This window comes from Streptomyces sp. NPDC049970, from assembly GCF_040660235.1.
Classification (GTDB): domain Bacteria; phylum Actinomycetota; class Actinomycetes; order Streptomycetales; family Streptomycetaceae; genus Streptomyces.
Genome location: NZ_JBFALP010000011.1, coordinates 57,519 through 112,965, shown reverse-complemented (window position 1 = coordinate 112,965; position 55,447 = coordinate 57,519). Strand labels below are relative to the sequence as shown.

Here is a 55,447-nt window from a genome sequence, read left to right as displayed (position 1 = left end):
CCGAGGCGGCGGATGTCCGCGCGCAGCTCGGTGTTGGCGGCAGGGGTCTGGTCGGCACTGCTCACAGTGTGCGGCTCCTTGCAGTGGTTGAGCACGTCTGTCAGGGGGGCCGGGGCGCTCGCGGTGCTGACGGCTCGCCCCGGGTATGCAGAGTGCGGACCGCGCTGTCCGGCCCACCCAGGATAGGTGTCCGGGCGTCCGGCGTGCTCGCTGCCCTGCGGGGTGGTCCCGATTGGGGGTACACGAGGGGTGGGAGCCCGGCCGCACAGGGGTTGCCTCTGCGGCGCTCTCGTGTCGCGGGCCTCCTCACTGCCATACTTACGTTGCCGTAGGTTACGGAGGCGTAGCCCGCTCATTCCGTCATATTTCCTCACCTCACGGGGGACTCCCCAATGCCCACCAGCCCCGATGTGATCGACGACGGCCTGCCGACAGCGGCAGGCGACACCGCAGCTCCCTCCGCCACGCTCGGCGGCGACAAGAAGCGTTCGGTCGAGCAGATCGCGCTGCTCCTGTTCATCGTGGTGCCGTTCGCCGCCCTGGTGGCGGCGGTGCCGCTGGCCTGGGGGCGTGGCGTCAGCTGGCTCGACCTGGGCCTGCTGGTCGCCATGTACTACTGGGGCTGCCACGGTGTGACGATCGGTTTCCACCGCTACTTCACGCACGGGTCGTTCAAGGCGAAGCGTCCGCTCCGTATCGCGCTGGCCGTCGCGGGTTCGATGGCGGTGGAGGGTCCGCTGGTGCGCTGGGTGGCCGACCACCGCAAGCACCACCGGTTCTCCGACGCCGAGGGCGACCCGCATTCGCCGTGGAGGTTCGGCGAGAGCCTCCCGGCGCTGATGAAGGGGCTGTGGTGGGCCCACATCGGCTGGATGTTCAACGAGGAGCAGACGCCGCAGCAGAAGTACGCCCCCGACCTGGTGCGGGATCCGGCGCTGCGTGGGATCTCGCGCCACTTCCTGAGCTTCACGATCCTCTCGCTGGCGATCCCGCCGCTGGTCGGCGGCCTGGTCACGATGTCGTGGTGGGGTGCGTTCACCGCTTTCTTCTGGGGTTCGCTGGTCCGTGTCGCGCTGCTGCACCACGTGACGTGGTCGATCAACTCGATCTGTCACGCGGTCGGCAGGCGTCCGTTCAAGTCGCGCGACAGGTCGGGGAACGTGTGGTGGCTGGCGGTGCTCTCGTGCGGTGAGTCCTGGCACAACCTGCACCACGCGGAGCCCACGAGCGCGCGTCACGGCGTGCTGCGCGGCCAGATCGACTCCAGTGCCCGGCTGATCCGCTGGTTCGAGCAGTTGGGCTGGGCGCACGATGTCCGCTGGCCGGATGCCTCGCGTATCGCCTCCCGGCGCAAGGCCGCAGCCGCCGACCCGGCATGATTGACGACGTGGCGACCGACTCAAGCACCAGCGGCGAGAAGAGCATGCCCACCCCTACCCGGCGGACCCGCAGGGTCCGGATGACGGGCAAGGAGCGTCGCGAGCAGCTCCTGGACATCGGCCGCACCCTGTTCGCCGACAAGGGGTTCGAGGGCACCTCGGTGGAGGAGATCGCGGCGCGCGCCGGGGTCTCCAAGCCGGTGGTGTACGAGCACTTCGGCGGCAAGGAGGGTCTGTACGCCGTCGTGGTGGACCGTGAGATGCGCCAGTTGCTGGACCTGGTGACGGGTGCGCTCACGGCGGGGCATCCGCGTGAGCTGCTGGAGCAGGCGGCGTTCGCGCTGCTCGACTACATCGAGACGTACACGGACGGTTTCCGGATCCTGGTCCGGGACTCCCCGGTCGCGCAGTCCACGGGCACGTTCGCGTCGCTGATCAGTGACATCGCGACGCAGGTCGAGGACATCCTGGGCCTGGAGTTCAAGGCCCGCGGCTTCGACGCGAAGCTCGCCCCGCTGTACGCGCAGGCCCTGGTCGGGATGGTGGCGCTGACCGGCCAGTGGTGGCTTGACGTGCGGAAGCCGAAGAAGGCCGAGGTCGCGGCCCACCTGGTGAATCTGGCGTGGCACGGGCTGGAGAACCTGGAGTCGAAGCCGCGGCTGATAGGGCACCGGAAGAACTGAGCCGCGCCGGTGTGCACGTGATCACCCGTTGTGATGACGAAGTCGGGAAGCCGACCCTACTGTGGTGGTGCAGGACCAGAATCCCGCCCATGGGAGGAATCATGACCGCCGAGCCGATCGCCGGGCGCAGCAGCCGCTGGCCGGTGCCGCCCCAGGACGGATACACGGTGGACGATCTGTTCACCTTGCCCGATCTCCCGCCGCACACGGAATTGCTCGACGGGAGCCTGGTTTTTGTGAGTCCGCAGCGCATTTTTCACAGCCGGATGATCGACCTGCTGACCTGGGGGTTGCGCAGCGGTGCCCCGCGTGAACTGAAGGTCGTGCGGGAGATGACCGTGGCTCTGGACCGGCGCAACGCTCCGGAGCCGGACGTGTCCGTCGTCCGCGCTGCGGCCGTCACCGGGCGGGAGCTGACTCGCTTCGACGCGGCGGACGTACTCCTGGCCGTCGAGGTGGTCTCACCGGACTCCGAGGCCCGCGACCGTGACACCAAGCCCGGGAAGTACGCGGCGGCCGGCATCCCCAACTTCTGGCTGGTCGAGATGGCGGGGAGCGACCGGCACCCGGTCGTGCGGGTCTACGAGCTGGACCCCGTGAACAAGGCGTACGCGCTGACGGGCATCCACCACGACCGGCTCAAGACCGGGGTGCCGTTCCACGTCGACCTCGACATCTCGGCGGAGGCCCTGGACGCGCTGTGACGCTCACCCGGTGACCGGCTCCAGAAATTCCAGTCGGTTGCCCACGGGGTCCTGGGAGTGGAAGCGGCGATGGCCGGGAAGATCGTCGTCCCACTCGACGGGGGCGCCGTGTCCGGTAAGCCGGGCCGCGAATACGTCGATGTCCGTGACGCGCAGGCCCGGGTGGGCCTTCCTGGCCGGGCGGAAGTCCTCTTCGATTCCGAGGTGCAGCTGGACCGGACCGGCCCCGAACCAGCAGCCGCCGCGGGCGGCCAGGACCGGGGGCTTGGGGAGCTCCGTGAGGCCGAGGACGTGTACGTAGAAGGCCCGCAGGGCGTCCTCCGATCCGGGCGGGGCGGCTAGTTGGACATGGTCGACGGCGGTGATCAAGGCTGCTCCCCGGGAGTGCGGACCACCGCGAAGATCCGGCGGAACGGGAAGACCGTGCCGTGCGGGCCGGCCGGGTAGGCGGCGCGCAGCCGGTCGCGGTACTCGGTGACGAATTCGTCCCGGGCCACGGGGTCGTCGGCGAGTGCGTCGAGGAGGGGGCGCAGGCCGGTGCCCTTGACCCAGTCGAGGACGGGGTCCTCACCCTGGAGAAGGTGCAGGTAGGTGGTCTCCCAGACGTCGACGGTGCGGCCGGGCGCGGTGAGGTGCTCCAGGTAGTGGGCGGGGGTGTGTACGGCGTCGCCGTGGCGCAGGAGGCCGCCGAGGCGGTCGCGCCGGCGGGGGGATTCGGCGAGTTCGCGCATGACGGTGTGGCTGGGGGCGTCGAAGTTGCCGGGGACCTGGAAGGCGAGGGTGCCGCCGGGGGCGAGTGCGCCGATCCAGTGCGGGAGGCGGGCGGTGTGGCCGGGTACCCACTGGAGCAGGGCGTTGGAGACGATGAGGTCGTACGTCTCGGTGGGTGTCCAGGTGCCGGCGTCGGCCTCGGCGAAGTCGAGGAGGGGCCCGGTGTGGGTGCGGGCGCGTTCGAGCATCCGGGGTGAGCTGTCGTAGCCCGTGACGTGGGCGTCCGGCCAGCGCCGGGCGAGGAGTGCGGTGACGTTGCCCGCGCCGCATCCGAGGTCGGCGATCCTGGGTGCGGGTTCGTGCGGCAGGGGGCCGATCCGGGCCAGGAGGTCGTGGAAGGGCCGGGTGCGGTGGTCGGCGTACCGGAGGTACTGCCCTGGGTCCCAGGTGGGCGATGTCATGGGGTCAGGATCACCGGACAGATATCTTGATGTCAAGACACTTGAATTCAAGAGACTTCATGTCGAGGGACCCTCTACACTGATCGACATGGAGGACGAGGTCGACCGGCTGGTCGCTGCATGGCGTCGCGAGCGCCCGGACCTCGACGTGGAACCGCTCGAGGTGCTGAGCCGCGTCTCACGCCTGGCACGGCACCTGGACCGGGCCCGCAGGATCGCGTTCGCGGAGCACCAGCTGGAGCCGTGGGAGTTCGACGTGCTGACGTCGCTGCGCCGCGCGGGCGCCCCGTACCAGCTCTCCCCCGGACAGCTCCTCACCCAGACCCTGGTCACCTCGGGCACGATGACCAACCGCATCGACCGTCTGACCAAGAAGAACCTCGTGGAGCGGCTGCCGGACCCCAGCGACCGGCGCGGTGTGCTCGTGCGGCTGACCGACCTCGGCCGCGACAAGGCCGACCAGTCGCTTGCCGGGCTGCTCGCCCAGGAGCGGGCCATCCTGGGCGAGCTCTCCCGCCAGCAGCGTTCCGAACTGGCCGGACTGCTACGCCGGTTGACCGCCCCGTTCGACAACATCCCCGGTTGAGGGCCGTGCCGTGACCCCGGGCGGGCGCACGGCGAGAGCCACGGCCGCTCGCCGCGCTGCCGGAACACCCGGACGCGTCCGGTGCGAGCGCCCCTCCGCCTGGCGACGCTCCTCGTCCGCCCCCGCGCGCTGATCCACCAGGGACTACGGGACGGCCCTGAGGGCGACCGGGCCGACCCCGGCCCTTCTCGCCAGCGCCACGGCGGCGAGGGTCGAGTGCACGCCCAGCTTCCCCAGCACGTTCTGCATGTGGGTGCGCACCGTGTGCGGGGACAGGAAGAGCCGCTCCGCCACGGCCTTGCGGCCCAGGCCCGCCACCATGCAGCGCAACACCTCGCGCTCGCGCGGTGTCAGCGACTCCACGAGCTGCTCGGACTCGGTGCGGTGCTTGCGTGCCGCGGTCAGCTCCCTCAGAACCCCCGTCAGCAGCGCGGCGGGCAGGTGCGTCTCGTCGCGCAGCACACCGCGTATGACCGCCAGCAGGCGTTGCAGCGAGCAGTCCTTGGCGACCCAGCCCGAGGCCCCGGCCTGCAGTGCCGTCGCGGCGCGGCGCGGGTCGTCCTTCTCGGCGAGCACCACGGTGCGGATGTGCGGATGGCTCGAACGCACCCCGGCCGCCAGCGAGATGCCGTCCGCCGGACCGCTGCCGGACCCGGTGTCCGGGTCCGTGCGCGGCGCGGGCACGGTGCGGGCGCCGTCCGCGGCGAGGACGCCCAGCTCGGCGTCGACCAGCATCACGTCGTAGCGACGGCCCTCCGCTGCCGCGCGCTCCAGACAGCGCAGCGCGGCGGGAGCGCTGCCCGCCGCCGACACGTCGACGTCGGGCTCGGCCGCGAGTGCCGCGGCGAGGGACTCGGCAAAGATGCGGTGGTCGTCGACCACCAGAACCCGGATACGCACCACAGACACCCCCATGCTGTGTGAACTCCTGGGGCGCCCCGTACCCGGCCGGCCCCGACGAGGACGGACCACTTCGGACACGACGCCCGGAGCACTCCGGTGACCTCCGGCGCACGGCCGCCGCCGTGTACCGACCGCCACCCGGCCCGGGCGTCGTATCCGACCGTCTCGTCCCCTGAAACGACACCGGCCCCCACCGGTGCTGTGCACCAGCGTACGGGGGGCCTCGGGTACCGGAAGGCGATTCGCGGAACTGATCGAGCAAGGTGTTTAGGGTGTGATTCATGTTCCGTCTTGAGACAGAAGTAGACAAGGAACGTCGTATTCTGCTGGGCCATCGGCTGCACGACGACAACTGGGCCGGTTCGCCGGAGCTGCGCGCGCTGCACTCCACCTCCGCCGAACACGAAGTCCCGCTGGACGTCTGGCTCCTGGACGAACAGGGGGCCCTGGCCGGCGGGCTGAGCGGACGGACCTGGGCCCACTGGCTCCATGTGGACCTGCTCTGGGTGGACGCCCGCCACCGGGGCCTCGGCCTCGGCTCGCGGCTGCTGGCCGAGGCGGAGCGGCTCGCCCGCGACGAACGGGCCTGTACCCGCTCCCGGCTGGAGACCTGGGACTTCCAGGCCCCCGCCTTCTACCGGAAGCAGGGGTACGAGGTGGTCGGGGAGGTCCCCGACTACCCGCCCGGCGTCGCGGAGTTCATCCTCGTCAAGCAGCTGGAGCGATCCGACGGCCCCCCGCGGAGGCGACGGCGGGGAAGATTCCCGGGGTGGCGTGGCCGGCGGCGGTGAAGGCCTCCGAGACCGCCTTGGCGACGGTGTCCGCCATCGCCTCCTCCACCAGCACGATCGCCGAGCCGCCGAAGCCGCCGCCGGTCATCCTGGCGCCGAGCGCCCCGGCCTCGCTCGCAGCCGAGAAGACGAGGTCCAGCTCCGGGCAGGAGACCCGCAGGTCGTCGCGGAGGGAGACGTGCCCCTCGTTGAGGACCGGGCCCGCCGCGCGTACGTCGCCCGCGTCGAGCAGCGCGATGATCCGCTCCACACGGTGGTTGTCGCTCACCACGTGCCGCACGTAGCGCACGACCGACTCGCCCTCGCTCGCCGCCAGGGTGGCGAGGGCGGTGTCCAGCCCCTCGAAGGGCAGGTCGCGCAGGGTGTCGATACCGAGTGCCCGAGCGCCCGCCTCGCATCCGGCCCGGCGTTCCGCGTACGCCCCGTCGCCCAGGGCGTGCTTGACCCGGGTGTCGACGACCAGCAGCCGCAGCCCGTGCGCGGCCAGGTCGAAGGGGACCTGGCGCAGGGTGAGGTCGCGGGTGTCCAGGTGGAGCGCGTGCCCCTCGGTGCAGCAGGCGGAGGCCATCTGGTCCATGACGCCGCAGGGCACGCCGACGAACGCGTTCTCGGCGCGCTGGCCGAGCAGCGCCACCTCCTGGGTGCTCAGGCCCAGCTCGAACAGGTCGTTGAGGGCGAGTGCGGTGACGACCTCCAGGGCGGCGGAGGAGGACAGCCCGGCACCGACGGGGACCGTGGAGGTGAGCTGTATGTCCGCGCCGGTGACGGAATGCCCGGCCTCGCGCAGCGCCCAGACGACACCCGCGGGGTAGGCGGCCCAGCCGTGGCCCGAGTGCGGGGCGAGTTCGTCGACGCGCAGCGAGACGACCCCGCCCGGCACGTCGGTGGAGTGCAGGCGCAGCCGCCCGTCGGTGCGGCGGGCGACGGCGGCGCGGGCGGTGTGCGGGAGGGCGAGCGGCATGACGAAGCCGCCGTTGAAGTCGGTGTACTCACCGATGAGGTTCACGCGTCCGGGCGCTGCCCAGATGCCTTCGGGGCCGGTCCCGTAGAGCTCGGTGAAGGAGGCGGTCAGCTCGGCGTCGTCGGTCATGGTGCGGTGGGCTCCTCTCGGCGGGCGAACGTCCATGCGTCGGCGACGATGGCTGTGAGGTCGGCGCGCGACGGCTGCCAGCCGAGCCGCTCCCTGGCGGTGGCGGCGGAGGCGACGAGGACGGCCGGGTCGCCGCCGCGCCGGGCGGCGGCGGTCTCGGGGACCGGGTGGCCGGTGACCGTGCGGACGGTCTGGATGACCTCGCGGACGGAGAAGCCGTTGCCGTTGCCGAGGTTGCAGATGAGGTGGTCGCCGGCGGTGGCCGCTTCGAGGGCCAGCAGGTGGGCCTCGGCGAGGTCGGCGACGTGGATGTAGTCGCGTACGCAGGTGCCGTCCGGGGTGGGGTAGTCGTCGCCGTACACGGAGATCGACTCGCGCTGTCCGAGCGCGACCTGGAGGACCAGCGGGATGAGGTGCGACTCGGGGCTGTGGCGTTCGCCGCAGCTGCCGTAGGCGCCCGCGACGTTGAAGTACCGCAGGGAGACGGCGGCCAGTCCGTGGGCGGTCGCCTCGCCGGTGATCATGTGGTCGACGGCGAGTTTGGAGGCGCCGTAGGGGCTCGTGGGTGCGGTCGGGTCTGCCTCGGTGATGGGGCTGGAGACCGGTTCGCCGTAGGTCGCCGCGGTGGAGGAGAAGACGAGGGTGCGCACGCCCGCGTCACGCATGGCGGCGAGCAGGGCGGTGGTCCCGCCGACGTTGTTGACCCAGTACTTCTCCGGGTCGACGACGGATTCGCCGACCTGGGAGTAGGCGGCGAAGTGCAGCACGCCGTCGTAGGAGGCGTCGAGCCACTCGGCCGCGTCCTGGATGCGGCCCTCGATGAACTCCGCTCCCGCGGGGACGCCCTCACGGAAGCCGGTCGACAGGTCGTCGAGGACGGTGACGGTGTGCCCCGCCTCCAGCAGATGGGCGGCGACGACGCTGCCGACGTATCCCGCGCCGCCCGTCACCAGGTACTTCTTGCCGGTGTTGCTCACTCGCTCGCTACCTCTCGCAGTCGCTGGGCCGCGGCCTCCGGCGGCACGTCGTTGATGAACACGCCCATGCCGGACTCGGAGCCCGCGAGGAACTTCAGCTTGTCGGGGGTCCGCCGGATGGTGAAGAGCTCGAGGTGCAGCGCGAACTCCTCACGGCCGGGGATCCTGAAGGGAGCCTGGTGCCAGGCCGAGATGTACGGGGTGGGCGGCTCCCCCGGGCCGAAGATCCGGTCGAATCGCCTCAAGAGTTCCAGATAGATCTGTGGGAACTCTGTGCGCGCCGCGCCGTCGAGTTCCCTGAGGTCCGGAACGCGCCGGCGCGGGTGGAGATGGACCTCGTAGGGCCAGTGCGCCGCGTACGGCACGAAGGCGACCCAGTGCTCACCCTCGAGTACGACGCGCGAGCCGTCGGCCAGCTCCCGGGCGACGACGTCGTCGAAGAGGTTGCGGCCGGTCCCGGCGCGGTGCGCCTCCATCGAGCGCAGCATCTGCTCGGTGCGCGGGGTGACGAAGGGATAGCCGTAGATCTGTCCGTGCGGGTGGCCGAGGGTGACGCCGATCTCGGCGCCGCGGTTCTCGAAGGCGAACACCTGGGCGACCTGGGGGAGCTCGGCGAGGTCGGCGGTGCGGTCGGTCCATGCCTCCAGGACCAGGGCGGCCTGGTCGTCGGTGAGACCGGCGAAGGACACGTCGTGGTCGGACGTGAAGCAGACGACCTCGCAGCGGCCGGAGTCCCCGGCGAGCGAGGGGAAGCGGTTCTCGAAGACGGCCACGTCGTATCCGGTGTCCGGGATCTCGCTGTGCCGTCCGTCGCGCGAGGGGCAGAGCGGGCACTCGTCGGCCGGCGGGTGGTAGGTGCGCCCCTGCCGGTGCGAGGCGATGGCCACCGAGTCGCCGAGCAGCGGGTCGTGGCGGATCTCCGAGTCCTCCCCGGACGGGGGGACGGCGTCGAGCGGCCGCGGGTCGACCGCGTCGCGGACGACGTCGTCCGCGGAGTCGTAGTAGATCAGCTCACGGCCGTCGGCGAGGGTCGTAACCGTCTTCTTCACCAGGCTCCTCCATGTAACGCCCTCTAAACATAATCGCACATAACAAATCACAAGTAAACACTATGCGTCAATGGCGCGACCGACGTCACAAGCCTGCGAATGGACTGTGCCCACGTGGGAACAGAACGGGACATTCTCTCCCTTCCGATCACGATCAAACAAAGAACGCCAATCAAACTGTTCATTTTCTGAACACAAAGGCGTAGGTTCCGTCGGGTTCAGTTCGCGCAACGAAGCGAGTACCCCCCATGCAATATCTGGCCGAAGGGCTCCGACTCCCCACGAACGGGCTCGACTACACAATCCTGGCGATCTACTTCGTCGTGGTGCTCGGCATCGGCTTCGCCGCCCGGGCCAGCGTGAAGACCAGCCTCGACTTCTTCCTGTCCGGCCGTTCGCTGCCCGCCTGGGTGACCGGCCTGGCCTTCGTGGCGGCGAATCTCGGTGCCACCGAGATCCTCGGCATGGCGGCGACCGGCGCGCAGTACGGCGTCGCGGTCGTCCACTGGTACTGGATCGGTGCCATCCCCGCCATGGTCTTCCTCGGCCTGGTGATGATGCCCTTCTACTACCGGTCGAAGGTCCGCTCCGTACCCGAGTTCCTGCTCCAGCGGTTCGACAGGTCGGCACACCTGCTGAGCTCCGTGCTCTTCGCCTTCGCGGCGATCCTGATCGCGGGCGTGAACCTCTACGCCCTGTCGATCGTCGTGGAGGCGCTCCTCGGCTGGCCGCAGTGGGTCGCGATCGTCGTCGCGGGTCTCTTCGTCCTCGTCTACATCACCATCGGCGGCCTCTCCTCGGCGATCTACAACGAGGTGCTGCAGTTCTTCGTCATCCTCGCCGCGCTGATCCCGCTCACCCTGCTGGGCCTCAAGCGCGTCGGCGGCTGGGACGGGCTGAGCGGCTCGCTGGAGAAGCAGCACGGCGCCGACTTCATGACCGCGTGGGGCGGTACCGGCATCGGTGACGCCAACCCGCTCGGCGCCAACTGGCTGACGATCATCCTCGGCCTCGGCTTCGTGCTGTCCTTCGGCTACTGGACCACCAACTTCGCCGAGGTGCAGCGCGCCCTGTCCGCGAAGAACCTCTCGGCCGCCCAGCGCACCCCGCTGATCGCCGCCTTCCCGAAGATCTTCATCGTCTTCGCGGTGATGATCCCGGGCCTGGTCGCCGCCGTGATCGTGCCCAGGATAGGTACCCCCGGCTCGGACCTGACCTACAACGACGCCATCCCGCTGCTGATGCAGGAGCTCCTGCCCAACGGTGTGCTCGGCATAGCGGTGACCGGTCTGCTGGCCGCGTTCATGGCCGGCATGGCCGCCAACGTGTCCTCCTTCAACACGGTGTTCACCACGGACATCTGGCAGCGGTACGTGAGGAAGGACCAGCCGGACGCGTACTACCTGCGCTTCGGCCGGCTGATCACCGCGGTCGGTGTGCTGGCCTCGATCGGCACGGCGTTCATCGCCGCCAGCTTCTCCAACATCATGACGTACCTGCAGACGCTGTTCTCGTTCTTCAACGTCCCGATGTTCGTCGTGTTCATCATCGGCATGTTCTGGAAGCGGGCCTCGATGAAGTCCGGTGTCTGGGGCCTCGTCGCGGGCACCACCGCCGCGATGGTGAACTACTTCGTCATCTACAAGCAGGGCGTCATCGACATCCCGTCCGACCAGGGCGCCAACTTCGTCTCCGCCATCGTCGGATTCGTCGCCGGCGCGGTCGTCATGGTCGCCGTCACCCTGTTCACCGCCCCCAAGCCCGAGGCCGAACTGGCGGGCCTGGTCTACGGGACGGAGTCCCCGGACGCCGACGAGGCGCCGGAGGAGGGCGACGACGCCTGGTACCGCAAGCCCGTGCTGCTCGGCTGGGGCGCCATCGTCCTCGCCGCCCTCTGCTACCTGCCCTACTCGCTCTGATCGGAGGCACTCACCATGTCCGACCTGCACAAGGAAGTCTCCGAACTGGAGCGCACGTCCGCGACCGCGGCCCGGCTCTTCGACATCCGGCGGATCATCGGCGGTCTCTTCGTGGTCTACGGAGTGATCGTCACCATCGCCGGCATCAGCCCGTCCGACGCCGACCTCGAGAAGGCCGAGGGCGTCCACATAAACCTGTGGACCGGACTGGCCATGCTGGCGCTCGGCCTGTTCTTCCTGATCTGGATGAAGCTGCGCCCGGCCCAGGTGCCGGTGCCGGACGAGACACCCGGTACGCCGGAGAGCTGACCAGCGCCCCGGCAGGCATGTCCGCAGGGGCCGGACCACCACGCGATCACGCGAGGCGGTCCGGCCCCTGCGGCGTTCCCGCCGCCCGGTCCAGCAGCCCCGTACGTGCCGCGAGGGCCGCGGCCTCCAGGCGGGAGCCGACACCCAGCTTCATCAGCACCCGCTGCACATGGGTGCGCGCGGTGCTCGGCGCGATCCCCATCCCGGCCGCGATCAGCCTGGTGTCCTCGCCCTCGGCGACCCGCACCAGCACCTCGACCTCGCGCGGGGTGAGCATCCGCAGCAGTCGCTGCCCCTCGTCGTCCGGCTGGGCCGCGGGGTGCAGCAGCTCGGCGAACGCGCCGCGCAGCAGCTGCGGCGACACGGCGGCCTCGCCCGCGCGGGCCTTGAGCATCGCGCGTTCGACGCCCTCGATGCGTTCGTCGTGGCGGACGTAGCCGGCCGCCCCGGCGGCGAAGGCCGCCGCGATGCCGCGCGGACTCGGCACCGGGCCGAGCACCACGACGGCCACCTGCGGACGCTCCCGACCGATGCGCACGATCGGGTCGAACACACCTGGTTCGGCGGGCGACGCCGTACCGAACAGGCAGACCTCGGGTGCCCGGCTGACGACCAGTTCCGCGGCCCCGGCCGTCGGTGCGGCCGCCGCGAGCACCCGGTGCCCGCGCAGTTTCAAGGCGGAGGCGAGTGCCTCTGCCAGCAGACGGTGGTCATCGACCACCATGAGCCGCACGCCCATCGAGTTCTGCCCCCATGTACAGCGCCTACCGCTGTGTAGCCCCTCGCAGGCCCCCCGGCCTTCTGACCCGGCAAGTTACACGCTTGTTCGACGCCGCGTGCCCTCTACCGGGCAGAAGCCCCCAAGGCTGCCGAATTCTGCTCCCTTCGGGGCTACTTGCCGGTCGGAACCGGCCGGAAAGCGATCGGCCCCGCCGGTCGAATGATCAACCGGCGGGGCCGAAACCGCTCACTGCTCACCGCTCACCCGGGACGGGTCAGACGGTGCTGAAGGACACGACCAGGTAGTTCCGGTCGTTGGCGGCCGCGCTCTTGCTGGGCTCGCTGATCATCTTCTCGGAGATGAACAGCCGGCCCTTCTCGTAGATGAACTCGGCGTAGTCGACGGAGAAGCTGGTCTCCGCCTCACGCACCTTCTCGGTGTCCGGGTTGACCATCAGCACGGTCTCCTCGAACGTCGAGCCGTTGATGGAGACGATCTGGCCGCCCTTGTCGTACGGGGGCCTCTTGTACGCGATGACGTTGGAGCCGTCCATGCGCAGCGGGGTGATGGTGTAGTCGTTGCCCGCGTCCGCCCTGCCGCCGACGAGCTTGCCGGTGGTGAGGTCGAAGGCGACGATCTCGTTGGTGTCGCCGTACTCCCCGGTGCCCTCGTGCTCCTCGGTCGGCACGTACAGCTTGTTGTTGCCGACGGCCAGGGACTGGCACGTCTCGACCTCGGTGGAACCGCACTTCGCGGCGTACTTGTCCGCGTCGGCGGAGATCCGGACGATGAGCTTGCCGGTGGCCGCGTCGATGGAGAAGAAGTCCGAGATGCCGCTGCCGTCACCGGCGGTGTCGCCGACGTCGGCCGCGACGACGAGCGGCTTCGTGGAGACGATGCTCGCGTAGTCCACACCGGCCGGCATGTTGTACGAGGAGATCGGGGCTCCGGTGGACGGGTTCAGGGCCTGGATGGTCAGCTGCGAGTTGTCGTAGTCGCCGCACCTGCGGACAACGGCGAGGGCCTCACCGCCGGCGTACCCGCGGTCGGAGCAGTTGTTCGCGTCGGTCTTCGGCCTCCACAGCTCGGCGCCGTCGGCGAGGCTGAACGCCGCGCCTCCGCTGGTGCCCCCGGCGGCCACCGTGGAGCCGCTGAGGGTGACCTCGTTGAAGCGGACCGGCTCGTCACCGCTGGAGTCGGAGGTGACGGACTTGTTCCACATCAGCTTGCCGGTGGCGAGGTCGAGCCCGCCGATCTGGTTGCAGGAGGGGTACTTGTCCGCCGCGGTGGGCTTGCCCTCCTGGAACGCGATCGCCGTCCTGAAGTCCTTGCTCATGTGCCGCGAGGCGGCGCAGACCTGACCGGGCAGCGGGATCGACCAGAGCTTGGTGCCCTTGGCGAGGTCGTAGCCGACGACCTCGTACACCCCGGTCTTCACGTACACCTTGTCGGTGACCCAGGAGCCGTCGACGACCGTGGTGTCGGTGACCTTGGGGTGCCGGAGCTGGAGGCCGAGCTCGGACTTGGTGTCGGCCGGGGCCTTCTCCGTGCCACCGGCCAGTCCGTCGCCCTCGCCGCCCTTGCCCTCGCCGCCGTCGGGGCCGGCCGAGGAGGCGTCGGTCCGCTTGTCACCGCCGTCACCGCCGCTGGAGGCGTAGATGACCCCGCCGCCGACGATCAGGACCACGGCGACCACGGCGGCGACGATGATCTGCATCCGGGTGTTGAACTTCTTGCCGCCGCCCGGCTGCTGGGCGGCGTACTGCGGGTGCATCGGCGCGGTCGGGTATCCGTACCCCTGCTGCGGGAAGCCGTAGCCGGGCTGCGTCGGAGGCTGCCCGGGCGGCGGCGCCTGCGGGTAGCCGTACGCGGGATTCTGCGGCGGCTGTCCGGGCGGGGGGCCCTGCGGAGCGCCGTACCCACCGGCCGGCGGAGGCGGCGGCGGGCTGCCGTAGCCACCGGCGGGCGGGGTGGGCGGCGCGGCCGGAGGCTGCTTGGTGAGACCGTCCGACGGCGGCGGGGTGGGCGCGCCGAATCCGCCGGGAGGCGGGTCCTGCGGGGCGCCGAACCCGCCCTGGGGCGGTTCGTTGGGGGGCTGGGGCGGCTGGGTCATGGCGTACGTACCTCTGGGGATTCCGGGAAGAGGAGGGGGCTGCGGTTGCCGGTGTCGGCCGTCACTTGCCGAAGGCCATCATGGTCGTCTGCTCCTTCTCCTCCTCGTCGGTGCCCGCACTGACGCGTGCGCTGACGACGAAGGAGCGGCCACCCTCATAGGCGATCTTGGACGAGAAGAAGTTCTCGATCCGGGTCGTCGAGTCCGGGTGCTGGAGCAGCACCTTGGGCGCGCCGCCGGTGGGCGCGATCGTCGCGATCGCCCCGCCCTTGTCGTACGACGGCTCCAGGTAGACCAGCACGTTGCCGCCCTCCATGCGCAGCGGCTTCATGGTGCGCTCGGCGGGGGCGGCGGCCTTCCACTTCGGCTTGCCGGTGTTGAGGTCGAAGGCGATGACCTTGTTGGTGCGGCCGGTGCCGCTGGTGTCGTCCTCGGTCATCATGTAGAAGCTGTTGGCGTCGGCGGCGAGGCCGGTGCAGCCTTCGAGCTGCTCACCGAAGATCGAGAAGTCGTGGCCGCAGTCGACGGAGAACTTGTCCTCCTTGTCACCGACCAGCTGCGAGCGGAGCGTTCCGTTCTCCTTGAGCGCGAGGATGGACCACTTCTTCTCCTCGCGCTGGGTCAGCGAGACCACGAGCGGGCTCACCGAGTAGACCTTGTCGACCTCCCAGCCGCGCTTGGGCTGGTAGGTCCACTTCGGCTTCCCGGTGGTCTGGTCGATCTCCTGGACCTGGTGCTGCGGGTTGTCCACGTCCGAGGTGCGGCAGCTGGACGCGGCGATCAGCTTGGGCCCTCCGGCGAAGGCGAACGGCTGGCAGTTGCCCGAAGGCTTGCCGAAAAGCTCGGAACCGTCGCTGACCCGGTAGGCGTTGGAGTTGCCGGTACGGCCGACGGTGACGGTGTCGCCGCTGATCGCCAGACCGATGTCGGACATCATGTCCCAGGTACCGGTCTTCTTGACGGCCTTCTTCCAGCCCGCCTTGCCCGTGTTGAGGTCGATCATCCGGAGCTCGGAGCAGTCGGCCTTGTCCGTGGTGCCGTTCTTCACCCCGATGACGATCTTGCCGTCGGCGGTGGCCGTCCCAGGGGCTGCGCACATGTCGGCGGGAAGCGGAAGGGTCCACTTCTCCTTGCCGTCGGCGACGGAGTAGCCGACGACCGAGCGGTACATGCCCTTGACGAGTGTGTCCCCGACGATCCACGGGCCGTAGACGTCCGCGCCGTTGCGCGGCAGGTCGAGGCCGTTCTTCGTGAGCCAGAGGACCTTCGCCTCGCCGTCCTTGCGCCCGGCGTTCAGGTCGTCGTTCGCCTCGCGGCCGTCACCCTTGCCGTCGCCCTGGTCGACACTCGCCGAGGCGCTCGGGTCCACGGGGGCGCCGCTGGGCTTGGCCACGGGCTTCTTCTCGCCGTCGTCGCTCCCGCTCGTCGCGAGGAAGATCCCGCCACCGACGACGAGGAGCAGGGCGACCGCCGCACCGATGACGACCGCGGGCTTGCCCTTGAGGGGGCCGCCGCCGGAACCACCGGGCGCGGGTGCGCCGGGGTACTGCTGCTGCGGGTAGCCGTAACCGCCGGGCGGCTGCTGACCGTACGGGCCGGGCTGCTGGCCATAGGGTCCGGGCTGCTGGGCGTACGGTCCGGCCGGTGCGCCGTAGGGGCCGGGCTGCTGGGCGTACGGTCCGGGTGCACCCTGCCCCGGGGCCTGCGGGTAGCCGTAGCCGGGCTGCGTGGCCGGGGCCTGCGGGTAGCCGTAACCGGGCTGCCCGGCGGGCGGTGTCTGCGGCGGGGCGGGCGGCATGTGCGGCGGAGGAGCCGTCGGGGGTGACTGCGGCTGGGGCGGCTGAGGGGTGTCCTGCGACTCCTCGGGAGCCCCGAAGCCTCCCTGCGGCGGTTGCTGGCTGGGTGGCTGCGTCATCAGCACGTCCCCCTTCGTGCGGTCCGGTGCCCGGTTCGTTCTCCCCCGCGATTCCGCTGGGCTGAATTCCCCTCGGAAAGGAGCGAATCGGGCATGGATTCCGCGGCGTCACGACAGTCGAGCGGGGCTTCTTTGTACCACCCGCTTCGCACAGGACAGCGATTCGGTCCAGCCCCGTTCCCAAGGGAGAACCGGCCTGTGATGCCGCTGTTACGCATGCGCCCGCGACCCTGCGACCCACGCACCGCTGACGTCACGTCAACTACACATCGGACGCGCCTACTTCACGGATCTCCTGATGGGTAGCGTCCCTTTTCGTCGCGATAGGTCCCGTTATCAACCCGCCCGAGACGGGTATCCACCTGCCGAGGACCAGCGGCGACGTGCACGCCCCTCCGGACGTCATGGGCGTTCCCCGGAGCCGGCGACGACATCGCCGCGCTCCCGGTCGTGCCTCGCCGGCGCAGGAGCCCCTCGTACGAGCATGGCTCCGCAGGTCACGCCGGGCCGGGCGGTCCCCCGTTCCCACCGCCCGCCCGGGCCGGACCGTCCCCGACGGTCAGGCCTCCTCGGCCAGTTCCAGCCAGCGCATCTCCAGCACGTCCCGCTCCGCGACCAGTTCACGCAGCTCGGCGTCGAGCGTGGCGACCTTCCCGAAGTCGGTGGCGTTGTCGGCGATCTGCGCGTGCAGCGCCGTCTCCCTGGTCGACATCTTGTCGAGCTGACGCTCCACCTTCTGGAGCTCCTTCTTCGCGGCCCGAGCAGCCTGCGGCGAGACGGCCTCGGCCGGCGCCGCCTTCGGCGCCGAGGACCCCGCGGCGGAGGCGGGCGTCGCCACCTCCTCCATGCGCTGCCTGCGCTCGATGTACTCGTCGATACCGCGCGGCAGCATCCGCAGCGCCCGGTCGCCGAGGAGGGCCATCACCCGGTCCGTGGTCCGCTCGACGAAGAACCGGTCGTGGGAGATCACGATCATCGACCCGGGCCAGCCGTCGAGGAGGTCCTCCAGCTGGGTCAGGGTCTCGATGTCCAGGTCGTTGGTCGGTTCGTCGAGGAAGAGGACGTTGGGCTCGTCCATCAGCAGGCGCAGGATCTGAAGCCGCCGCCGCTCGCCACCGGAGAGGTCGCCCACCGGCGTCCACTGCTTCTCCTTGGCGAAGCCGAACTGCTCGCAGAGCTGGCCCGCCGTCATCTCACGGCCCTTGCCGAGGTCGACGCGGTCGCGCACCTGCTGGACGGCCTCGAGCACCCGCAGGTTCGGGTTGAGCTCGGTGACCTCCTGCGAGAGGTAGGCGAGCCGGACCGTCTTGCCGACCACGACCTTCCCGGCCGCGGGCTGTACGTCGCCCTGGCTGCGGCACGCCTCCTCGAGCGCCCTGAGCAGGGAGGTCTTGCCCGCGCCGTTGACGCCGACGAGGCCGATACGGTCGCCGGGGCCGAGCTGCCAGGTGAGATGGGTGAGCAGGGTCTTGGGCCCGGCCTGGACGGTCACGTCCTCCAGGTCGAAGACGGTCTTGCCGAGCCGCGCGTTGGCGAACTTCATCAGCTCGCTGGTGTCGCGCGGGGGCGGCACATCGGCGATCAGCTCGTTGGCCGCCTCGATGCGGTAGCGCGGCTTGGAGGTGCGCGCGGGTGCGCCCCGGCGCAGCCAGGCCAGCTCCTTGCGCATCAGGTTCTGCCGCTTGGACTCCTCGGTCGCGGCGATCCGCTCCCGCTCGGCCCGGGCGAACACGTAGTCGCTGTAGCCGCCCTCGTACTCGTGGACCGAGCCGCGCTGCACGTCCCACATGCGGGTGCAGACCTGGTCGAGGAACCACCGGTCGTGGGTCACGCAGACGAGCGCGGAGCGCCGGGTCCGCAGGTGCCCGGCCAGCCAGGAGATGCCCTCGACGTCGAGGTGGTTGGTGGGCTCGTCGAGGACGATCAGGTCCTGCTCGGCGATGAGCAGCTTGGCCAGCGCGATCCGGCGCCGCTCGCCGCCGGAGAGCGGGGCGATGACGGTGTCGAGGCCGTGCTCGAAGCCGGGGAGGGCGAGGCCGCCGAACAGGCCGGTCAGCACGTCCCGGATCTTGGCGCTGCCCGCCCACTCGTGGTCGGCGAGATCGCCGATGACCTCGTGCCGGATGGTGGCGTCCGGGTCCAGCGAGTCGTGCTGGGTCAGGACGCCGAGTCGCAGCCCGCCGTTGTGGGTGACCCGGCCGGTGTCGGCGTCCTCCAGCTTGGCGAGCATCCGGATGAGCGTCGTCTTGCCGTCGCCGTTGCGGCCGACGACGCCGATCCGGTCGCCCTCGGACACCCCGAGGGATACACCGTCGAGCAGGGCACGGGTGCCGTACACCTTGCTGACCTGCTCGACATTGACCAGATTGACGGCCATTTCACTCCTGCCTCGGGGATCCCTGCGTCGGGGACCGCTCGACGTCCCAGAGTAGTCGCCGCGCGGGGTGCGATAGCGTGCGGCGATCGATCATGGGGAGTAACCCCAGGTCGGAGCGGTGCGGAACATCTCCGGGGTGGGGACTTGATGATGCGCGACACGATGCGAACCTGCATACCGGCGGTCCTGGCGGCAGCGGTACTGGCGGGCTGTTCGGCGCCGTCCGGGAGCCGCACGGTGACGGACACGGACACGGGGAAGAACGGGGACAGCGCCCCCGCGAGAGCCGCTGACAGCGCCCCGGCGACGAAGGGCGGCACGCTCGGCGGCCCGGGCTCGGCCTGTGAGCTGCCGGTGACCTTCGACCTGGCGGCGGGCTGGAAGCCGCAGGCCGTCGAGGTGGACCCCGGCTCCGAGCTCGCGGAACCGGGCCGGCAGGGCTCGGCCACGATGGTCTGCGAGATCGACGCCAAGCCCGCCGGGAACATCGGCTACCTCCGGGTCTGGCAGGGCAGGGTGTCCGAGGCGGACCCGCGCGCGGCGCTGGAGGACTTCGTGGCGGGCGACGAGAACGCCACCGGGGCCGCCTACGAGGAGACCGAGGCGGGGGCGGAGGTCACCTACACGGTGGACGTCGAGCTGCTGGACGAGCGGAAGCAGGAGCGCGCCTTCGCGGTCGCCACCCCGAAGGGCCCGGTGGTGGTGCACCTGGGCGGGCTGGACTCCACGGAGCACCGGGAGATGCTCCCGGCGTACGAGTTGGCGAAGAAGTCCCTGAGGCTGGGCTGAGAGCCGGCGCCCAGCCCCGCGGACTCCTGTGCCTACAGGATGTCGTACAGATCGAGGAGGACACCGTGCGGACCATGACCCAGGAGACGGCCTGCCTGCTGCGGACCCTGAGAACGCGCGCCGGCTGCTCGCTTCGACGGACCTTCTGGAAGCAGGCGTAGGCACCCTGCGGGAACTGGCGGGATGAGGTTCGGGGCGGGCGGTCACCGTCCCGCCCGCTCCACGAGCAGCCAGCCGCCGAGCGCCATGACGACGGCTGCCGGGGCACTGACGTGCACGGCGATCAGCAGTGCGGTGCGCCCTTCGAGCAGGCCCGCGTAGCCGACCATGGACAGCCCCAGCACACCCAGCAGGGCGAGCGTCACGCCGACCGCCGAGACGGGTCCCGAGCCCTTGCCCCGGGCCGGGAGTACGGCGGAGACGGGCCGTTCGAAGGTGCGGAAGACGGCGACCAGGACCGCGGTGATCCCGACGGCGGCCGCGATCCGCACCGGAACCTGTGCCCACCAGGCCCCGGTGGCCGGCTCGGGCAGCGGGACGTCGAGGGCGAGCATCGCCCCGTACACGCCGAGCATGGCGGTGAGGTGCCACAGGAACGCGGTCATCGCGACGCCGTTGGCAGCCACCACCGCGCGCCAGACGCGGGGCCCGGCCACCAGCCGGGCCCCGGGAGCGCGCAGCAGTTCCACCGCGCCGACGAGCCAGAGGCCGTGGCAGAGCAACGCGAGGGTGGGCGGCGCCATGTTGCTGATCCGCTCGCCGGGCATCCCGACCATGGACAGCGGATACGGGCCGAGGGCCACCAGCGCGACGGCGGAGGCCAGTCCGGCCCCGGCGAGGACCGCGGGCCGGCGGATGCGGTCGTCGGCGCGCAGGAAGCCGAGCTGGTGCACGGCGAGCCAGACGAACGCGAAGTTGAGGAACTCCAGGTACGGCACACCGGCGGCGAACCGCAGTACGTCGACCGCGGCCGCGGCGCCCGCGAGTGCGGCGAACACGCCCCAGCCGTAGCGGTCGTGCAGCTTCAGCAGCGGCGGGGTGAACGCGACCATCGCCAGGTAGATCCCGATGAACCAGAGCGGCTGGGTCACCAGCCGGAGCGTGACACCGGTCAGCCCGCCTCCCCCGCCGAGCAGTTGGACGACGAGGGCGGCAGCGCCCCACACCAGGACGAAGACCAGGGTGGGTCGCAGCAGCCGCTGCAGCCTGGCCCGGAGGAACGCCGAGTAGACGGAGTCGGTGGATCCCTCGGGGCGCCTGCGGAGCAGCGAACGGCAGGACAGCGCGTGGGAGAAGCCGCCGACGAAGAAGAACACCGGCATGATCTGGAGTACCCAGGTGAGCAGTTGGAGCCCGGGGACGACGGCGAGGAGGTTGCCGATCCCGTCGGAGGTGACGGCGGCCATCAGCCAGTGGCCCAGCACGACCGTGCCGAGCGAGGCGACGCGCAGCAGGTCGATGTAGCGGTCCCGGGTGGCGGGCGTCGCCCCGGCCAGTTCACGAACACTTGATCCCATACGGATACGGTCGCGCCACGCGCCCGGAGGCGGCAGCGCGACCGTACTCAATCGCCGTCTGAGTACCGGCGGTCAGACGACCGTGGCACCCGGCGCCGGGGACACCGCGACCCGGGCCGTGCGGCAGGTACCCGAGGTCAGCAGCGCGTCGGCCACCTTCCGCGCCGACTCCGAGTCGGCCACCAGGAACGCCGTGGTCGGCCCGGATCCCGAGACCAGCGCGGCGAGCGCGCCCGCGGCGGTGCCCGCCGCGAGGGTGCCGGCCAGGGAGGGCCGCAGGGAGAGTGCCGCGGGCTGGAGGTCGTTGCTCAGGGCTTCCGCGAGTGCGGTGGCGTCACCCTTGCGCAGCGCGCCGAGCAGCGCGGGCGACGCGGCCGGTCCGGGGACGTCCGTACCGGCGGTGAGGCGGTCGAACTCGCCGTACACGGCCGGGGTGGAGAGCCCGCCGTCGGCGACCGCGAACACCCAGTGGAAGGTGCCTCCGACGTCGACCGCGGTCAGCCGCTCACCGCGTCCGACGCCGAGGGCCGCCCCGCCGACCAGGCTGAACGGCACGTCGCTGCCCAGCTCGGCGCAGATCGCGAGCAGTTCCTCGCGGGTGGCGCCGGTGGACCACAGGGCGTCGCAGGCCAGCAGCGCGGCGGCGCCGTCGGCGCTGCCGCCCGCCATGCCGCCCGCGACGGGGATGTCCTTGGCGATGTGGATGTGCACGTCGGGTGCGATGCCGTGTCGGGCCGCCAGGGCGATCGCCGCGCGGGCCGCGAGGTTCGTGGCGTCGAGCGGGACCTGGGCGGCGTCCGGCCCCGAGCAGGTGACGCGCAGCGCGTCGGCGGGCGTGACGGTGACCTCGTCGTACAGGCCGACGGCGAGGAAGACGTTCGCCAGGTCGTGGAAGCCGTCGGGGCGTGGGGCGCCGACGGCGAGCTGGGCGTTGACCTTGGCGGGCACGCGGACGGTGACGCCGCGGCTCATGCGGAGGGCTCCGGCTTGTTCTCGGCGATGGCGGCGAACTCCTCGACGGTGAGCGCCTCGCCCCTGGCCTGCGGCGAGATCCCCGCCGCGACCAGGGCCTGCTCGGCGGCGGGCGCGGAGCCCGCCCAGCCGGCCAGGGCCGCGCGCAGCGTCTTGCGGCGCTGGGCGAAGGCGGCGTCCACGACGGCGAAGACCTCGGCCCTGCTCGCGGTGGTGCGGACCGGCTCCGCGCGCCGTACCAGGGAGACCAGCCCGGAGTCGACGTTCGGCGCGGGCCAGAACACGGTGCGGCCGATGGAGCCGGCGCGCTTGACGTCGGCGTACCAGTTGGCCTTGACCGAGGGCACTCCGTAGACCTTGTTGCCGGGCCTGGCGGCCAGCCGGTCGGCGACCTCGGCCTGCACCATGACGAGTGTGCGCTCGATGGTCGGGAAGCGCTCCAGCATGGTCAGCAGCACCGGTACGGCGACGTTGTAGGGAAGGTTGGCGACCAGCGCGGTCGGCGCGGGGCCGGGCAGCTCCTTCACCAGCATCGCGTCGGAGTGGACGAGGTCGAACCGGCCTGCCCGCGCCGGCAGGCGGGCGGCGACCGTGGCAGGCAGGGCGCCCGCGAGCACGTCGTCGATCTCCACCGCGACGACCCGGTCGGCCGCCTCCAGCAGGGCCAGGGTCAGCGAGCCCAGACCGGGGCCGACCTCGACCACCACGTCGTCGGGCCGCACCTCGGCGGTCCTCACGATCCTGCGGACCGTGTTGGCGTCGATGACGAAGTTCTGGCCGCGCTGCTTCGTCGGGCGTACGCCCAGCGCTGCGGCCAGCTCGCGGATGTCTGCGGGGCCCAGGAGGGCGTCGGGCTCTGTGGTGCTCACCCGTCAAGCCTAAGGCCGCCGTGGGAGGAGGAGCCCGCCACCACCCGGCACGGGCGCGGGCCCACGCGCCTCCCGGCGGACGACGACCTCGTCGCCGTCGTCGAGTCCGGTGCCGGGTGCGGGGGCGACGACGTCACGGGCGCCGACGGTGACGCCCTCGGAGTCGAGGAGTTCCCCGACGTCGTCCGCGAAGGTGTGCAGGGTGCGTGACGTCCCGTCGACGCTGACGTGCACGGCCTTGTCCTGGGCGAGGAACGCCGCGGTGCCGCCCGCGAGGACGGCGACCACCAGGGCACGCGGTACGAGCCGCCGCAGGCTCGCGGGGGCGCCGCGGTCCCGCCGGGCGGCCCGGTGCGCACCCGGCCTGCGCGCGGCGGGCGCGACCCGTGCGGGCGCCGGGCGCGGCACGAGCGGGGTGTCCAGCAGCGTCGGATCGTGCACCGGGGTGCGGCCCGGCCACAGCGCGGCGACGATCGTCCGCTCCTCGTGGAGGGAGCGCGGCGGCGCCGGTGGCGGGGCCTGGGCCGTACGCCGACTACCGCGCGGTGCGCGGTGACTGCCCTGTGATTGGCCCACGACGCTCCAGAAGCTCCGGCCCTGCCGACCCCGTTGCGCGGGCACGATATCCGAGGTTCCGCCACGTCGCGAAGTCGCACGATTACCGAACGTGGTGGATGGGTGGCAGCCGGAGCCGGCCGCGGTCAGAAGTCGAAAGCGCGCGCCGTGTTGTCGTAGACGGCCGCCGCCAGGGTGTCCTCGTCGACGCCCCGCACCTCGGCCATGGCGCGGAGCGTGACCGGGATGAGATAGGGCGCGTTGGGCCGCCCGCGGTAGGGGGCGGGGGTGAGGAAGGGCGCGTCCGTCTCGACGAGCACCAGCTCCGCCGGGGCGACGGCCAGCGCGTCGCGCAGCGGCTGGGCGTTCTTGAAGGTGACGTTGCCGGCGAACGACATGAAGTAGCCGGCCGCCGCGCAGATCCGGGCCATCTCGGCGTCCCCGGAGTAGCAGTGGAAGACGGTCCGCTCCGGTGCGCCCGCGTCGGCGAGGACGCGCAGCACGTCCGCGTGGGCCTCCCGGTCGTGGATGACCAGGGCCTTGCCGTGCCGCTTGGCGATCTCGATGTGCGCCCGGAAGGACTCCTCCTGCGCGGCGATGCCCTCGGGCCCCGTACGGAAGTGGTCGAGGCCGGTCTCGCCGACCGCGCGTACGTGGCCGAGGGCGGCCAGCGCGTCGATCTCGGCGAGCGCCTCGTCGAGTGCCGCCCTGCCGCCCGGATCGCGGGCCCCCTGCCTTGCCGAGCCCTCCGGGTCGCCGTGCACGATGCGCGGGGCCTCGTTGGGGTGCAGGGCGACGGAGGCGTGGACGGACGGGTGGGCGGCGGCGGTCTCGGCGGCCCAGTGCGAGCCCTTCACGTCGCATCCCACCTGGACGACGGTGGTGACGTTGACCGCCGAGGCCCGGGCCAGGGCCTCCTCGACGGTTCCGTCCTGCATGTCCAGGTGGGTGTGCGAATCGGCGACCGGAACCCGGAGGGGTTCGGGGAGCGGCGGGGCTTCGGTACGGCTCATGCCCACGACTCTACGAGGACACGGCCGCCCGCCGGCTCCGGTGGTGGCCTCCGGAGGTCACCGCCGGTGGAAGGGGCGCAGCAGGTCCGAGAGGTGCCAGTGGTGCGGTTCCGGCCCTGGTGCCCGGACGGCGGCGACGGCCATCTCCTCGGAGGCCTTCTCCTGACCGGTCTTCTTGGGCCGCGCGGTCTGCTGGGGCCGGAGCAGCTGCTGGACGGTGGAGACCCGGCCGGCCCGCATGATCCGGACCACGTGGCCGCCGCACTTGGTGCAGGTGGGGGTGGAGAGGGGCGAGGGCACGCGTAGTCCGTCCGCCTTGTAGACCACGAAGGCGTTGCCCGAGCCGTCGACGTGGTGCTCTATCTCGTAGGCCTGTTCCCAGCCGTGTCCGCACCGCATGCAGGCGAAGGCGTACGCCTCGTGCACGGTGCCCGCTGTGATCTCACTCATGCCTGCTCCCTTGTCCGTGGACAAGCACTCCGGCCAAGCTCTCCGGACGGTGCGTCCCACCCCCAAGTGGACGCCTTCACGGGCCGCGGCGCACCAGGTCTGCCGAGTGTTGGAACGGTCTTGGCCGATCCGTGGACAAAAGGCGCGGAAAGCGGCCCGGGCTTTACATTTCAGGCTAGTCCCTTGCCCTCCGCCTGGCCGGTCCGAGCCGCGTTCTTTGCCGCGACCACCGCATCGAACACCTCGCGCTTGGGCAGCCCGGTCGCCGCGGCGACCGCGGCGATGGCCTCCTTGCGCCGCTCCCCCGCCTCCTCGCGCACCTGCACCCTGCGCACCAGCTCGGCGGCGTCGAGCCCCTCGTTCCCCGAGTCCGTCGCGCCCTCGACCACGACGGTGATCTCGCCGCGCACCCCCTCGGCCGCCCAGAGGGCCAGATCGCCCAGGGGACCGCGCTTCACCTCTTCGTACGTCTTGGTCAGCTCTCGGCACACGGCCGCCCTGCGGTCCGCGCCGAAGACCTCGGCCATCGCGGCCAGGGTGTCGTCCAGCCGGTGCGGCGCCTCGAAGAAGACCATCGTGCGGCGCTCGTCCGCGACCTCGCGGAGCTTCCCGAGCCGCTCCCCCGCCTTGCGCGGCAGGAAGCCCTCGAAGCAGAACCGGTCCACGGGCAGCCCGGACAGGGCGAGCGCGGTGAGCACGGCCGAGGGGCCCGGTACGGCGGTCACCCTGATGTCCTGCTCCACGGCGGCGGCCACCAGCCGGTAGCCGGGGTCGGAGACGGAGGGCATCCCGGCGTCCGTGACGAGCAGGACCCGCGCGCCGCCGGCCAGCGCCTCGACGAGTTCGGGCGTACGCGCCGACTCGTTGCCCTCGAAGTAGGAGACGACACGCCCCGTCGTGCGGATGCCCAGCGCCTGGGTGAGCCGGCGCAGCCGCCGGGTGTCCTCGGCGGCGACGACGTCGGCCGTCTCCAGCTCGGCGGCGAGCCGTGGCGGGGCGTCCGCCACGTCGCCGATGGGGGTCCCTGCGAGTACGAGCGTTCCAGTCGATCCAGTCACATCGGCCATCCTCCCAGCACGGGCGGCACCACTCGCACAGATGCGTTCCCTACGATGGCGCGGTGACGAGTACTGCGCCCGAAGCCCAGCAGGGCAACGACGCCGGGGATCACACCGGCGACCAGCCGCCTTCCTGGCAGCAGCGGCTGCGCCGCTTCGGCCATGCCCCACGGCCGGAGACGGGGCTGCGCGAGCGCCTGGTCCCGCCGTACACCCGCCCGGGCGGACAGTTCTGGAACGTGCTCGCGGTGCCTCCGGCGGTGGCCGGCCGCCTGGTGCGGTGGTCCGCCTGGGGCGGTCCGCTGCTGGTGGCGCTGGTCGCCGGGGCGCTGCGGTTCTGGAACCTGGGCAGCCCGAAGGCGGTGATATTCGACGAGACGTACTACGCCAAGGACGCCTGGGCGCTCATCAACCAGGGGTACGAGGGCGCTTGGCCCAAGGACATCGACAAGCGGATCCTCGCGGACCCGTCCTCGGTCGACATCCCGGTGGACCCGGGCTACGTCGTCCATCCCCCGGTCGGCAAGTGGATCATCGGGATCGGCGAGCAGCTCTTCGGCTTCACCCCGTTCGGCTGGCGCTTCATGGTGGCGCTGCTCGGCACCCTCTCGGTCCTGATGCTGTGCCGCATCGGCCGCCGGCTCTTCCGCTCGACGTTCCTGGGCTGCCTGGCGGGGACCCTGCTGGCCGTGGACGGGCTGCACTTCGTGATGAGCCGCACCGCGCTGCTCGACCTGGTGCTGATGTTCTTCGTGCTGGCCGCCTTCGGCTGCCTCCTGGTCGACCGCGACCGGTCGCGCCGCAGGCTGGCCGGCGCGCTCCCGGTCGACGAGGAGGGCCTGCTGCGTCCGGACGCCCACATCGCCGAGACGCTGCGCCTCGGTTGGCGGCCGTGGCGGATCGCGGCCGGCCTGATGCTCGGCCTGGCCTTCGCCACGAAGTGGAACGGGCTGTACATCCTGGCCGCGTTCGGCGTGATGGCGGTGCTCTGGGACGTCGGCGCCCGGCGCACGGCGGGCGCCGTACAGCCGTACCGGGCCGTGGTCCTGCGGGACCTGCTGCCCGCGTTCGTCTCCACCGTGCCGGTCGCGATCGGCACGTACCTCCTGTCGTGGACCGGCTGGATCGTCACGGACAAGGGGTACTACCGCAACTGGGCGGCCACCGAGGGCAAGGGCGGCAGCTGGACCTGGCTGCCGGACTGGCTGCGCAGCCTGTGGCACTACGAGAACCAGGTCTACGAGTTCCACGTCGGCCTGACCTCCGGCCACACCTACCAGTCCAATCCGTGGAGCTGGATCGTGCTGGGCCGCCCCGTCTCGTACTTCTACGAGGAGCGGACGGGCTGCCTCACGTCCGAGACCAACAAGTGCGCCAGCGAGGTCCTCGCGCTCGGCACCCCCCTCCTGTGGTGGGCGGCGTGCGTGGCGCTGCTGTACGTCCTGTGGCGCTGGTTCTTCCGGCGCGACTGGCGGGCGGGCGCGATCGCGTGCGGGGTGGCGGCGGGCTGGGTGCCCTGGTTCTTCTACCAGGAGCGGACGATCTTCCTCTTCTACGCGGTCGTGTTCGTGCCGTTCCTGTGCCTGGCCGTCACGATGATGATCGGGGCCCTCATCGGCCCCGCGGCCGGCGCGGGCACCGGGCAACGCCTGGGCCGCGCCACCACGGACCCCACGGGCGAACGCAGACGCATGCTGGGTGCGATCGCGGCGGGGGTGCTGGTGCTGCTGATCATCTGGAACTTCGTGTACTTCTGGCCGATCTACACGGGCATGTCGATCCCGGACACCGCCTGGCGCGACCGGATGTGGCTGGACACCTGGGTGTAGTGGCGGGCAACCGCGAGGGAGGGCAAGCCCGTCGGGGCGTGCCCTCCCTCTTCGCGTCCGGCACCGGAAAGCGCTCTCGGAGTGCGCATCGCGGTCCCGTAACAACCACCTCACGCTCCCCCGCTGTCACGTAGAGTGCGAGCGACAGCCCTCTTGAACGCGTTCAAGAGGGACTCCTGGGGAGGGGACCGCGCAATGCGCAGTGGAGCGAGAGTCGCCGTGGTGGGCGGGGTGTTCGTGCTGGTGACCGGAGGGCTCGGGTACGGCGCGTACAGCGTGCTACTGGGTGGCGACGCGGCCGGTGGCACGGAGAACGCCTCCGCGTCCTCCGAGGTGAGGACCGGGCCACCGGACAGAGAGGAAATAGAGCGGACGGCGAAGGACTTCCTCGCGGCATGGGCGTCCGGCGAAGCCGCGACGGCCTCGCTGCTCACGAACAACGAGGCGGTCGCCGAACCCCTGCTGACCGGCTTCGCCGAGGACGCCCACGTCACGAAGGCGGTCATCACCCCGGGCCCCGCGGTCGGCACGAAGGTGCCGTACACCGTGAAGGCGACGGTGGTCTACGAAGGGCGGACCAAGCCCTGGTCGTACTCCTCCGATCTGACCGTGGTGCGCGGTCTGACCACGGGCAAGGCGCTCGTCGACTGGCAGCCCACGGTGATCCATCCGCAGCTCACCGAAGGGGCGGTGCTGAAGACCGGCGAGTCGTCGACCGCCGCGATCGAGGCCGTCGACCACGACGGCAAGGTGCTGGACAAGGAGGACTACCCGTCGCTCGGGCCGGTCCTCGACACCCTGCGCGAGAAGTACGGCGACACCACCGGCGGCTCCCCGGGCATCGAGACCTGGGTCGAGCCCGCCGACGAGCAGCTGCCGGCCACCACCCTGCTGACGCTCGCCAAGGGGAAGCCGGGCAAGCTGCGGACGACCCTCGACGCGGACGCGCAGGCGGCGGCCGAGAAGGCGGTCAAGCAGTTCAGCGGGGCCTCGGTGGTGGCCGTCAAACCGTCCACCGGCGCGATACGCGCGGTCGCCAACAACCCGGCCACCGGCTTCAACGCCGCGATGCAGGGCACCCAGGCACCCGGTTCGACACTGAAGATCGTGACCGCGGCGATGCTCCTGGAGAAAGGCCTCGTCTCGGCGAACGGCCCCACGGAGTGCCCCAAGGAGGTCATGTACCAGGGCCGTACGTTCCACAACCTGGACTACTTCGAGCTGCCCGACTCCAGCAGCTTCGGCACCAGTTTCGCCCGCTCCTGCAACACCGCCTTCATCAAGCTGATCGACGACACGCACGACGAGGCGGCGCTGCCGAAGGAGGCCCGGGACGTCTTCGGGATCGGCCTCGACTGGAAGACCGGCGTGGTCTCCTTCGACGGCAGGGTGCCCGAGGAGACCGGCGGCGAGGCGGCTGCCCAGTACATAGGCCAGGGCACCGTCCAGATGAACGCGCTCAACATCGCGTCCATCACGGCCACCGCCCGCACAGGGACGTTCCACCAGCCCGTGATCGTCCCGCGGTCCCTGGACGACCGCCAGGTGGCCACCGCGTCCCGCCCACTGTCGCCGAACGTCACGCAGCAGCTGAACGACATGATGCGGGCCACGGCCTCCTGGGGCACCGGCAAGGCCGCCATGGCCTCCGTGGGCGGCGACAAGGGCGCCAAGACGGGCTCGGCGGAGGTCGACGGGCAGGGCACGTCCAACAGTTGGTTCACCGGCTTCAGCGACGACCTGGCAGCCGCTGCGGTCGTCCAGTCAGGCGGCCACGGCGGGGACGCCGCGGGCCCGGTGGTGGCCGCGGTGCTGCGCGCGGGGTCGTAGCGGGGCCCGGCTCGCGGGAGCCTGGCACGGGACCGCCGCGCACTGGACCGCGGCGCACGGGACCGCTGCACGCCCTCTCGCGGGACGAGACGCGGTCCACGCCTTGGACGAGGCCCTGGACGAGGCTCTGGACCAGGAGACCGCTCCGGGCCGGAAGCCGATCAGGCCTCCGGCCCGCGCTGTTTCCCGGTGTCCCCCCGCCCGCGCCGCCGCCGCGAGGCGACCGCCTCGGGGTCGATGTCCGGACGGGACCAGTGCGCCGCGAGCGCCAGGCTGGTCGCGCGGCCGTCCGCGACGTGCTCGTGCGCCAGGCTCGCCGCGAGGTCCGCGTCCCGGGCGGCGATGGCCTCGTACATGCGCTCGTGCTCCGCGCGCTGCTGGGCCGGGTCGCGCTCCGCCGTCAGCCGGAACAGCCGGTGCATACGCGCCCCAAGAGGGCGCATCACCGCGCTGAGCAGCGCGTTCGCCGCCAGCTCGACGATGTCCGTGTGGAAGGCCGCGTTGGCGGCGGCGATCGCCGCACGGTCGTGCGCGCGGGTCGCGGCACGGGCCGCGTCGAGGCCCGCCGCCAGCCGTGCCAGCCCGTCCTCGTCCGCCCGCTCCGCAGCCAGCCGGGCCGCGAGCGACTCCAGCGACTCGCGTACGTCGAAGAGGTCGCGCACGTCCGCCGGGGTGAAGGGCGCCACCAGCGCGCCCCGGTGCGGAACCAGCAGCACCAGCCCGTCCGCCGCCAGGAGCCGCAGCGCCTCGCGCAGCGGGATGCGCGAAACCTCCAGCTCCGCGGCCAGGTCGCGCTCGACGAGCCTTTCCCCCGGCTGGAGTTCGACCTCGATGATGCGCCGCCGCAAGGTCTCGTACGCGTGGTCGCGGAGCGAGGGGCGTCCCCCGTCGGCCGGTCGGGCTGCTGTCACCAAGGCTCTTCCTCCGCTGTCGGACGGGTCCCACCGTAAGCGGAGCGACCCGTCCGCGGGCCGGCACTTGCGCAGTGTGCCGGACCGGGGGTGACGACGGGCACGGGTACCGGAATAGCTGTGGTGTGCACGCGGTCCCGTTCAGTAGCGTGCGGGGCATGAGCACTTCCGACACCACCCCGGGCCCGGCCCCGTCCCTCGCGCACCCCCTCTTCGCCGAAGCCCTGCGGGAACTGGGCCTCGACGTGGAGGTACGCCGCTTCCCCGAGGCCACGCGCACCGCGACCGAGGCCGCGGCGGCCGTGGGCTGCGAACTGAGCCAGATCGTCAAGTCCCTGATCTTCGAGGCGGACGGTGTGCCGGTCCTGGTCCTGATGGACGGCTCCTCGCGGGTGGACGTGGACCTCGTGCGGGACGAGCTGGGCGCCGGGAAGGTCGAGCGGGCCCGGGCCGGCCTCGTCCGGGAGACCACCGGGTACGCGATCGGCGGCGTACCGCCCTTCGGCCATCGCACGAAGACCCGTGTGCTGGCCGACCGGGGGCTTCTGGGTCACCCGGTGGTGTGGGCCGCCGCCGGCGATCCGCACACCGTCTTCCGCCTCGATCCGGCCACCCTGGTCGAGCTGGCGGGCGGCTCCCTGGTGGACGTACGAGAGCGGAGCGCGTGACCCCCCTGGTGGTGGCGGCCGTCCTGGGCGCCGCGATCACGCACGCCGGCTGGAACGCCATCGCCCACGCCATACGGGACCAGTTGCTCTCCTTCACCCTGATCTCCGGCGGAGGGGCACTGATCGGAGGCCTGCTGGCCTGCCTCGCACCGCTTCCCGCAAGCGGTGCCTGGCCGTACCTGCTCGCTTCGGCCGGCCTGCACGTGGCGTACATGCTGCTGCTGATGCGCTCGTTCACCCTGGGCGACTTCGGCCAGATGTATCCGATCGCCCGGGGCACGGCCCCGCTGGTCGTGACGGTGCTGGCCGCCGTGTTCGTCGGGGAGCGCCCGGACGGCTGGGCGACGGCGGGCGTGGCGGTGGCCTCGGCGGGGCTCGTCGGGCTGGCGCTGTGGGGCATCCGGGGTGCCGGCGAGCGCCCCCACCGGCCGGCGGTGCTGGCGGCCCTGGCGACGGGGCTGGCCATCGCCGGGTACACCACGGTCGACGGAGTCGGGGTGCGTGCCTCGGGGACGCCGATCGGCTACATCGGCTGGCTGATGACCGTGCAGGGCGTGGTCATCCCGGCCTACGCCTACCTGCGCAGGAGGGATGAACTGCTGCCCGCCCTAAGGCCGTTCGCCGCACGGGGACTCCTGGGCGCGGGCCTGTCGGTCTCCGCCTACGGTCTCGTCCTGTGGGCGCAGACGAGGGCGCCCCTCGCTCCGGTCGCCGCGCTCCGGGAGTCCTCGGTCAAGCTTCGTTCATACAGTAATAACTGAGCTGCTCAGAGGTGCTGAGCCCAACCGACTCTGTCTCTCGCGTATTTGCCCCACGCTGAATCGCTGGTCCTTGGCCCTTTGATCTGCTGGGCTTGGCCTCATGAAGACCGCTGCTGCCGACCGCCCGTCGGCGACCTACGACCGCATCGGCATGGGATACAGCGGCGTCCGACGTCCTGATCCCGCCTGCACGCGTTGATCGGCAAGACCCGAACCATTTGTCAATGTGGGTGCCGGCACTGGTTTTTATGAACCGGAGGATGCCGACGTGACAGCTGTCGATCCCTCTCAAGTCATGCTCGGCCAACACCCTGGGAGGCCAGTCAAACCATGTTGGTGCGACAAGCCAGCGCTGGTTAGGGAATCGGATGGGGCACTGCTTATCTCTCGGCGCTGTGCGTAGCGCCTCGGTGAAACCATCTTGATCGCGCTCACTCAATTATCCGATTTAGGCATGCGCCAGCATCAGAACGCCATGACGGTTTGCTCACTGGACTTCTCTGTTTCTCCCTCAACCCACCTAGTGATTACCCGCCATTGAGACGCTACGCCCATGTGCATGAACAAAGGAAAGACGATATCGGAATCCGGCAACAAACTTTCGATCACCTGATCCTCAAACTTTTCCGGAGGCTCTCCAGGGCCGATTGCTTCGATTGCTACTTCCAGATTTTTGGCCTCAACGTTTCCAATATTCTTGACTACTAGACGTTCTCGTCGATTCCTATACCTCATCTTCCCCTTACGGTCAATTTCGGCTTCGCGGTCGTACTCATATTTGGTACGGAGAACTGCACCGACATCCAGTGCAGGCGCGCTCGATTTCTGAGCCCCCCCGACCAGGTCCCGAACATCGCTCTCCAAGGCCATACGCACCTTGGCTGTCAGATCCTCTAGCGATGCATATGTGCCGTACAGAACTGTCTCGCCGATGCGCTCCCTGAATTCCCTAAGCTCAGCATACTTCTCGATATCGAGATCCGGAGGAAGCGGTGTTTCTGAGAAGTAAATATGAACGGGGGTGCCCCGTTCGTGGCTCCTTTCAATTTCCTCGACGCTACCGGAAACGGCCCGGTTGGTTGGAACCCCCAGGCGAGTATGAAACAACCCGATCACAATATCGGCCTGGTCTACGAGTTGCCTATTCAAAATATCTTGCGGGTCTTCACCCGCCATGCCTGGAACTGCGCTGTTTTCCCAGCGCAGTGGCATTAGAATTACCTTTTCAGCGCGCGACCTGTCTAGGTTCCAACTCCAGATGGAGCGTTCGATAGCATCACGTGCATCTCGAGTATCCCTCGGCGAAGCGATGAAAACGTTCAGGACCATGGCTTCATAGCTCATAGCGTATCCCCTAAACAGCGGGTCAAGTGGTCGAGAAACTGAAGGAGTTTCAGCTACAGTACGCAGAGAAATGCTTGCACTTCCGGTAGATTAACTAGGTGTGCATCCTTGGGGTGAATGAGAATTGTGAGTTTCTTACTGACTAGCTGCTGACGCGAGTGAGATATGAAAGACAAAAGGATCATACGCAAGAGAACTTCGCGGTCCAGGTGGTTGATTCTGGCCATCTCAGTACCAATAACGGGCATTGCCACGGGAGCCCTTTGGCCTGCCGTATCTATGCTATTCCACAGACGATCCAGACTCCGCCATACGTAATCTACCGAAGACCTAACAGTCAAGTCGTTTCGCATTCGCCCATAGGCCACACAAAAATAGCGACGTTCAGGCGTACCAAGAATAGCAACAGCACCGATGGGATACCTATTAAGTTTCCCCCTAGGTTTGTTTTGGCGGGCCTCAGTAAAAACAGGAGAGACGCCGGCTAGCGATTCCCTTAGGTCGTGGTCAAGTTGTACTAAATCGTTGTTGTAGATTCGCTTTTGGAACTGCCCTTGCACACTCTTATGGGATATGACTACCCCGTCTGTGGAATCAGTGTCGAAAACGTCATTAAAGCCGATTACCAGATGACCCGGCTCATCAAAAAGATCGCCAACCTTGACTTCGACGGAAACCTGCGGCCGCTGGAAATCCCGACTTATCTGTTGCCGAGGGAGAGACGTACCAATGCCTATCGCGACTGACAAAGAGATCACTACAACGAGCGTTGTTCCTCTAGGTACTATCGAATTCGGCCACAAGGCAAGGTAAAGCTGTGGAACGGTAGCAAGAATGCCGAACGCTACTACGATTCTTCCTGCAACCTGACGCCACCAACTGCGACTCGTAAGAAGTCCGCTAATCAATTCAGAGACTTCCTCAGGCTAGGTGGAATGCTTCCCACGTGTCCTTGCTTTGGGCATCGAGAGGTACGCCGTTTTCTGCTTCGAAACTTTCCGCGTACTCGTAACCTGCACTGTCGATAGCTTCTTTCCAAAGTTCGGCCTTTTCGACTGCTAGGCGCACTGCGGGATGGCCTGGGTTGGGAGCGACCGTTCCGCTCTCCTCGTTTACTTCTATCTCTCTTTTCTCAATGGCTTCCCTTGCTTCTTCCCAATCGATTCGGTAGTCCCGCCCCCAGGAGACCACGTAGAGGATGGTCGAGCGAGTTGCCCAGTCGAGTTTCTTGAGGGCGACCCTTAGTTCACTCGCTGCCATTTCCAACCCTTCGTCTTCAGGAGCTTGAGAGGGGGAAGGCGCGACGAATCCTGCTACTTTCTGTGAACCTGCGTGATTTTTCTTTCGAGTAATGGTTGACCTGGGCTGTCGGTCTGTATTCCAGTGTAGTTGCGTAGCCGTGGTCTTTTTGAAGGTCGAAACCGCTTCTCTCCAAGTGCGCAAGGTCAGGGATATTCCTGGAACAGCATCTAGCATTTCATGGATTTCGTCGAATACGTCATCCACTTCAGACTCTGCACCCAAAACGCCCATCTGTACGTTGCCGATGGCGTGCACAGCCTCGCTTATCGTCAGGGGCGGCACTACTAGGGGGTACGTCGGCTTGCCAAGCGCCCACGCGCCCCCCAATTCCATTAGACAGTAAGGTCTAGTCAAAAAGTTGCGCGTGATCACCTCGATCACCAGAGCAGACTCCGCAAGGGTGGTCTGAAGGTGTTGAAGTACGTTCTTCCCTGCAGGAATACCAGTTGATTTAACCGTAGACAGGAATATTCTTTCGCTCGGCACGCCTCCGAGCAGCAGGCAGTTCTTTATGTCGGCAGCCAGTTTGGCGTCAGCTGATGCGTGGCTGATAAATACCTTACTGCGCACAGAAGTTGTCTCGACTTTCCCGGAAGGTGCTTGCCCTGCCTGCGGATCTACTTCAAGGGACGGATGCGTGAATTTGAAGAACTGTGCGGCCTGGGTCAGTACTTGATCAGCCCTCCCTTGGGCCTCTGCTTCTCGGATCGCAGCATTGATTTTCGATTTCTTACTAGCCATTCTGCCGGCACGATGGTATGCGGCTCCAAGCTGATAAGCCATGAAAAAGCTTTCGCTCTCCGAACCGGGTAACTCGGCCATTAATGCCACAAGTTGTAGTTGGAGCGTCCCAGACCACCTGCAATCCATGCACTGATCGTACTGCTGCGGGCTGTGCTTGTCCCCGTCTTCGTCGCGTACTACGTCTTTCGGTACGGTCATGTAAGTCCGACGCACGCTGGGTTGGTCGCCTGTGAGCGTGCGGCTGGTTGATCGCGCGACTAGGGGAGCTGGTACGGGCATGGCGGTTGACGCTGCTCGGTCGGATGAGGGGTTCACGTCGGAGAGGGCTGCGTGGGTGATGCGTGCTGCGTGCCGGTCGGCGGGGCTGGATGACGGGAGCGCAGAGCTGATCCGGTTCGGGGAGAATGCTCTGTTCCGTCTGGCGTCAGCGCCCGTGGTCGTGCGTGTGGCGCGGGGGGAGGAGTGGCTACCCAAAGCGCGTATCGAGGTGGCGGTGTCGCGGTGGTTGGCGGGTGAGGGCTTCCCCGGGGCCCGCATCCTCGATGACCTCGAACAGCCGCGCGTGGTCGACGGTCACCCGGTGACGTTCTGGCATCTCATCCGTGAGGGTGACCGCAAGGCAACGTACGGGGAGCTGGGCGGCATCCTTCGGGATCTCCACTCGATGACGTTGCCGGCTGGGGTGGCGTTTCCCTCGTTCGATCCCTTCGGCAAGCAAGAGCTTCGGATTGGGCGGGCCCCGATCCCGGAGGATGACCGGGCCTTCTTGCGAAAGCGCTGGGCTGAGCTGCGTGATCAGTTCGAAGAGCTGAGCTTCGAGACTCCCAAGGGTCCTGTTCATGGTGACGCCCACGTGCAGAACCTCATGGTGGACGAACGGGGTCAAGTCATCCTGATCGACTTCGAGGCGTTCTGCTTCGATCATCCGGAGTGGGACCTGATGGTCACAGCCACGGAGCATCACAGCCTTAGGTGGCAGACGGACGAGCAGTACGCCGACTTCGTGCGGGCCTATGGGCGGGACCTGTATGACTGGCCCGGCTATGACACGCTCCGTCGGCTCCAAGAGTTCGGCATGACGACCTGGCTGATGCAGAACGTGCGGGAGGACGAGAGGACGGCTGCCGAGTACCGCCGGCGCGTCTCAGCCCTGCGTAACGACGATGCGCCTCGGGACTGGCGGCCGTGGTAGTTGCTACTCGTCGTCGTCGAGGCGGGCGAGTGCCTCGCTCACCTTCTCGTTGAACGCGACTACGGCGGGGTGGGCCGCATGCGTGCTCACCTCGGCCTGGAAGTCGGTCACGTAGCGCTGGAAGCGGGAGGACTGGAGGGAGTCTCCGCCGTCGACTGCGAGACTCGCGGTGGTGACCGCGGCTTCCAAGTCACCGTTTATGAGCTGGCTCTGGGCGAGCACCATGCGGCAGAACCCCAGGGTGCGGGCGTATGCTGGGTCGGTGCTGTCGACGGCGCGCTGTGCCTGCTCGACGGCCTCCCGGCGCATCCGCAGATCACGGAAGCAGTGGCAGAACTCGCCCGTGAGCTCCGCCTCGTCGAAGTAGCTCAGCCATGTCGGGTCGTCGGCGCTGTCGGCCTGTCCGAAGTGGCGTTCCGCTTCGTTCATCGCGCGGGCCCCGCCGGCCTTTTCGCCTGCGTTGGAGAGGGCGCGGGCCTCCATGGCCCAATAGTTCGACATGGCGCGTGGGGTAGCTCGGCCCTTGGCTCCCTCGACGGCGGCGCGGGCGAGCTGGATGGCCTGGGTGTGGTTACCGAGGTAGTTCGCCTGGTGGCTGAGGTTGCCGAGGATGCGGGCGCCGAACATGCGGTCGTCGATGACCTGCGTCAGACGGAGCGTGGACGACAGATAGCGGTGGGCGAGCCGATGGTTTCCGGTGTCGTACGCGGTCCATGCGAGGAGCTGGGAGACCTCGGCGGCGGCGCCGAATAAGGCGGTGCCCACCTTCTCGCTGTAACTGACGTCCAGCAGCGGCAGGACTTCGTGGCGGAAGTAGTGGCGCAGTGCTTTGTGGCCGTGGCCTCCGCCGTACTTGAAGTCGAGTTGCATGAACATGCCTGCGGCGTCCCTGATCGCGCGTACATCGCGCATACCGACACGTTGGCGTCCGGGACGGTCGGCCTGGATGCCGTCGGGGTGCGCGATCATCCACGACAGGACGGCTGAACTGAGGTCGCCGTCGGTAACGATGAGCTGATCATCGGCGGGAGTCCCGACGGTTTCGTCTGCAAGGCTGCCCAGTGTAGCGAGCACTTCGGGAACGGTGTTCGGGTAGCCGACCGGCTGAGGGGCGGCGGGTCGCGCGTGGTCGAAGAAGCCGAGATCGCCGAGCCTGATGCGGCGACCGAGTTTGGTGCTCAGTACGTCCGCCATGATCGCCGCTGTCTGGGGTTGGATGCCCGCGCCGTCTCGCCATCGCTGCACGGAGACGTGAGTTGTTCCAAGGTTGATGCCGCGTGCGGCGGCGGTGTCCTTCATGCGCTTCGCAAGGCCCTTGTTCGAGACCTTTGCCTGTTCCATGACGGCGATCAACTGCGCGTTCGGCTCTCGGCTCATGCTCCCCTGCCAACCCGAGAATGACGGCGAGTGTTCATCGTGTCACAGCAGTATCAGCCTTGGGGGTTCATTGATGAACCCCCTTTGCCTTTACCGGTGTTCACGTGAACCCCCTGGTGAACGCTCCCGGTCACGCCTGCTTGGCCGTGTACTGGCGTGCGTGAAACAAGCGGTGCCATGAGGGCCGCGGAGCCTCGGAAGGGGAAGTCATGGATGCAGGGAAGACCGAACGGTTGGCGGGTGAGCTGGACGCGTACGCGCACTGGTTCGCGACGCCGGAGCCGTACTCGGACGGGCACTTCCTGACAATGACGCTGTTCGCCGAGTTCAGTGACACGGCGCGCGTCGCGCGCTACATGACGGCCGCGTTCCTCCGGGGTGCGGGCGACTGCGCGGTTGTGGACGATGCTCGGCTGGTCGTCTCGGAGCTGGTCGGCAACGTGGTGAACCACGCCGTTCCAGACCGGCATCTGTCCGCCCCTGGTGGCTGCCGGCGCGTTGACCTGATCTTCAAGCTGTGGCCGAAGTGGCTGTTCATCGGTGTCGCCGACGAGGACTCGACTCCTCCGCTGCTTCCGGTGGGAGAGGCGTTCTCGTCGGGACTGCTCGGAGAGTTGCCTGAAGCGGTGCTGCCCGACAGCGGTCGGGGGCTGCTCATCGCTCAGCGATTGGCGGCGGCGGTCTGGTGGACGCCGGAGGAACGCGGCGGAAAGACGGTTTGGGCCCGCTTTGACCTGAACAGCGAAGAAGAGCCCGTGCCGATCTGATGATCTACGGGCCGCTGCCCTTGTTCTGCTCCTTCGCGATCGGGAGCGGGGGCGGCCCGGTAACCGGCCGGAGCTTGACCCCTCCGGCCAGGGCGCGGCTCCTCCGGGACCTCCGAGAGCTCCCCTCCCGGCCGGAGGGCCGCGCCTGACAACCACAAACCGAGACCGGGCCACCCCATCAGCCCTGGAAAGCGAAGGGTGGCCCGGCTGGGAACGCGGCGGTTCCCGGTGCCTGATGGGGTTCGGGGCCCCGCGGATCGCGGCCGCCGGACTGATGGTGGTCGGCATCGGGCTGATGCTGCACACGGGTTGAACCGGGGGGAAGCCCTCAGCGGGTTCCGTCCTCGCCCGTCATCGCCCTGCGGAAGCCCGTGTTGACGCCGAGGAGACCGCCGTCCACCCGCAGGGTCGTACCGGTGATCCAGGCCGCGTCCCCGGAGGCGAGGAAGGCGACGGCGGACGCGATGTCGCCGGGTTCGCCGATCCGCCCGAGCGGGTAGAGCGCGGCGGCCCGCTCCAGTTCGGCGTCGCGGCCCGTCCAGGCGTCCGTACGGATCGTGCCCGGCGCGACGAGGTTGACGCGCACACCGCGCGGGCCGGCGTGGCCCGCGAGCGTACGGGTCAGACTCGCCAGGCCCGCCTTGGCGGCACTGTAGGCGTGGCCGCCGAAGTCCTGCTCGCCGTTGACCGATCCGATGGTCACGATCGCTCCACGGCCGGACGCCACCAGGTGCGGCAGCGCGGCGCGCGAACAGCGGTAGGGGCCGCTCAGGGTGATGTCGAGGGTGTGGTCCCAGGACTCGTCGTCCTCGTCCTCGAAGAGCGCGGCGTCGTCGTGGTTGGCGTAGGCGTTGTTGACCAGGACGTCGAGCCGGCCGAAGACGGCGACGGCGTGGGCGACGGCCGCCTCGACCGCCGCCCGGTCGCCCACGTCGCAGGGCAGGGCTTCGGCGGTGCCGCCGTCCTCGCGTATCCCCGCCGCCGTCCGTTCGGCCCGGCCGGCGTCCAGGTCGGTGACCAGGACGGCCGCGCCCTCGGATGCCAGCCGGCGTGCGGTGGCGGCTCCGATGCCCTGCCCGGCACCGGTGAGGAGTGCGGCGTACCCGTGGAAGCGTGGAGGAGTCATAGCGCCGACCGTACTGCCCTGACCAGGGCCTGGGCACGGGGGTCGGCAGTGACCCCCTTCTGCAGACCGTTCGTCACGTAGCCCATCGCGATGCCCGATCCGGGGTCGGCGAAGCCGAGCGAGCCGCCGCGTCCGGGGTGGCCGAACGAGCCGGGGCCCAGGAGCGGTGCGGCCGGGCCGTGCAGCATGTAGCCGAGCCCGAAACGGGTGTTGACGACCAGCACCCGGTCAGGCCCCGCCGACTCCTCGGTACGGGCCAGGGTGAGGGTGGCGGGGGCGAACAGCCGCTGGCCGTCGACCTCGCCGATCATCGCGGCGTAGCAGCGGGCGAGGCCGCGCGCGGTGGCGACGCCGTTGGACGCGGGGAGTTCGGCCGCCCGGTAGGCCGGGTCGTTCTCGTCGGGGAAGGGGTCGATCGCCCCGAAGGCGCGGCGGGTGAGCGACGCCGGGTCGCTGTACGCCTCGACGACGGAGCGCTTGTGGCGCACGCGCAGGGTGCCGCCGCCCTCGACGTGCGGGGCTTCGACGGGTCCGATCCGCCCGATCCGGTGCGCCTCGTCCGCCGGGAGCCCGAACCAGAAGTCGAGGCCGAGCGGCCGGGCGATCTCCTCGGCGATCCAGCGTCCGATGGTGCGCCCGGTGACCCTGCGCACCAGTTCGCCGACGAGCCAGCTGAACGTCTGGGCGTGGTAGCCGTGATCGGTGCCCGGCTCCCACAGCGGCTGCTGGGCGGCGACGGCCATCGGCCCGGACGTCCGGTCGGCCGCCTCCGCGGGTGTCAGTGTTACGTCGAGCGCGGCCAGCCCGGCGCGGTGGGCGAGGAGGTGGCGTACGAGCACACGTTCCTTGCCGTTCGCCTTGAACTCCGGCCAGTAGGTGCCGACGGGCGCGTCCAGGTCCACCTGTCCACGCTGGTGCAGCATCAGCGGCACGGCGGCTGCGATGCCCTTGCCCGCCGAGCGGACGATCTGGACGGTGTCCACGGCCCAGGGTTCGGCTCCGTCCACATCCCTCGTGCCCGCCCACAGGTCGACGACCTTGCGGCCGTGGCGGTAGAGCGCCACGGCCGCTCCCCGCTCCCCGCGCTGTTCGAAGTTACGGACGAAAGCGTCCCGTACCGCCTCGAATCCCGGCGCCACCGTGCCCCGTACGTCCACGCCTGATCCCGTGCTCCCGCTCATCCCCCCATGGTGCATCCCGTCGCAGGTGGAACGGGGGGCGGGTCACCATCTGTTCACGGACGCGGAACGGACACGGAACGCGGATCGAAGCCGAAGGGCAGCTCCAGCCGGTGCCGGCGCATGAGTTCGTCGTCGCACAGCAGGTCCTGTGTACGGTCGTCGGCGGTGATCACCCCGTCGCTGAGGATGACCGCGCGGGGGCAGAGTTCGAGGGCGTACGGCAGGTCGTGGGTGACCATCAGCACGGTGACGTCCAGGGAACGCAGGATGTCGGCGAGTTCGCGCCGGGAGGCCGGGTCCAGATTGGAGGAGGGCTCGTCCAGGACGAGGATCTCGGGCTCCATCGCCAGCACGGTGGCGACGGCGACCCGGCGGCGCTGGCCGAACGAGAGGTGGTGCGGGGGCCGCGCCGCGAACTCCTCCATGCCGACGCGCTTCAGCGCGGTCATGACCCGGTCCTCCAGCTCGGGGCCGCGCAGTCCGGCCGAGGCCGGTCCGAAGGCGACGTCCTCGCGGACGGTCGGCATGAAGAGCTGGTCGTCGGGGTCCTGGAAGACGATGCCGACGCGGCGCCTGATCTCGGCGAGGTTCCGCTTCTCCACGGGCAGCCCGGCGACCCGGACGGTTCCCGCGCCCGCGTCGAGGATGCCGTTGAGGTGCAGGACCAGCGTGGTCTTGCCCGCGCCGTTGGGGCCGAGGAGCGCGACGCGTTCGCCGCGGGCCACGGTCAGGTCCACGCCGAAGAGTGCCTGGTGGCCGTCGGGATAGGCGTAGGCGAGGCCGCTGACCTCGAGGGACGGCGCGTGGCCGGTGGGCAGGCTCATACGGTCCATCCCAGCAGACACACGGCGAGGGCGAGCAGGGGGAGTGCCGAGGCGTGCGCCCACTGGGTGCGGGAGGCGGTCACCTCGTCGATCACCGGCATGCTGCCGGTGTAGCCGCGGCTGATCATCGCGAGGTGCACGCGCTCGCCGCGCTCGTAGGACCTGATGAAGAGGGCGCCCGCGGTCTTCGCGAGCACGCCCCACTGGCGCACCCCGCGCGCCTCGAATCCGCGGGAGCGCCGGGCGATCGACATCCGGCGCAGTTCGTCGGTGATGACGTCGCCGTAGCGGATCATGAAGGACGCGATCTGGACGAGCATGGGCGGCAGCCGCAGCCGTTGCAGGCCGAGCAGCAGGGAGCGCAGCTCGGTGGTGGAGGCCAGGATGACCGAGGCGGCGACCCCGAGGGTGCCCTTGGCGAGGACGTTCCAGGCACCCCAGAGTCCGGGGACGCTGACGGAGACGCCGAGCAGCTCGGTCTGTTCGCCGGGTACGACGAACGGCATGAGCAGCGCGAACGCCACGAACGGCACCTCGATGACCAGCCGCCGCAGCAGGAAGCCGGCGGGGATCCGGGCCACGGCGGCGACGGCGGCGAGCAGCACCGCGTACAGCGCGAAGGCCCAGACGGCCTCGCGCGGGGTGGAGACGACGACCAGGACGAAGCAGGCGACCGCGGCGAGTTTGCAGTGCGGGGGCAGGTCGTGGACGGGCGAGTGCCCGTGCCGGTAGAGCTTGTGTGCGTGGCCCGCGCCCATGTCAGACGGACTCGGCGGTGCGGGTCGCGGGCGCCTCGGGCGTACGGCGGCGGCGCACCGCCCAGAACACACCGCTGCCGGCCACGACGGTGGCGCCCACGCCGATCACTCCGGCGAGGCCTCCGGAGAGGCGGGCGTCGCCGATGTCCTCGACGCCGTAGTCGGCGAGCGGGGAGCCGGCGGCACCGTGTTCCCGGACCTTCTGGTCGATGCCCTTGTCGGCGGCGACCTTCTCCAGGCCGTCCGGGCTGGCGGAGGCGTAGAAGGAGACGAAGCCCGCGAGGACGAGCGCGGCGGCCAGACCGGTGAACCAGACCTTGCGCGTGGAGCCCTTGCGCGTGGAGCGGGCGGCGACGGGGGTGGCTGCCGGGGCGGCGGGGGCGGCGGGGGCGTCGACGAGTTCGCCGTCGACCCGGAGCTTCAGCGGGGCCGCGAGTCCGCGGGCCCCGTGCACCAGGTCGGGGCGCACCGCGAGCACGGCGCCGACGGTCAGCGCGGTGATCGCCGCCTCCCCGATGCCGATGAGGACGTGGACGCCGACCATGGCCGTGAGGACCTTGCCGACCGGCACGTCGGTGGTCCCGCCGACCGCGTAGATCAGGGTGAAGGCGACGGCGGCGGCCGGCACGGATACCAGCGCGGCGACGAAGGACGCGATCGTCGTGGAGCGGCGGGTGCGGGGGAGCACGCGGGTCAGGCCGCGGAAGAGGGCGTAGGCGACGACGGTGGTGACGACTCCCATCACCGTGATGTTCACCCCGAGCGCGGTGAGACCGCCGTCCGCGAAGAGGACGCCCTGCATCAGCAGGACGACCGCTATGCAGAGCACCCCCGTGTAGGGGCCGACCAGGATCGCCGCCAGCGCCCCGCCCAGGAGGTGGCCGCTGGTGCCCGCGGCCACCGGGAAGTTCAGCATCTGCACGGCGAAGACGAACGCGGCGACGAGTCCGGCCAGCGGGGCCGCGCGCTCCTCCCCCAGTTCACGACCGGCGCCCCGGAGACTGACGGCGACCGCGCCCGCGGCGACGACGCCCGCGACGGCGGAGACAGGTGCGTTGATGAATCCGTCGGGTACATGCATGGAGTGGCTCCGCTTTCGGGAGTTGCTGCGGGCGGGGTCGGGAACCGCTCAATGATAGTGCCCTGTTGCAAAGGGCTCGCAAGAGCGCGGGGGCGACAACTGCATCACCCTCTCAACATGCCCAAATAGGAACATATGCGACATTAGGGGGAGAGATGTACCCACAGGAGGAGCCGGCCCATGTCCCTCGTGATCCAAGAACACGCGCGCGCCCGGCTCGTCACCGACGGCCCCGACCCACGTCCGGTCCCGGTCGAACTGCGATACGACCCCGAGGACCCGAAGACGGTCCACGTCCGGCTCCCCGGCGGCATCGACCGCGCCTTCGGCATCGACCTCCTGGAGCGCGGCCTGCGCTCCCCCGCCACCAGCGGTGACATACGGATCTGGCCCTGCGGCCGGGCCCAGCTGGTGCTGGAGCTGCACTCCGCCGAAGGGGTCGCCGTCCTCCAGTTCGACAGGGCACCGCTGATCCGCTTCCTGGCACGGACCCGCGCCAGGACCGGGACCCGCCCGACGGCACCGGCCACTCCGTCCGCACCGGCCACTCCGTCCGCTCCAGCCACTCCCGCCGCGACGCGCGCACGCGCCTGACACGACGACGAGCCCCCGCGCCACGTGCGCGAGGACTCGTCGTCGCCCCGGTCCCCCGTCCCCACAGGTAACCGGCGCACCGGGGCCGCGTTCCGCTCGGACGCGGCCCCGGGGTTCGTACCGCCCCGACGGTCCCTACCGGCTCGGACCGCTCGTCACACGCGGACCAGATCCCGCTCCCCGCCACCCTCGGCGGGGCCGTCGGCCAGGTCCTTGCGCAGGCCCTCACCCTCGACGTCCACGTTGGGCAGGACACGGTCCAGCCAGCGCGGCAGCCACCAGGCGCGCCTGCCGAGCAGGGCGAGCACCGCGGGCACGACGGCCATGCGGACCACGAAGGCGTCGAAGAAGACGGCGATGGCGAGCGAGAAGCCGATCATCTTGACCATCGACTCGGTGGAGCCGATGAAGCCCGCGAAGACGGCCATCATGATCACCGCCGCGGCGGTGACCACCCGGGCACCGTGGCGGAAGCCCGTGACGATCGCCTGGCCGGGCGTCTCCCCGTGGACGTAAGCCTCACGCATCCGCGTGACCAGGAAGACCTCGTAGTCCATGGCGAGGCCGAAGACCACGCCGACCATGAAGATCGGCATCATGCTCATGATCGGACCGGTCTGCTCGACCCCGAAGAGCGAGGCGAACCAGCCCCACTGGAACACCGCGACGACCGCGCCCAGGGCCGCCACGACCGAGAGCAGGAAGCCGAGAGCCGCCTTCAGCGGCACCAGCAGTGAACGGAAGACCACCATCAGGAGCAGGAACGCCAGTCCGACGACGAGCGCCAGGTACGGCAGCAGCGCGGCGTTCATCTTCTCCGAGAAGTCGATGTTCATCGCCGTGGCACCGGTGACCAGCACCTCCGCGCCCGTGTCGTCCTTGATCTCCCCGCCGGCGTCACGGATGGCGTGGACGACGCCCTCGGTCTCCGTGGAGCTCGGCCGGTCCTGCGGGATGACCGTGATGGTCGCGGCGTCGCCGGCCTTGTTGAAGGTGGCCGGGGTGACGGCGGCGACGTGGTCGATGCCCTCGATCTCCTGCGAGACCCGGTCGACCGCGGCCTTGCCGTCCGACGAACCCTTCGTGTCCACGACGACCAGCAGCGGCCCGTTGAACCCGGGGCCGAAGCCGTCGGACAGCAGGTCGTACGCCTGGCGCTGCGTGGTGCTCTTCGGCTGCGATCCGTCGTCCGGCAGCCCCATCTCCAGCGAGGCGGCCGGTACGGCGACGACACCGAGGCCGATGACGCCCGCCAGCAGCACCCACACCGGCTTGCGCAGCACGAACCGCGCCCAGCGGGTACCCATGTTCGGCTTCGCCTCGGGCTTGTTCTCCGCCTCGGCGGCCCTGCGCGCCTTGCGCCCCATGACCCGCTTGCCCGCGAAGCCCAGCAGCGCCGGGACGAGGGTGAGCGCGATGAGAACGGCGATCGCGACCGTGCCCGCGGCGGCGAAGCCCATCTTCGACAGCATCGGGATGTTGACGACGGCGAGGCCGACCAGCGCGATGACGACCGTCAGACCGGCGAAGACGACGGCGGATCCCGCCGTGCCGACGGCCCGTCCGGCGGCTTCCTCCCGCTCCCGTCCCTCGGCCAGTTCGGCGCGGTAGCGGGAGACGATGAAGAGCGCGTAGTCGATGCCGACCGCGAGGCCGATCATCATCGCGAGCGTGGAGGTGGTGGAGCCGAGGTCGAGCACGTTCGCCAGCGCGGTGATCAGCGAGACCCCGATCCCGACGCCGATCAGCGCGGTGAGCAGCGGCAGCCCGGCCGCGATCAGGGACCCGAAGGTGATCACCAGCACCACGGCGGCGATGGCGACCCCGATGATCTCGGTGGCGCCGGTCTCCGGCATCACCTGGAGCGCGTCACCGCCGATCTCCACGGTCATCCCGCTGTCCTGCGCGGCTTCGCCCGCGTCCTCCAGCGCCTCCCGGGTCCCGTCGGTCAGTTCCATCGAGCTGACCTGGTAGGCCACGGAGATGTAGGCGGTGGAGCCGTCCTCGCTGACGGCCTTCGCGGCGAAGGGGTCGGCGACCGAGGCGATCTGGTCCGAACCGGACTCCAGCTCGCCGACGATGCCCTTGATCTCGGCCTTGTTGGCCGAGGCGGTCACCTTCTCGCCCTCAGGGGCCTTGAAGACGACGCGGGCGGTCGCACCGTCGGCACTGCCGCCGGGGAAACGTTTCTCCAGCAGGTCGAAGGCCCGCTGGGCCTCCGTGCCGGGGATCGAGAAGGAGCTCGAGGTGGCGGTCGACGCGGAGGAGGCACCGAAGCCGGCGAGCGCCAGGAGCGCCACCCAGACCAGTGCGACATAACGGCGGCGGCGGAAGGCGAGCCGTCCGAGTTTGTAGAGGAATGTGGCCACGGAGGGTGTACTCCCGGTCAGGTCGTTGAGTGGAAGAGGGCGTGAGGAACCAGCCCGACGACGAGAGCGGCGTGTCAGGTGGAGCGTCGGGGAGAGGGCCGTACGGAGAGAGCGGGGACGTCAGACGCCGAGGGCGGGGAACACCACGGATTCGACGTAGTCGGTGAGAAACGCCTGGTCGACGGGCTGGTGGTCGACCAGCTCACGAGCGGCGAACGCACCGATCATCATGTGGGGCACATAGGGAAGCGCCGGATTGTCCGCACGCACTTCCCCTCTGTCCACGGCCCTCTGAAGCAGCGTCCCGAGGCCGGTCATCTCCGGCTCGATCAGCAGTTCCCGCAGCGCCTGGAACAGATCGGGGTTGTTGTGGATGGCATGGGTCAGACCCCGCAACAGCGCGGAGTTCTTCTCCATCTGGCAGTCGTCCGTGCGCGTCATCACGGCGAGGAAGTCACCGCGGAGCGAACCGGTGTCGACGTCGGCGAGGTGCACCGGCTTGTCGTTCCGGAGCGCCTTGACGACCAGCTCGGGCTTGCTCCCCCACTGGCGGTAGAGGGTGGCCTTGCTGGAACGGGTGCGGGCGGCGACGGCGTCCATGGTCAGGGCTTCGTAGCCGACCTCGCCGAGCAGATCGAGCACAGCCGCGTACAGCTCGCCCTCGCGTTCCGGGGTGAGTCTGCTGCCCGCCATGTGCCGACCTCCCCCCTCTCCGCCCACCGGGTCGTACGTCAGTCGAAGATCAATTCGACGAACGAAACTGTTTCGTACACCTTGACCGTACTCCCCGCTCCTAGCGAAACGAAACAGTTTCGCTTGTGTCCTGGACCACAAGTTGCCGGAGGCCCTTCGCACCGAAAGCATTGGAGGGTGAGTGACGACGTCGCGTATCTCCGCTTCCCGCACCTCCACGAGGACTTGCTCTGCTTCGCGGCGGAGGACGACCTCTGGGTCTCCCCTCTCGCTCCGGCCGGGCAGCGGCCGGGCCGGGCCTGGCGCCTCACCGTCGACCGGACGAGGGTCGGCCATCCACGCTTCTCGCCCGACGGCAGCCGCATCGCCTACACCACCTGGCGCACGCTCGACCCGGAGATCCACCTCGCCCCCGTCGACGGCGGCCCCGCCCGCAGACTCACCCACTGGGGCTCGACCGACGCCCGGGTCTGCGGCTGGAGCCCCGATCCCGGGGAGTCGTCGCAGATCCTCGCCGTGTCCTCGCACGCCCAGCCGTTCTCGTACTTCTCCTGGGCCTACAGCGTCCCCACCGACGGCGGGCCCGGCGGCAAGCTCCCCTGGGGGCCGGTCTCCGACATCGCGGTCGCCGACATCGACGGCGAGCGGCGCACCCTGCTGCTGACCGGGAAGCCGCCGCACGAGCCGGCCGCGTGGAAGCGGTACCGGGGCGGAGCGATGGGCCGGCTGTGGCTGCACGGCGAACAGCTGCTGCCCGACATCGGCGGCCACCTGGACGCGCCGATGTTCGTCGGGGGCCGTATCGCCTTCCTCTCCGACCACGAGGGCGTCGGCAACCTGTACTCCTGCCTGACGGACGGCGGGGATCTGCGCCGGCACACCGACCACGACGCCTTCTACGCCCGGCACGCCTCCAGCGACGGCACCCGCGTCGTCTACCAGTGCGCCGGCGATCTGTGGCTGGTCGACGACCTGGAGTCGCCCGACGCGGTGCCCAGGAAGCTGGAGGTGCGGCTCGGCGGGCCGCGGACGGGACGGCGTCCGTACCAGGTGCCCGCGGCAAGCAACGTCGACGCGCTGTCCGTGGACGAGACGGGCCGGGCGAGCGCCGTGTCCGTACGCGGCAGCCTGTACTGGCTCACCCACCGCGACGGCCCGGCCCGCACCATCGCCGACACCCCGGGGGTCCGGGTCCGGCTGCCCGAGATGCTCGGCAGCGGCGGCCAGGTCGCCTACGTCACCGACGCGCAGGGCGAGGACGCGATCGAGATCGCCACCCTGCCCCGGGCCAGCGGCGACCGTCCGCCCCGCCGGCTGGCCGCCGGCCGGCTCGGCAGGGTCCAGGAGCTCATCTCGGACCCGGAGGGCGAACGGCTGGCAGTCGCGTCCAACGACGGCCGGCTCCTGCTGCTGGACACCGCGGCCGACCCCGTGGACCTGGACGGGACGGAGCCCACCCCGCTGCCCGGCACGTCCGAGGGCGAGGTCACCGAGCTCATCCGCTCCCTGAACGGCCCGGTGCGCGATCTGGCGTTCTCCCCGGACGGCAACTGGCTGACCTGGTCGCACCCCGGCGTCGGCCGTTCGCTGCGGCAGATCAAGCTGGCGCGGATCACCGGACCCGGCGCCCCGGTGACAGTGGACGTCACCAACGGCCGCTTCGAGGACGAGAACCCGGTCTTCACCGGAGACGGCCGCTACCTCGCCTTCCTCTCCTGGCGCGGGTTCGACCCGGTGTACGACGTCCACACCGGCGACCTCTCCTTCCCCCTGGGCTGCCGCCCGTACCTCGTACCCCTCTCGTCGGCCACCCCTTCCCCCTTCGCCCTGCTCCCCGACGGCCGGCCCGCCGCCGGAGGCCTGGACCCGGTGGACATCCCCGACGTCACGGTCGAGGGCCCGGCGGTCACGGTCGAGTTCGAGGGCCTGGAGAACCGGGTCACCCCGTTCCCCGTGTCCGCGTCGAAGTACTCCGCGCTGCAACCCGTGAGCGGCGGCGGCCTCGTCTGGCTGCGCTGGCCGATCTCCGGGGCCCTCGGCGAGACCTTCGCCAACCCCTCGGACATGTCGGGCCGGCCCACGCTGGAGCACTTCAACATCGCCAAGGCCCGCAGGACCGAACTGGTCGGCCACCTGGACTGGTTCGCGGTCAGCGGGGACGCGACCCGACTGGTCGTCATGGACGACGGCGAGCTGCGGGCCGTGCCGTCCAACGAGCCGGGCGACAACGACTCGACGGTCTTCCTCGACCTGCGCCGAATCCTGCACGAGGTCGACCCGGCGGCCGAATGGCGCCAGGCCTACGGCGAGGCGGGGCGCATCACCCGGTCCTACTTCTGGGAACCTGACATGTGCGGGATCGACTGGGACGGCGTACTCGACCAGTACCGCCCGCTGGTCGAACGGGTCGCCTCGCCCGACGAGTTCGCCGACCTGCTGCGGGAGGTCCTGGGCGAGCTGGGCACCTCGCACGCGTACGTCTCGCCCGCCCGCCGCAACGAGGGGCCCCCGCACTACCAGCGCGCGATCGGGCTCCTGGGCGCCAACCTCGTGTGCCGGGACGGCGACTGGACCGTGGGGCGGATCCTGCCCGGCGACTCCTCGGACTCCAAGGCGCGCTCCCCCCTCGCCGGTACGGGCGTCCGGGAGGGCGCGGTCCTCACCCACGTCGACGGCAGGCCGGTCGACCCCGTCGCCGGCCCGTACCCGCTGCTGACGGCCGCGGGCGGCACCACCGTGGAGCTGACGTTCCGCCCCGCCGGCGGCGAGTTCGGCGGCCGCTCCCGGCGCATCGCGATCGTCCCCCTCGTCGACGAACGCCCGCTGCGCTACCAGGACTGGGTGGCCAAACGCCGAGAAGTCGTACGGGAGTTGAGCCACGGCAAGTGCGGGTACCTGCACATCCCGGACATGGGCGGCTCGGGATGGGCGCAGTTCAACCGCGACCTGCGGCTCGAGGTCTCACGCCCCGCCCTGATCGTGGACGTACGCGGCAACGCGGGCGGCCACATCAGCGAGCTCGTCATCGAGAAGCTCACCCGCACCATCCTCGGCTGGGACCTGACCCGTAACGCGCAGGCCGTGTCGTACGCCTCCAACGCCCCCCGGGGGCCGGTCGTGGCCCTCGCCGACGAGGCGACGTCGTCCGACGGGGACATGATCACGGCTGCGTTCCGCCTGCTGAAGCTGGGGCCGGTGGTGGGCCGGCGGACCTGGGGCGGCGTGGTCGGCATGACCGGGCGCCACCGGCTCGGCGACGGCACGGTGATCACGGTGCCGATGAACGCGGCCTGGTTCGACACGTACGGCTGGTCCGTCGAGAACCACGGCGTCGAACCCGACCTGGAGGCCCTGCGCACCCCGCTGGACTGGGCCGAGGGGCGCCACGCGGTGCTGGACGACGCCGTCAGGGTGGCCCTGGACCTGCTGGCCGCACACCCGGCGGCCACACCCCCCACCTACGCGACCGCCCCGGACCTGCGCCGCCCGCCGCTCCCCCCGAGGTGACCGGGGCGCCCCCGGTCGGGGACGGCCCCGCACAGGATCCGGGGCCGTCCCCGACCGCACCACGCACGCGACCCGGGGCTGGCCGCCCCTACCCGCGCCCGGCATGCGAGTTGGGGCGTACCCGGCACCCGGGTACGCCCCAACCGAACCGCAGACGCTCAGAGGCGTCGGACGTCAGCGCTCGAAACGCTCACGCGTCTTGTCCGCCGCGTCCTGCGCCCGGTCCCGGGCCTCGGGCCGACGGCCCTGGGCCTGGTCCGCGGCGCGGCCCGGCGCGTCGGACGGGCGCTCGCGCGCCTCGTCACGCTTGCCGGCGCCGGCCTTCTGCTGCTTGGCCTGGTCGGCGAGCTCCTGCGCCTTGTCCTTGAACTGGTCTGCGATGCCCATGCTGTTCACTCCTATGTGGGTGCGTGGGGTCGGCCCCGGTGGGGCCTCGCTCAGACTTACACACCCAGACATTCATCGCATTTCGATCATCCGCGCCTGACCCGGGCCTCCCGGTCCGCCTCACCACCGGCGCCGACCAGCCCCTTGCCCACACCGTCGAGCCGGGAGCCGAACCGTTTCATCTCGCGCTGCCCGACCGTCCCTATCAACGCCGGGAGGTAGCCCCGGATCGACTGCATCCCGCGCAGCCACCACTGGGCGTACACGTGCGCGGAGCGGCGCTCGATCCCGGCGACGATCCGGTCGACCGCGGGGCCGAGCGGATACGTACGGTTCGTCGGCCACGGCAGCCGCTGCCGCAACTCCCGCATGACGTCGTCCTCGTCCGCACCGCGCACCATGTCCGTGTCGGTCCAGGACAGATAGCCGACCCCGACCTTCACGCCCCGGTAGCCGACCTCGCCGCGCAGGCAGTGCGCGAAGGCCTCCACACCCGACTTAGACGCGCAGTACGCGCTCATCATCGGCGCCGGGGTGATCGCGGCCAGCGACGCTATCTGGAGGAAGTACCCCCGGCTCTCCATGAGTACCGGCAGGAACGCCCGCGCCGTCACGGCGCCGCCGATGAGGTTCACCTCGACGACCCGGCGCCACGCCTCCGGATCGGAGTCCACCAGCGGTCCCCCGGTGGCGACACCGGCGTTGGCGACGACGACGTCGACCTTCCCGAAACGCTCCTTGACCTCGGCGGCGACCCGGCTCATCGCCACGTGGTCGGTGACGTCGGCGTACCAGTGGTCGCTCACCGAGTGCAGACGCTCCGAGACCTTCTTCAGCTCGTCCGGCTCCAGGCCGACCAGCGCCAGCACGGCACCGCGTGCCGAGAGCTTGCGGGCCAGCAGCTCGCCCACCCCGCGCGCCGCGCCCGTGACGACGACGACCTGACCTTCGAGACTCCGCCTGCCGCTCATGCGACCTCCTCCTCCTGGCTCACGGCTGCCGCCGTACCGCCCGCAGCTTCCACAGTGACGTACTCGGCCACCAGCTCGCGGAGCTTCGCCGTGACCACCTCGGGCGCCTCGACCGGTGTCATGTGGCCCATGCCCGTCAGTTCGGTGAGCCCGAGGCTGTGCGGCAACGCCGCCTCGACGGCCCTCGCGTGCACGGGCGGCGTCAGCCGGTCATCCGTACCCGCGATCACCGCGGTCGGCAGCCGAAGCTCCCGCACCCGCGCCTCGAGATCGAGCTCGGCGAGCACGTGCCCCCAGGCGACCCGCGCGCCGCGCGGACACGCATGGACGATCCTGGCACAGGCGTCCACCCGTTCCGGGGCCGAACCGCGACCCATCGTCGCGTATTTGAGGATCGCCCTGGAGACGGCGTTGACGGGGCCGAGCGGCGCACTCGCACCGAGGACCGCAGCGGTCATCCGGGTACGGAGCGCGCCGGCCCGCATCGGCAGGACCAGCGACTCGGCCGTCAGCCGCGAACTGCCGGTGCTGCACAGCAGCGCTGCCGCCCCGTGCTCCCGCACGGCGTCCCGGCCGCCCGCCGCCATCAGCGTCATACCGCCCATGGAGTGCCCGCCGAGCACCGCCTTCTGGCCCGGCGCGAGCGTCGCCCGCAGCACCGCCTCCAAGTCGTCGGCCAGCGCACGCGTGCTGTACCCGCCGGCTCCGGCAGCGGGCGTACGGCCGTGCCCCCGCTGGTCGTAGACGACGACCCGGTGGTCCACCGCCAGGTCGCGCACCTGCGCGTCCCAGAAGCGGGTGTTGCAGGTCCAGCCGTGCGACAGGACCACGGCGGGCGCACCGTCGGGCCCGTGCAGCTCGACGTTGACGCGTGAGCCGTCGGCGGAGACGGCGGTCAGTTCACGGACGGGTACGGGCGGCGCTTCCGCCCGCCTCTGCGGTCGGCTCATCGTGCGGCCTCCTCGGTCACGGCCTGTGCCGTGGAGTGGGTGACGGGTTTCCGGACGACCTCGTACTCACCCAGGTCCACCGAGCGCGTGGCCCGCCGGAACTCGGCCGTCGTACCGGGCCAGACCGTGGTGTTGCGTCCGGTGGAGTCCAGGTACCAGCTGGTGCAGCCCCCGGTGTTCCAGACGGTGCGCTTCATCCGGTCCTGGACCCGGCTGTTCCACGCGCCTACGGCCGAGGGACGCGCGTCGAGCGCGGCGTTCCCGCCCAGGACCTCCAACTGGCGCAGGTAGTCGGCCATGTAGTTCAGCTGGGACTCGATCATCAGGATCATGGAGGAGTTCCCGAGGCCCGTGTTGGGGCCGATGATCGTCATCCAGTTCGGGAAGCCGGCCGCGGTGGCACCCCGCAGTGCCTGCATCCCGTCCTTCCACGCCTCGGTGAGCGTGATGCCATCAGCGCCGACGACCCGCTCGGCTATGGGCATGTCCGTCACGTGGAAACCGGTGCCGAGGATGATCACGTCGGCCTCGGTCTCCGTGCCGTCGGAAGCGACCACGGTGGAACCGCGGACCTCGGCGAGCCCGGAGGCGACGACGTCCACGTTCGGCCGGGCGAGCGCCGGATAGTAGGCGTTGGAGAGCAGGATGCGCTTGCAGCCGATGCGGTACGAAGGGGTCAGCTTCGCCCGCAGCGCCGGGTCCTTGACCGCCCGCGCCATGTTGGCCTTGGCGATCGACTCGACGAGACCCAGCTGGTTGGGGTGCTTGGTGAAGGCGCCGACCTGCAACTCCCGGATGCCCCAGAGGAGTCCGCGGCGGGCGGTGCCCGTGAAGGGGAGCGAGCGGTGCAGCCACTTCTCGGCACCGCTGATGGCACGGTCCATGCGCGGCATCACCCAGGGCGGGGTCCGCTGGAAGAGGGTGAGGCGGCCGGCCTTCGGCTGGATCTCCGGGACGATCTGGATGGCCGAGGCGCCGGTGCCGATCACGGCGACACGCTTGCCGGTCAGGTCGTAGTCGTGGTCCCACTGCGCGGAGTGGAAGACCTTGCCGGGGAACTCGGCGAGCCCCGGGATGTCCGGCAGCTTGGGATCGGAGAGCGGGCCGGTGGCGGAGACGACCGCGTCGGCGGTGATGGTGGAGCCGTTCGCCGACTCGATCACCCAGTGCAGTTCGTCGTTGTCCCAGCGCATCACGGCGACTTCGTGGCCGAGCCTGATGTGCGGACGCAGTCCGAAGGTGTCGGCCACGTGCTCCAGGTAGGCGCGGATGTGCTCCTGGCCGGAGAAGGTGCGCGGCCAGTCGGGGTTGGGCGCGAAGGAGAACGAGTACAGGTGGGACGGTACGTCGCAGGCGCAGCCCGGGTAGCTGTTGTCGCGCCACGTGCCACCGACGGAACCGGCGCGCTCGAGGACCAGGAAGTCGGTGATGCCTTCGCGGCGGAGCCGGACCGCGGCCCCGAGGCCCCCGAATCCGGATCCGATCACCGCCACTCGTACGTGCTCGTGCTGGGCCATGCTGCCGCCTCCCCGCGGTACGTGCCACGACTCTGCCAGCAATCACTGGCACTGTTGGGAGGGTAGAGCAGCTCCGTACTGATGGGTAGGGGTCGGGACAAGGAAAGTTACCGGCGGTACAACATAGGGTGCGGGTGTGGCTGAAGGACACGAGCACCGCGAGTACCGCATGGGCGAGCTGGCCGAGGAGGCCGGCATCACCGTGCGCACCCTGCGCTTCTACCGGGAGCGCGGCCTGATCCAGCCGCCCCGGCGCGAGGGCCGCATCGCCTGGTACGACGACCACCACCTGGCCCGGCTGCGCACGATCACGGGCCTGCTGGAACGCGGCCACACCCTCAACGGCATCGCCGACCTGGCCGCCACCTTCGACAGCGGCCGCGACGTCGCCGAGGTGCTGGGCCTGGGCGAACCGACCGAGGAGACCCCGGTGCGGCTCACACCCGAGCAGCTCGCCGACTACTTCCAGGACCAGGCGACGGCGGAGAACCTGTCCGCCGCCCTCGAGCTGGGCTACCTGGCCACCGACGGCGACGAGATCGTGCACATCAGCCGCCGCCTGCTGGAGGCGTCGGCGGAACTCGTCCGGGCGGGGGTCCCGCTCTCCGCGGTGCTCTCGTCGGGCCGCCAGGTCCGCGAGCACGCGGACGCCCTGGCCGACCTGTGCGTACGCGTACTGCGCGCCCACACCGCACAGTCCGATCCGGACCAACTACGCACGCTGGCACATGCGGTGGTGGACGCGGAACTCTCGATGGCACTGGACCGCCGCCTGCGCGAAGACGACTGAGGACGCGCCGGACCCGAGGCCGCACCGCCGCCCGCGCCACCCTTCGCCCAGACCCCGGCGCGG

General features: G+C 70.1%; 50 protein-coding genes and 2 pseudogenes (1 of these 52 running past the window's edge). 18 read left to right on the top strand and 34 right to left on the bottom strand.

What is annotated here, in order from left to right; genetic code table 11:
• A protein-coding gene (gene ppc, locus AB0I83_RS20540) for a phosphoenolpyruvate carboxylase (RefSeq protein ID WP_356841656.1) crosses the window boundary here: on the bottom strand, window positions 1-65 show its 5' end (the start). It extends 2,665 nt beyond the left edge of the window; 65 of the gene's 2,730 nt are visible here — the first part of the coding sequence; it begins with the start codon at window positions 63-65; the stop codon falls past the left edge of the window.
• A gap of 327 nt (window positions 66-392) precedes the next feature.
• Here ppc and AB0I83_RS20535 point away from each other — a divergent pair, with 327 nt between their 5' ends.
• The 3 genes from AB0I83_RS20535 (at window position 393) to AB0I83_RS20525 (ending at window position 2,766) form a co-directional block, all read left to right on the top strand.
• On the top strand, window positions 393-1,379 hold the full coding sequence (locus tag AB0I83_RS20535; protein WP_356536097.1) for a fatty acid desaturase: 987 nt from the start codon (window positions 393-395) through the stop codon (window positions 1,377-1,379).
• Window positions 1,376-2,062 (top strand): TetR/AcrR family transcriptional regulator, encoded by a 687-nt coding sequence (locus tag AB0I83_RS20530; protein WP_356536096.1) that lies wholly within the window; start codon window positions 1,376-1,378, stop codon window positions 2,060-2,062. Before AB0I83_RS20535 ends, AB0I83_RS20530 begins: the two co-directional genes overlap by 4 nt.
• Window positions 2,063-2,163: 101 nt before the next feature.
• A complete protein-coding gene (locus AB0I83_RS20525) occupies window positions 2,164-2,766 on the top strand; it encodes a Uma2 family endonuclease (RefSeq protein WP_363305682.1) in 603 nt (200 codons plus the stop codon).
• A gap of 3 nt (window positions 2,767-2,769) precedes the next feature.
• On the opposite strand, the gene AB0I83_RS20520 is transcribed toward AB0I83_RS20525, so the two are convergent.
• Together AB0I83_RS20520 and AB0I83_RS20515 are read right to left on the bottom strand one after the other, a co-directional pair.
• On the bottom strand, window positions 2,770-3,135 hold the full coding sequence (locus AB0I83_RS20520) for a VOC family protein (protein WP_363305622.1): 366 nt from the start codon (window positions 3,133-3,135) through the stop codon (window positions 2,770-2,772).
• The gene (locus AB0I83_RS20515; RefSeq protein WP_363305621.1) at window positions 3,132-3,938 is read right to left on the bottom strand and encodes a trans-aconitate 2-methyltransferase; all 807 of its coding nucleotides are present in this window, start codon (window positions 3,936-3,938) and stop codon (window positions 3,132-3,134) included. The genes AB0I83_RS20520 and AB0I83_RS20515 overlap by 4 nt, the downstream gene beginning before the upstream one ends.
• A gap of 88 nt (window positions 3,939-4,026) precedes the next feature.
• Here AB0I83_RS20515 and AB0I83_RS20510 point away from each other — a divergent pair, with 88 nt between their 5' ends.
• Window positions 4,027-4,524, top strand: coding sequence for a MarR family transcriptional regulator (locus AB0I83_RS20510; RefSeq protein ID WP_356536093.1), 498 nt, complete (start codon window positions 4,027-4,029; stop codon window positions 4,522-4,524).
• A gap of 144 nt (window positions 4,525-4,668) precedes the next feature.
• Here AB0I83_RS20510 and AB0I83_RS20505 read toward each other — a convergent pair whose 3' ends face one another.
• Window positions 4,669-5,439, bottom strand: a complete 771-nt coding sequence (locus AB0I83_RS20505; protein WP_363305620.1) for a response regulator transcription factor — start codon at window positions 5,437-5,439, stop codon at window positions 4,669-4,671.
• Between the two features lie 269 nt (window positions 5,440-5,708).
• Here AB0I83_RS20505 and AB0I83_RS20500 point away from each other — a divergent pair, with 269 nt between their 5' ends.
• Window positions 5,709-6,218 (top strand): GNAT family N-acetyltransferase, encoded by a 510-nt coding sequence (locus AB0I83_RS20500; protein ID WP_363305619.1) that lies wholly within the window; start codon window positions 5,709-5,711, stop codon window positions 6,216-6,218.
• On the opposite strand, the gene galK is transcribed toward AB0I83_RS20500, so the two are convergent.
• The 3 genes from galK to galT are packed head-to-tail and all read right to left on the bottom strand — an operon-like array spanning window position 6,136 to window position 9,334.
• Complete coding sequence (gene galK / locus AB0I83_RS20495) at window positions 6,136-7,308, bottom strand: galactokinase (protein ID WP_363305618.1); 1,173 nt, start codon at window positions 7,306-7,308, stop codon at window positions 6,136-6,138. The genes AB0I83_RS20500 and galK overlap by 83 nt on opposite strands.
• Window positions 7,305-8,285: a UDP-glucose 4-epimerase GalE gene (gene galE / locus AB0I83_RS20490; protein ID WP_363305617.1), complete on the bottom strand. Its 981-nt coding sequence runs from the start codon at window positions 8,283-8,285 to the stop codon at window positions 7,305-7,307. Before galE ends, galK begins: the two co-directional genes overlap by 4 nt.
• The gene (gene galT / locus AB0I83_RS20485; protein WP_363305616.1) at window positions 8,282-9,334 is read right to left on the bottom strand and encodes a galactose-1-phosphate uridylyltransferase; all 1,053 of its coding nucleotides are present in this window, start codon (window positions 9,332-9,334) and stop codon (window positions 8,282-8,284) included. The genes galE and galT overlap by 4 nt, the downstream gene beginning before the upstream one ends.
• Before the next feature lie 248 nt (window positions 9,335-9,582).
• Between galT and AB0I83_RS20480 the strand changes: the two genes are divergently transcribed.
• Both AB0I83_RS20480 and AB0I83_RS20475 read left to right on the top strand, forming a co-directional pair.
• The gene (locus AB0I83_RS20480) at window positions 9,583-11,253 is read left to right on the top strand and encodes a sodium:solute symporter family protein (protein ID WP_363305615.1); all 1,671 of its coding nucleotides are present in this window, start codon (window positions 9,583-9,585) and stop codon (window positions 11,251-11,253) included.
• Between the two features lie 15 nt (window positions 11,254-11,268).
• Window positions 11,269-11,562, top strand: coding sequence for a hypothetical protein (locus AB0I83_RS20475; protein ID WP_356536087.1), 294 nt, complete (start codon window positions 11,269-11,271; stop codon window positions 11,560-11,562).
• 46 nt (window positions 11,563-11,608) lie between these two features.
• Here the strand turns inward: AB0I83_RS20475 and AB0I83_RS20470 are convergent, their stop codons facing one another.
• From AB0I83_RS20470 to AB0I83_RS20455, 4 genes are all read right to left on the bottom strand, one after another.
• On the bottom strand, window positions 11,609-12,301 hold the full coding sequence (locus AB0I83_RS20470) for a LuxR C-terminal-related transcriptional regulator (RefSeq protein WP_363305614.1): 693 nt from the start codon (window positions 12,299-12,301) through the stop codon (window positions 11,609-11,611).
• A 256-nt stretch (window positions 12,302-12,557) separates the two neighbouring features.
• Entirely contained in the window at window positions 12,558-14,396 is a 1,839-nt protein-coding gene (locus AB0I83_RS20465; protein ID WP_363305613.1) for a PQQ-binding-like beta-propeller repeat protein, read from the bottom strand.
• Window positions 14,397-14,457: 61 nt separating this feature from the next.
• Entirely contained in the window at window positions 14,458-16,311 is a 1,854-nt protein-coding gene (locus AB0I83_RS20460; RefSeq protein WP_363305612.1) for a PQQ-binding-like beta-propeller repeat protein, read from the bottom strand.
• A gap of 559 nt (window positions 16,312-16,870) precedes the next feature.
• Window positions 16,871-18,688: an ABC-F family ATP-binding cassette domain-containing protein gene (locus AB0I83_RS20455; protein ID WP_356536083.1), complete on the bottom strand. Its 1,818-nt coding sequence runs from the start codon at window positions 18,686-18,688 to the stop codon at window positions 16,871-16,873.
• A 150-nt stretch (window positions 18,689-18,838) separates the two neighbouring features.
• Here AB0I83_RS20455 and AB0I83_RS20450 point away from each other — a divergent pair, with 150 nt between their 5' ends.
• Complete coding sequence (locus tag AB0I83_RS20450; RefSeq protein ID WP_363305681.1) at window positions 18,839-19,477, top strand: lipoprotein; 639 nt, start codon at window positions 18,839-18,841, stop codon at window positions 19,475-19,477.
• Between the two features lie 203 nt (window positions 19,478-19,680).
• Here the strand turns inward: AB0I83_RS20450 and AB0I83_RS20445 are convergent, their stop codons facing one another.
• The 7 genes and pseudogenes from AB0I83_RS20445 to rsmI form a co-directional block, all read right to left on the bottom strand.
• Window positions 19,681-20,994 carry an acyltransferase gene (locus tag AB0I83_RS20445; RefSeq protein WP_363305611.1) on the bottom strand — a complete coding sequence of 438 codons (1,314 nt, stop codon included), beginning with the start codon at window positions 20,992-20,994 and terminating at the stop codon, window positions 19,681-19,683.
• A 72-nt stretch (window positions 20,995-21,066) separates the two neighbouring features.
• A complete protein-coding gene (locus AB0I83_RS20440; RefSeq protein WP_363305610.1) occupies window positions 21,067-21,966 on the bottom strand; it encodes a 4-(cytidine 5'-diphospho)-2-C-methyl-D-erythritol kinase in 900 nt (299 codons plus the stop codon).
• On the bottom strand, window positions 21,963-22,835 hold the full coding sequence (gene rsmA / locus AB0I83_RS20435) for a 16S rRNA (adenine(1518)-N(6)/adenine(1519)-N(6))-dimethyltransferase RsmA (RefSeq protein WP_356841676.1): 873 nt from the start codon (window positions 22,833-22,835) through the stop codon (window positions 21,963-21,965). Before rsmA ends, AB0I83_RS20440 begins: the two co-directional genes overlap by 4 nt.
• Before the next feature lie 75 nt (window positions 22,836-22,910).
• A pseudogene (locus AB0I83_RS20430) lies at window positions 22,911-23,261 on the bottom strand (ubiquitin-like domain-containing protein); the annotation flags it as partial.
• A 275-nt stretch (window positions 23,262-23,536) separates the two neighbouring features.
• Complete coding sequence (locus AB0I83_RS20425; RefSeq protein WP_356841678.1) at window positions 23,537-24,403, bottom strand: TatD family hydrolase; 867 nt, start codon at window positions 24,401-24,403, stop codon at window positions 23,537-23,539.
• 57 nt (window positions 24,404-24,460) lie between these two features.
• On the bottom strand, window positions 24,461-24,853 hold the full coding sequence (locus tag AB0I83_RS20420) for a hypothetical protein (RefSeq protein WP_363305609.1): 393 nt from the start codon (window positions 24,851-24,853) through the stop codon (window positions 24,461-24,463).
• A gap of 170 nt (window positions 24,854-25,023) precedes the next feature.
• Window positions 25,024-25,920: a 16S rRNA (cytidine(1402)-2'-O)-methyltransferase gene (gene rsmI, locus AB0I83_RS20415; RefSeq protein WP_356841680.1), complete on the bottom strand. Its 897-nt coding sequence runs from the start codon at window positions 25,918-25,920 to the stop codon at window positions 25,024-25,026.
• Between the two features lie 53 nt (window positions 25,921-25,973).
• Here rsmI and AB0I83_RS20410 point away from each other — a divergent pair, with 53 nt between their 5' ends.
• Both AB0I83_RS20410 and AB0I83_RS20405 read left to right on the top strand, forming a co-directional pair.
• A complete protein-coding gene (locus AB0I83_RS20410; RefSeq protein WP_363305608.1) occupies window positions 25,974-27,740 on the top strand; it encodes a phospholipid carrier-dependent glycosyltransferase in 1,767 nt (588 codons plus the stop codon).
• A 195-nt stretch (window positions 27,741-27,935) separates the two neighbouring features.
• The gene (locus AB0I83_RS20405) at window positions 27,936-29,570 is read left to right on the top strand and encodes a penicillin-binding transpeptidase domain-containing protein (RefSeq protein ID WP_363305606.1); all 1,635 of its coding nucleotides are present in this window, start codon (window positions 27,936-27,938) and stop codon (window positions 29,568-29,570) included.
• Between the two features lie 161 nt (window positions 29,571-29,731).
• Here the strand turns inward: AB0I83_RS20405 and AB0I83_RS20400 are convergent, their stop codons facing one another.
• On the bottom strand, window positions 29,732-30,481 hold the full coding sequence (locus AB0I83_RS20400) for a GntR family transcriptional regulator (RefSeq protein ID WP_363305605.1): 750 nt from the start codon (window positions 30,479-30,481) through the stop codon (window positions 29,732-29,734).
• A gap of 158 nt (window positions 30,482-30,639) precedes the next feature.
• Between AB0I83_RS20400 and AB0I83_RS20395 the strand changes: the two genes are divergently transcribed.
• Window positions 30,640-31,149 (top strand): YbaK/EbsC family protein, encoded by a 510-nt coding sequence (locus AB0I83_RS20395; RefSeq protein ID WP_356535179.1) that lies wholly within the window; start codon window positions 30,640-30,642, stop codon window positions 31,147-31,149.
• Window positions 31,146-31,883 (top strand): annotated as a pseudogene (locus AB0I83_RS20390) (EamA family transporter); the annotation flags it as partial. The gene AB0I83_RS20395 and the pseudogene AB0I83_RS20390, both read left to right, overlap by 4 nt.
• A 492-nt stretch (window positions 31,884-32,375) precedes the next feature.
• On the opposite strand, the gene AB0I83_RS20385 reads toward AB0I83_RS20390, so the two are convergent.
• Window positions 32,376-33,254: a hypothetical protein gene (locus tag AB0I83_RS20385; RefSeq protein ID WP_363305604.1), complete on the bottom strand. Its 879-nt coding sequence runs from the start codon at window positions 33,252-33,254 to the stop codon at window positions 32,376-32,378.
• Between the two features lie 53 nt (window positions 33,255-33,307).
• Entirely contained in the window at window positions 33,308-33,877 is a 570-nt protein-coding gene (locus AB0I83_RS20380; RefSeq protein ID WP_363305680.1) for a macro domain-containing protein, read from the bottom strand.
• Here AB0I83_RS20380 and AB0I83_RS20375 point away from each other — a divergent pair.
• Window positions 33,821-34,000 (top strand): hypothetical protein, encoded by a 180-nt coding sequence (locus AB0I83_RS20375; protein ID WP_363305687.1) that lies wholly within the window; start codon window positions 33,821-33,823, stop codon window positions 33,998-34,000. The genes AB0I83_RS20380 and AB0I83_RS20375 overlap by 57 nt on opposite strands.
• Window positions 34,001-34,175: 175 nt before the next feature.
• Here the strand turns inward: AB0I83_RS20375 and AB0I83_RS20370 are convergent, their stop codons facing one another.
• The gene (locus tag AB0I83_RS20370) at window positions 34,176-35,498 is read right to left on the bottom strand and encodes a toll/interleukin-1 receptor domain-containing protein (RefSeq protein WP_363305603.1); all 1,323 of its coding nucleotides are present in this window, start codon (window positions 35,496-35,498) and stop codon (window positions 34,176-34,178) included.
• 79 nt (window positions 35,499-35,577) lie between these two features.
• Between AB0I83_RS20370 and AB0I83_RS20365 the strand changes: the two genes are divergently transcribed.
• A complete protein-coding gene (locus AB0I83_RS20365; protein ID WP_363305602.1) occupies window positions 35,578-36,492 on the top strand; it encodes an aminoglycoside phosphotransferase family protein in 915 nt (304 codons plus the stop codon).
• A gap of 3 nt (window positions 36,493-36,495) precedes the next feature.
• On the opposite strand, the gene AB0I83_RS20360 is transcribed toward AB0I83_RS20365, so the two are convergent.
• Entirely contained in the window at window positions 36,496-37,869 is a 1,374-nt protein-coding gene (locus AB0I83_RS20360) for a sporulation protein (protein WP_363305601.1), read from the bottom strand.
• Window positions 37,870-38,078: 209 nt separating this feature from the next.
• Between AB0I83_RS20360 and AB0I83_RS20355 the strand changes: the two genes are divergently transcribed.
• A complete protein-coding gene (locus tag AB0I83_RS20355) occupies window positions 38,079-38,636 on the top strand; it encodes an ATP-binding protein (protein ID WP_363305600.1) in 558 nt (185 codons plus the stop codon).
• Between the two features lie 328 nt (window positions 38,637-38,964).
• Here AB0I83_RS20355 and AB0I83_RS20350 read toward each other — a convergent pair whose 3' ends face one another.
• From AB0I83_RS20350 to AB0I83_RS20330, 5 genes are all read right to left on the bottom strand, one after another.
• On the bottom strand, window positions 38,965-39,762 hold the full coding sequence (locus AB0I83_RS20350; protein ID WP_356535177.1) for an SDR family NAD(P)-dependent oxidoreductase: 798 nt from the start codon (window positions 39,760-39,762) through the stop codon (window positions 38,965-38,967).
• On the bottom strand, window positions 39,759-40,919 hold the full coding sequence (locus tag AB0I83_RS20345; protein ID WP_363305679.1) for a serine hydrolase domain-containing protein: 1,161 nt from the start codon (window positions 40,917-40,919) through the stop codon (window positions 39,759-39,761). Before AB0I83_RS20345 ends, AB0I83_RS20350 begins: the two co-directional genes overlap by 4 nt.
• 77 nt (window positions 40,920-40,996) lie before the next feature.
• Window positions 40,997-41,767, bottom strand: a complete 771-nt coding sequence (locus tag AB0I83_RS20340; protein ID WP_356535176.1) for an ABC transporter ATP-binding protein — start codon at window positions 41,765-41,767, stop codon at window positions 40,997-40,999.
• On the bottom strand, window positions 41,764-42,525 hold the full coding sequence (gene cbiQ / locus AB0I83_RS20335) for a cobalt ECF transporter T component CbiQ (RefSeq protein ID WP_363305599.1): 762 nt from the start codon (window positions 42,523-42,525) through the stop codon (window positions 41,764-41,766). Before cbiQ ends, AB0I83_RS20340 begins: the two co-directional genes overlap by 4 nt.
• A gap of 1 nt (window position 42,526) precedes the next feature.
• Window positions 42,527-43,606, bottom strand: a complete 1,080-nt coding sequence (locus tag AB0I83_RS20330; RefSeq protein ID WP_363305598.1) for an energy-coupling factor ABC transporter permease — start codon at window positions 43,604-43,606, stop codon at window positions 42,527-42,529.
• A 180-nt stretch (window positions 43,607-43,786) separates the two neighbouring features.
• On the opposite strand from AB0I83_RS20330, the gene AB0I83_RS20325 reads away from it, so the two are divergent.
• Entirely contained in the window at window positions 43,787-44,200 is a 414-nt protein-coding gene (locus AB0I83_RS20325) for an SsgA family sporulation/cell division regulator (protein WP_363305597.1), read from the top strand.
• A 155-nt stretch (window positions 44,201-44,355) separates the two neighbouring features.
• Here AB0I83_RS20325 and AB0I83_RS20320 read toward each other — a convergent pair whose 3' ends face one another.
• Both AB0I83_RS20320 and AB0I83_RS20315 read right to left on the bottom strand, forming a co-directional pair.
• Window positions 44,356-46,569, bottom strand: a complete 2,214-nt coding sequence (locus AB0I83_RS20320) for an MMPL family transporter (protein ID WP_356841694.1) — start codon at window positions 46,567-46,569, stop codon at window positions 44,356-44,358.
• 120 nt (window positions 46,570-46,689) lie between these two features.
• Window positions 46,690-47,262 carry a TetR/AcrR family transcriptional regulator gene (locus AB0I83_RS20315; RefSeq protein ID WP_356535171.1) on the bottom strand — a complete coding sequence of 191 codons (573 nt, stop codon included), beginning with the start codon at window positions 47,260-47,262 and terminating at the stop codon, window positions 46,690-46,692.
• Window positions 47,263-47,439: 177 nt separating this feature from the next.
• On the opposite strand from AB0I83_RS20315, the gene AB0I83_RS20310 reads away from it, so the two are divergent.
• Window positions 47,440-50,769, top strand: a complete 3,330-nt coding sequence (locus AB0I83_RS20310; protein WP_363305596.1) for a S41 family peptidase — start codon at window positions 47,440-47,442, stop codon at window positions 50,767-50,769.
• 174 nt (window positions 50,770-50,943) lie between these two features.
• Here the strand turns inward: AB0I83_RS20310 and AB0I83_RS20305 are convergent, their stop codons facing one another.
• The 4 genes from AB0I83_RS20305 to AB0I83_RS20290 all read right to left on the bottom strand — a co-directional run bounded on the left by AB0I83_RS20305 (window position 50,944) and on the right by AB0I83_RS20290 (window position 54,594).
• Entirely contained in the window at window positions 50,944-51,156 is a 213-nt protein-coding gene (locus tag AB0I83_RS20305) for a hypothetical protein (RefSeq protein ID WP_356535169.1), read from the bottom strand.
• A gap of 86 nt (window positions 51,157-51,242) precedes the next feature.
• Entirely contained in the window at window positions 51,243-52,127 is an 885-nt protein-coding gene (locus AB0I83_RS20300) for an SDR family oxidoreductase (protein ID WP_363305595.1), read from the bottom strand.
• Entirely contained in the window at window positions 52,124-53,077 is a 954-nt protein-coding gene (locus AB0I83_RS20295) for an alpha/beta fold hydrolase (RefSeq protein WP_363305594.1), read from the bottom strand. Before AB0I83_RS20295 ends, AB0I83_RS20300 begins: the two co-directional genes overlap by 4 nt.
• Window positions 53,074-54,594, bottom strand: a complete 1,521-nt coding sequence (locus AB0I83_RS20290; protein WP_363305593.1) for an NAD(P)/FAD-dependent oxidoreductase — start codon at window positions 54,592-54,594, stop codon at window positions 53,074-53,076. Before AB0I83_RS20290 ends, AB0I83_RS20295 begins: the two co-directional genes overlap by 4 nt.
• Before the next feature lie 169 nt (window positions 54,595-54,763).
• On the opposite strand from AB0I83_RS20290, the gene AB0I83_RS20285 reads away from it, so the two are divergent.
• The gene (locus AB0I83_RS20285; RefSeq protein WP_363305678.1) at window positions 54,764-55,384 is read left to right on the top strand and encodes a MerR family transcriptional regulator; all 621 of its coding nucleotides are present in this window, start codon (window positions 54,764-54,766) and stop codon (window positions 55,382-55,384) included.
• The last annotated feature ends 63 nt before the right edge of the window (window positions 55,385-55,447 follow it).

What these genes read in the sequence shown, in the direction of transcription:
- AB0I83_RS20525 (WP_363305682.1), top strand. Translation starts at nt 2,164, where the DNA reads ATGACCGCCGAGCCGATCGCCGGGCGCAGCAGCCGCTGGCCGGTGCCG.
- AB0I83_RS20375 (WP_363305687.1), top strand. Translation starts at nt 33,821, where the DNA reads ATGGGATATGACTACCCCGTCTGTGGAATCAGTGTCGAAAACGTCATT.
- AB0I83_RS20355 (WP_363305600.1), top strand. Translation starts at nt 38,079, where the DNA reads ATGGATGCAGGGAAGACCGAACGGTTGGCGGGTGAGCTGGACGCGTAC.
- AB0I83_RS20295 (WP_363305594.1), bottom strand. Translation starts at nt 53,077, where the DNA reads ATGAGCCGACCGCAGAGGCGGGCGGAAGCGCCGCCCGTACCCGTCCGT.
- AB0I83_RS20445 (WP_363305611.1), bottom strand. Translation starts at nt 20,994, where the DNA reads ATGGGATCAAGTGTTCGTGAACTGGCCGGGGCGACGCCCGCCACCCGG.
- AB0I83_RS20450 (WP_363305681.1), top strand. Translation starts at nt 18,839, where the DNA reads ATGCGCGACACGATGCGAACCTGCATACCGGCGGTCCTGGCGGCAGCG.
- AB0I83_RS20535 (WP_356536097.1), top strand. Translation starts at nt 393, where the DNA reads ATGCCCACCAGCCCCGATGTGATCGACGACGGCCTGCCGACAGCGGCA.
- AB0I83_RS20530 (WP_356536096.1), top strand. Translation starts at nt 1,376, where the DNA reads ATGATTGACGACGTGGCGACCGACTCAAGCACCAGCGGCGAGAAGAGC.
- AB0I83_RS20350 (WP_356535177.1), bottom strand. Translation starts at nt 39,762, where the DNA reads ATGACTCCTCCACGCTTCCACGGGTACGCCGCACTCCTCACCGGTGCC.
- AB0I83_RS20505 (WP_363305620.1), bottom strand. Translation starts at nt 5,439, where the DNA reads ATGGGGGTGTCTGTGGTGCGTATCCGGGTTCTGGTGGTCGACGACCAC.
- cbiQ (WP_363305599.1), bottom strand. Translation starts at nt 42,525, where the DNA reads ATGGGCGCGGGCCACGCACACAAGCTCTACCGGCACGGGCACTCGCCC.
- AB0I83_RS20500 (WP_363305619.1), top strand. Translation starts at nt 5,709, where the DNA reads ATGTTCCGTCTTGAGACAGAAGTAGACAAGGAACGTCGTATTCTGCTG.
- AB0I83_RS20370 (WP_363305603.1), bottom strand. Translation starts at nt 35,498, where the DNA reads ATGACCGTACCGAAAGACGTAGTACGCGACGAAGACGGGGACAAGCAC.
- AB0I83_RS20455 (WP_356536083.1), bottom strand. Translation starts at nt 18,688, where the DNA reads ATGGCCGTCAATCTGGTCAATGTCGAGCAGGTCAGCAAGGTGTACGGC.
- AB0I83_RS20340 (WP_356535176.1), bottom strand. Translation starts at nt 41,767, where the DNA reads ATGAGCCTGCCCACCGGCCACGCGCCGTCCCTCGAGGTCAGCGGCCTC.
- AB0I83_RS20395 (WP_356535179.1), top strand. Translation starts at nt 30,640, where the DNA reads ATGAGCACTTCCGACACCACCCCGGGCCCGGCCCCGTCCCTCGCGCAC.
- rsmI (WP_356841680.1), bottom strand. Translation starts at nt 25,920, where the DNA reads ATGGCCGATGTGACTGGATCGACTGGAACGCTCGTACTCGCAGGGACC.
- AB0I83_RS20365 (WP_363305602.1), top strand. Translation starts at nt 35,578, where the DNA reads ATGGCGGTTGACGCTGCTCGGTCGGATGAGGGGTTCACGTCGGAGAGG.
- AB0I83_RS20460 (WP_363305612.1), bottom strand. Translation starts at nt 16,311, where the DNA reads ATGACGCAGCCACCCAGCCAGCAACCGCCGCAGGGAGGCTTCGGGGCT.
- AB0I83_RS20325 (WP_363305597.1), top strand. Translation starts at nt 43,787, where the DNA reads ATGTCCCTCGTGATCCAAGAACACGCGCGCGCCCGGCTCGTCACCGAC.
- AB0I83_RS20305 (WP_356535169.1), bottom strand. Translation starts at nt 51,156, where the DNA reads ATGGGCATCGCAGACCAGTTCAAGGACAAGGCGCAGGAGCTCGCCGAC.
- galK (WP_363305618.1), bottom strand. Translation starts at nt 7,308, where the DNA reads ATGACCGACGACGCCGAGCTGACCGCCTCCTTCACCGAGCTCTACGGG.
- AB0I83_RS20385 (WP_363305604.1), bottom strand. Translation starts at nt 33,254, where the DNA reads ATGAGCTATGAAGCCATGGTCCTGAACGTTTTCATCGCTTCGCCGAGG.
- AB0I83_RS20515 (WP_363305621.1), bottom strand. Translation starts at nt 3,938, where the DNA reads ATGACATCGCCCACCTGGGACCCAGGGCAGTACCTCCGGTACGCCGAC.
- AB0I83_RS20465 (WP_363305613.1), bottom strand. Translation starts at nt 14,396, where the DNA reads ATGACCCAGCCGCCCCAGCCCCCCAACGAACCGCCCCAGGGCGGGTTC.
- AB0I83_RS20420 (WP_363305609.1), bottom strand. Translation starts at nt 24,853, where the DNA reads ATGAGTGAGATCACAGCGGGCACCGTGCACGAGGCGTACGCCTTCGCC.
- AB0I83_RS20440 (WP_363305610.1), bottom strand. Translation starts at nt 21,966, where the DNA reads ATGAGCCGCGGCGTCACCGTCCGCGTGCCCGCCAAGGTCAACGCCCAG.
- AB0I83_RS20425 (WP_356841678.1), bottom strand. Translation starts at nt 24,403, where the DNA reads ATGAGCCGTACCGAAGCCCCGCCGCTCCCCGAACCCCTCCGGGTTCCG.
- AB0I83_RS20300 (WP_363305595.1), bottom strand. Translation starts at nt 52,127, where the DNA reads ATGAGCGGCAGGCGGAGTCTCGAAGGTCAGGTCGTCGTCGTCACGGGC.
- AB0I83_RS20315 (WP_356535171.1), bottom strand. Translation starts at nt 47,262, where the DNA reads ATGGCGGGCAGCAGACTCACCCCGGAACGCGAGGGCGAGCTGTACGCG.
- AB0I83_RS20405 (WP_363305606.1), top strand. Translation starts at nt 27,936, where the DNA reads ATGCGCAGTGGAGCGAGAGTCGCCGTGGTGGGCGGGGTGTTCGTGCTG.
- AB0I83_RS20360 (WP_363305601.1), bottom strand. Translation starts at nt 37,869, where the DNA reads ATGAGCCGAGAGCCGAACGCGCAGTTGATCGCCGTCATGGAACAGGCA.
- AB0I83_RS20480 (WP_363305615.1), top strand. Translation starts at nt 9,583, where the DNA reads ATGCAATATCTGGCCGAAGGGCTCCGACTCCCCACGAACGGGCTCGAC.
- AB0I83_RS20470 (WP_363305614.1), bottom strand. Translation starts at nt 12,301, where the DNA reads ATGGGCGTGCGGCTCATGGTGGTCGATGACCACCGTCTGCTGGCAGAG.
- AB0I83_RS20475 (WP_356536087.1), top strand. Translation starts at nt 11,269, where the DNA reads ATGTCCGACCTGCACAAGGAAGTCTCCGAACTGGAGCGCACGTCCGCG.
- AB0I83_RS20510 (WP_356536093.1), top strand. Translation starts at nt 4,027, where the DNA reads ATGGAGGACGAGGTCGACCGGCTGGTCGCTGCATGGCGTCGCGAGCGC.
- AB0I83_RS20330 (WP_363305598.1), bottom strand. Translation starts at nt 43,606, where the DNA reads ATGCATGTACCCGACGGATTCATCAACGCACCTGTCTCCGCCGTCGCG.
- AB0I83_RS20285 (WP_363305678.1), top strand. Translation starts at nt 54,764, where the DNA reads ATGGGCGAGCTGGCCGAGGAGGCCGGCATCACCGTGCGCACCCTGCGC.
- AB0I83_RS20290 (WP_363305593.1), bottom strand. Translation starts at nt 54,594, where the DNA reads ATGGCCCAGCACGAGCACGTACGAGTGGCGGTGATCGGATCCGGATTC.